This window comes from Longitalea luteola, from assembly GCF_017356035.1.
Lineage (GTDB): Bacteria > Bacteroidota > Bacteroidia > Chitinophagales > Chitinophagaceae > Niastella > Niastella luteola.
In genome coordinates, this window is sequence record NZ_JAFIQX010000014.1 from 1 (window position 1) to 57,671 (window position 57,671).

The 57,671-nt window shown below is 47.6% G+C and carries 41 protein-coding genes and 1 tRNA gene (1 of these 42 running past the window's edge); 24 read left to right on the plus strand and 18 right to left on the minus strand.

The window, feature by feature from the left end; genetic code table 11:
* Nucleotides 1-763: 763 nt before the first annotated feature.
* Nucleotides 764-1,300, minus strand: a complete 537-nt coding sequence (locus JUB15_RS25270; protein WP_207515449.1) for a hypothetical protein — start codon at nt 1,298-1,300, stop codon at nt 764-766.
* 475 nt (nt 1,301-1,775) lie between these two features.
* On the opposite strand from JUB15_RS25270, the gene JUB15_RS25275 reads away from it, so the two are divergent.
* The 5 genes from JUB15_RS25275 to JUB15_RS25295 all read left to right on the plus strand — a co-directional run bounded on the left by JUB15_RS25275 (nt 1,776) and on the right by JUB15_RS25295 (nt 10,386).
* Entirely contained in the window at nt 1,776-1,955 is a 180-nt protein-coding gene (locus JUB15_RS25275; RefSeq protein WP_207515450.1) for a hypothetical protein, read from the plus strand.
* 232 nt (nt 1,956-2,187) lie between these two features.
* Nucleotides 2,188-5,070 carry an N-acetylmuramoyl-L-alanine amidase gene (locus JUB15_RS25280; protein ID WP_207515451.1) on the plus strand — a complete coding sequence of 961 codons (2,883 nt, stop codon included), beginning with the start codon at nt 2,188-2,190 and terminating at the stop codon, nt 5,068-5,070.
* A gap of 165 nt (nt 5,071-5,235) precedes the next feature.
* Nucleotides 5,236-8,208, plus strand: coding sequence for a carboxypeptidase regulatory-like domain-containing protein (locus tag JUB15_RS25285; protein ID WP_207515452.1), 2,973 nt, complete (start codon nt 5,236-5,238; stop codon nt 8,206-8,208).
* Nucleotides 8,209-8,313: 105 nt separating this feature from the next.
* Nucleotides 8,314-8,868 (plus strand): M23 family metallopeptidase, encoded by a 555-nt coding sequence (locus JUB15_RS25290; RefSeq protein ID WP_207515453.1) that lies wholly within the window; start codon nt 8,314-8,316, stop codon nt 8,866-8,868.
* A 273-nt stretch (nt 8,869-9,141) separates the two neighbouring features.
* Entirely contained in the window at nt 9,142-10,386 is a 1,245-nt protein-coding gene (locus JUB15_RS25295; RefSeq protein ID WP_207515454.1) for a sialidase family protein, read from the plus strand.
* Between the two features lie 78 nt (nt 10,387-10,464).
* Here the strand turns inward: JUB15_RS25295 and JUB15_RS25300 are convergent, their stop codons facing one another.
* Nucleotides 10,465-12,324 carry a PAS domain-containing sensor histidine kinase gene (locus tag JUB15_RS25300; RefSeq protein ID WP_207515455.1) on the minus strand — a complete coding sequence of 620 codons (1,860 nt, stop codon included), beginning with the start codon at nt 12,322-12,324 and terminating at the stop codon, nt 10,465-10,467.
* Between the two features lie 348 nt (nt 12,325-12,672).
* Nucleotides 12,673-13,242, minus strand: a complete 570-nt coding sequence (locus JUB15_RS25305; RefSeq protein ID WP_207515456.1) for a GNAT family N-acetyltransferase — start codon at nt 13,240-13,242, stop codon at nt 12,673-12,675.
* 360 nt (nt 13,243-13,602) lie between these two features.
* Here JUB15_RS25305 and JUB15_RS25310 point away from each other — a divergent pair, with 360 nt between their 5' ends.
* The 7 genes from JUB15_RS25310 (at nt 13,603) to JUB15_RS25340 (ending at nt 21,051) form a co-directional block, all read left to right on the plus strand.
* A complete protein-coding gene (locus JUB15_RS25310) occupies nt 13,603-16,671 on the plus strand; it encodes a SusC/RagA family TonB-linked outer membrane protein (protein WP_207515457.1) in 3,069 nt (1,022 codons plus the stop codon).
* A gap of 32 nt (nt 16,672-16,703) precedes the next feature.
* Complete coding sequence (locus JUB15_RS25315; RefSeq protein ID WP_207515458.1) at nt 16,704-18,119, plus strand: SusD/RagB family nutrient-binding outer membrane lipoprotein; 1,416 nt, start codon at nt 16,704-16,706, stop codon at nt 18,117-18,119.
* A gap of 231 nt (nt 18,120-18,350) precedes the next feature.
* A tRNA-Gln gene (locus tag JUB15_RS25320) sits at nt 18,351-18,421 on the plus strand.
* 184 nt (nt 18,422-18,605) lie between these two features.
* The gene (locus JUB15_RS25325) at nt 18,606-19,190 is read left to right on the plus strand and encodes an RNA polymerase sigma factor (protein WP_207515459.1); all 585 of its coding nucleotides are present in this window, start codon (nt 18,606-18,608) and stop codon (nt 19,188-19,190) included.
* Nucleotides 19,191-19,254: 64 nt separating this feature from the next.
* Entirely contained in the window at nt 19,255-19,593 is a 339-nt protein-coding gene (locus JUB15_RS25330; protein WP_207515460.1) for a hypothetical protein, read from the plus strand.
* Nucleotides 19,590-20,087 (plus strand): hypothetical protein, encoded by a 498-nt coding sequence (locus tag JUB15_RS25335; RefSeq protein ID WP_207515461.1) that lies wholly within the window; start codon nt 19,590-19,592, stop codon nt 20,085-20,087. The genes JUB15_RS25330 and JUB15_RS25335 overlap by 4 nt, the downstream gene beginning before the upstream one ends.
* A gap of 283 nt (nt 20,088-20,370) precedes the next feature.
* Complete coding sequence (locus JUB15_RS25340; RefSeq protein WP_207515462.1) at nt 20,371-21,051, plus strand: TapB family protein; 681 nt, start codon at nt 20,371-20,373, stop codon at nt 21,049-21,051.
* Nucleotides 21,052-21,356: 305 nt separating this feature from the next.
* On the opposite strand, the gene JUB15_RS25345 is transcribed toward JUB15_RS25340, so the two are convergent.
* The 7 genes from JUB15_RS25345 to JUB15_RS25375 all read right to left on the minus strand — a co-directional run bounded on the left by JUB15_RS25345 (nt 21,357) and on the right by JUB15_RS25375 (nt 31,436).
* Complete coding sequence (locus JUB15_RS25345) at nt 21,357-24,812, minus strand: T9SS type A sorting domain-containing protein (protein ID WP_207515463.1); 3,456 nt, start codon at nt 24,810-24,812, stop codon at nt 21,357-21,359.
* Nucleotides 24,813-25,222: 410 nt separating this feature from the next.
* Entirely contained in the window at nt 25,223-26,095 is an 873-nt protein-coding gene (gene rfbD / locus JUB15_RS25350) for a dTDP-4-dehydrorhamnose reductase (protein ID WP_207515464.1), read from the minus strand.
* Between the two features lie 8 nt (nt 26,096-26,103).
* Entirely contained in the window at nt 26,104-26,664 is a 561-nt protein-coding gene (gene rfbC, locus JUB15_RS25355) for a dTDP-4-dehydrorhamnose 3,5-epimerase (RefSeq protein WP_207515465.1), read from the minus strand.
* 125 nt (nt 26,665-26,789) lie between these two features.
* Entirely contained in the window at nt 26,790-27,863 is a 1,074-nt protein-coding gene (gene rfbB, locus JUB15_RS25360) for a dTDP-glucose 4,6-dehydratase (RefSeq protein ID WP_242696512.1), read from the minus strand.
* A gap of 78 nt (nt 27,864-27,941) precedes the next feature.
* Nucleotides 27,942-28,925, minus strand: a complete 984-nt coding sequence (locus JUB15_RS25365) for a UDP-glucuronic acid decarboxylase family protein (protein ID WP_207515466.1) — start codon at nt 28,923-28,925, stop codon at nt 27,942-27,944.
* A gap of 13 nt (nt 28,926-28,938) precedes the next feature.
* Nucleotides 28,939-30,273 carry a UDP-glucose dehydrogenase family protein gene (locus JUB15_RS25370; protein ID WP_207515467.1) on the minus strand — a complete coding sequence of 445 codons (1,335 nt, stop codon included), beginning with the start codon at nt 30,271-30,273 and terminating at the stop codon, nt 28,939-28,941.
* Nucleotides 30,274-30,302: 29 nt separating this feature from the next.
* Nucleotides 30,303-31,436 carry a DegT/DnrJ/EryC1/StrS family aminotransferase gene (locus JUB15_RS25375; RefSeq protein ID WP_207515468.1) on the minus strand — a complete coding sequence of 378 codons (1,134 nt, stop codon included), beginning with the start codon at nt 31,434-31,436 and terminating at the stop codon, nt 30,303-30,305.
* Nucleotides 31,437-31,683: 247 nt separating this feature from the next.
* On the opposite strand from JUB15_RS25375, the gene JUB15_RS25380 reads away from it, so the two are divergent.
* Nucleotides 31,684-33,066, plus strand: a complete 1,383-nt coding sequence (locus JUB15_RS25380; RefSeq protein WP_207515469.1) for a 3-deoxy-D-manno-octulosonic acid transferase — start codon at nt 31,684-31,686, stop codon at nt 33,064-33,066.
* Here the strand turns inward: JUB15_RS25380 and JUB15_RS25385 are convergent.
* On the minus strand, nt 33,039-33,842 hold the full coding sequence (locus JUB15_RS25385) for a DUF8457 domain-containing protein (protein ID WP_207515470.1): 804 nt from the start codon (nt 33,840-33,842) through the stop codon (nt 33,039-33,041). The two genes, JUB15_RS25380 and JUB15_RS25385, sit on opposite strands and share 28 nt — an antisense overlap.
* Before the next feature lie 93 nt (nt 33,843-33,935).
* Between JUB15_RS25385 and JUB15_RS25390 the strand changes: the two genes are divergently transcribed.
* The 5 genes from JUB15_RS25390 to JUB15_RS25410 all read left to right on the plus strand — a co-directional run bounded on the left by JUB15_RS25390 (nt 33,936) and on the right by JUB15_RS25410 (nt 38,151).
* The gene (locus JUB15_RS25390; RefSeq protein WP_207515471.1) at nt 33,936-34,505 is read left to right on the plus strand and encodes a thymidine kinase; all 570 of its coding nucleotides are present in this window, start codon (nt 33,936-33,938) and stop codon (nt 34,503-34,505) included.
* A gap of 174 nt (nt 34,506-34,679) precedes the next feature.
* Nucleotides 34,680-35,330, plus strand: coding sequence for a heme exporter protein CcmB (locus JUB15_RS25395; protein ID WP_207515472.1), 651 nt, complete (start codon nt 34,680-34,682; stop codon nt 35,328-35,330).
* A gap of 245 nt (nt 35,331-35,575) precedes the next feature.
* Nucleotides 35,576-36,262 carry a cytochrome c biogenesis protein CcsA gene (ccsA, locus tag JUB15_RS25400; protein WP_207515473.1) on the plus strand — a complete coding sequence of 229 codons (687 nt, stop codon included), beginning with the start codon at nt 35,576-35,578 and terminating at the stop codon, nt 36,260-36,262.
* 8 nt (nt 36,263-36,270) lie between these two features.
* Nucleotides 36,271-36,486, plus strand: coding sequence for a CcmD family protein (locus tag JUB15_RS25405; protein WP_207515474.1), 216 nt, complete (start codon nt 36,271-36,273; stop codon nt 36,484-36,486).
* 255 nt (nt 36,487-36,741) lie between these two features.
* Nucleotides 36,742-38,151, plus strand: coding sequence for a Glu/Leu/Phe/Val family dehydrogenase (locus JUB15_RS25410; protein ID WP_207515475.1), 1,410 nt, complete (start codon nt 36,742-36,744; stop codon nt 38,149-38,151).
* Nucleotides 38,152-38,267: 116 nt separating this feature from the next.
* Here the strand turns inward: JUB15_RS25410 and JUB15_RS25415 are convergent, their stop codons facing one another.
* Together JUB15_RS25415 and JUB15_RS25420 are read right to left on the minus strand one after the other, a co-directional pair.
* Nucleotides 38,268-40,610 carry a DUF2339 domain-containing protein gene (locus tag JUB15_RS25415; protein ID WP_207515476.1) on the minus strand — a complete coding sequence of 781 codons (2,343 nt, stop codon included), beginning with the start codon at nt 40,608-40,610 and terminating at the stop codon, nt 38,268-38,270.
* A gap of 51 nt (nt 40,611-40,661) precedes the next feature.
* Entirely contained in the window at nt 40,662-41,102 is a 441-nt protein-coding gene (locus JUB15_RS25420) for a type I restriction enzyme HsdR N-terminal domain-containing protein (protein ID WP_207515477.1), read from the minus strand.
* A 179-nt stretch (nt 41,103-41,281) separates the two neighbouring features.
* Between JUB15_RS25420 and JUB15_RS25425 the strand changes: the two genes are divergently transcribed.
* Nucleotides 41,282-42,052, plus strand: coding sequence for an AMP nucleosidase (locus JUB15_RS25425; RefSeq protein WP_207515478.1), 771 nt, complete (start codon nt 41,282-41,284; stop codon nt 42,050-42,052).
* Between the two features lie 67 nt (nt 42,053-42,119).
* Here the strand turns inward: JUB15_RS25425 and JUB15_RS25430 are convergent, their stop codons facing one another.
* Both JUB15_RS25430 and rpsT read right to left on the minus strand, forming a co-directional pair.
* Nucleotides 42,120-43,844: a M14 family metallopeptidase gene (locus JUB15_RS25430; protein WP_207515479.1), complete on the minus strand. Its 1,725-nt coding sequence runs from the start codon at nt 43,842-43,844 to the stop codon at nt 42,120-42,122.
* Nucleotides 43,845-44,273: 429 nt separating this feature from the next.
* Nucleotides 44,274-44,531: a 30S ribosomal protein S20 gene (gene rpsT / locus JUB15_RS25435; RefSeq protein WP_207515480.1), complete on the minus strand. Its 258-nt coding sequence runs from the start codon at nt 44,529-44,531 to the stop codon at nt 44,274-44,276.
* Nucleotides 44,532-44,919: 388 nt separating this feature from the next.
* Here rpsT and JUB15_RS25440 point away from each other — a divergent pair, with 388 nt between their 5' ends.
* The 3 genes from JUB15_RS25440 to JUB15_RS25450 all read left to right on the plus strand — a co-directional run bounded on the left by JUB15_RS25440 (nt 44,920) and on the right by JUB15_RS25450 (nt 50,325).
* Nucleotides 44,920-47,676, plus strand: a complete 2,757-nt coding sequence (locus JUB15_RS25440; protein ID WP_207515481.1) for a 2-oxoglutarate dehydrogenase E1 component — start codon at nt 44,920-44,922, stop codon at nt 47,674-47,676.
* A 107-nt stretch (nt 47,677-47,783) separates the two neighbouring features.
* A complete protein-coding gene (gene odhB / locus JUB15_RS25445) occupies nt 47,784-49,034 on the plus strand; it encodes a 2-oxoglutarate dehydrogenase complex dihydrolipoyllysine-residue succinyltransferase (RefSeq protein WP_207515482.1) in 1,251 nt (416 codons plus the stop codon).
* A gap of 64 nt (nt 49,035-49,098) precedes the next feature.
* A complete protein-coding gene (locus JUB15_RS25450) occupies nt 49,099-50,325 on the plus strand; it encodes an RsmB/NOP family class I SAM-dependent RNA methyltransferase (protein ID WP_207515483.1) in 1,227 nt (408 codons plus the stop codon).
* Between the two features lie 5 nt (nt 50,326-50,330).
* On the opposite strand, the gene JUB15_RS25455 is transcribed toward JUB15_RS25450, so the two are convergent.
* The 3 genes from JUB15_RS25455 to mnmA all read right to left on the minus strand — a co-directional run bounded on the left by JUB15_RS25455 (nt 50,331) and on the right by mnmA (nt 54,367).
* The gene (locus JUB15_RS25455; protein WP_207515484.1) at nt 50,331-52,301 is read right to left on the minus strand and encodes a S8 family peptidase; all 1,971 of its coding nucleotides are present in this window, start codon (nt 52,299-52,301) and stop codon (nt 50,331-50,333) included.
* Between the two features lie 51 nt (nt 52,302-52,352).
* Nucleotides 52,353-53,126 carry a hypothetical protein gene (locus JUB15_RS25460; RefSeq protein WP_207515485.1) on the minus strand — a complete coding sequence of 258 codons (774 nt, stop codon included), beginning with the start codon at nt 53,124-53,126 and terminating at the stop codon, nt 52,353-52,355.
* Between the two features lie 137 nt (nt 53,127-53,263).
* On the minus strand, nt 53,264-54,367 hold the full coding sequence (mnmA, locus tag JUB15_RS25465; RefSeq protein ID WP_207515486.1) for a tRNA 2-thiouridine(34) synthase MnmA: 1,104 nt from the start codon (nt 54,365-54,367) through the stop codon (nt 53,264-53,266).
* Between the two features lie 438 nt (nt 54,368-54,805).
* On the opposite strand from mnmA, the gene JUB15_RS25470 reads away from it, so the two are divergent.
* Nucleotides 54,806-57,394 carry a M14 metallopeptidase family protein gene (locus JUB15_RS25470; RefSeq protein ID WP_207515487.1) on the plus strand — a complete coding sequence of 863 codons (2,589 nt, stop codon included), beginning with the start codon at nt 54,806-54,808 and terminating at the stop codon, nt 57,392-57,394.
* 210 nt (nt 57,395-57,604) lie between these two features.
* Nucleotides 57,605-57,671, plus strand: partial view of a single-stranded DNA-binding protein gene (locus tag JUB15_RS25475; protein ID WP_207515488.1) — the 5' portion only. The gene runs 383 nt beyond the window's last position; only the first 67 of its 450 coding nucleotides appear in the window; its start codon is at nt 57,605-57,607; its stop codon lies beyond the right edge, outside the window.

A 57,671-nucleotide genomic window follows, 5' to 3' on the forward strand; every position in this document is an offset into this window, starting at 1 on the left:
CTTGAAAGTTATTCAAGTGCTGTTGCTTCCAAACTTTCAAAGATCTTTAATATCGTATGTTATCTTTCCTTTACCTCTCTGTCTCTCTCCTAACGTATTACCTAACCTGTTTTCTTTGTGCTCTCATCCCCCTCTTTTCCCTCATCCGCTCTTTCTCTCTCCTCTTCTTCGCTGCCCCGTTTTTGATTGGGGTTGCAAAGGTAAGAGTTTCTTTCAATCTGCCAAATCTTTTTTCGATTTTTTTTAAGAGCTAATCTTCAGTGAATCATCTCCTTATCCTCTCTTTTCTTCTCTTTTTCGCTGCCCCTTTTTTGATTGGGGTTGCAAAGGTAAGAGTTTCTTTTATTTCACCAAATCTTTTTTCATTTTTTCTAAGAACTTTTTCCCTGTTTCGTCTGCTACTCTCTTTCTTTCTTCACTTCTTCACTCGCCCGTTTTCGATTGGGGGTGCAAAGGTAGGCGGATTTTCTTCTCCACAAAATCTATTTTGCTTTTTTTAGTGTTTTTTTCGAGAAAAATGGTCCCCCGCGGAAATACGGCTCTACACCAGGGCGACTTTGGCTTTAATCCGCCGGCCCCCGGCCCTGCTGCCAGCGCCCTCCCATCGGCTTCCCTGCCTCATGGCAGACTCATGGCATATTCTTCCCACCCTTGTCCACGTTTCTCCCTGATAATATGTCGGCTAAGTGTTGTCAATGATGAAACGTGAAACGGCAAACGCAAAAACGGCAAACGTGAAACGGCGACTCTTTCAAGGAATCAACTATTGGATCAATGTTACATCAAAAGTAATAGCACCTACCGGCTGGGGCACCAGCGTAGTATTTACAAAGCCGATCGTGATCGTATTGGAACTGCTCATATAGCTGTAGGCTATGGCAAGTCCCGAAGGCAATGCACTACGTGGATTGATCATTACCGAGTTTTGTGTGGCTGCTCCGCTTATGGTTGCAGTTACCTGCCGTGTTGTTCCGGCGGCAATACCGGAATTGTCATTTACACTAAAGCTGGTCTTGATCATGTTGTTCAACACGGTTCCTGCATTGCCTAATTTATAGGTTCCGGTCACATCGAGGGTTGCTGCAGGGGCAGTAGTACCCACCCCTACCCTGCCTGCACTGATAATTCGCATTCGTTCATTGCCGGCGGCAATACCGCCGGTGAAAAAGATCAGGCTTTTTGCGGGAGCCGTGTTGCCAACAATGAACTCCTGGCCGGCGCTGAACAGGTAACCATTATTAGGACCGCTCAAAATATTATTGGCGCTGTTGTAGCCGCCTCCGTTGATGCCGAGGTTCACATAGTTGGTGTTCTCGGTGCCATTATCGGCTGTAGCTACAATATCGGTACTGGCCTGTCCCTGTCCGGACTCGTTCTGGATATTGAACTGCAGGTAGCCGTGAGCATGAACCGTACATGTTGAAAAACTACACCTCTAACGGTAAAGGACGGGTTGCTGTTTGTTCAACAGGGCGTGATATATATTATATGAGCTGCCATGCGTTTTTATGCAGGTCAACTTTAATCACCAAAATGATAAGATCGGCTAAGAACCGATGCGCCGCAACAGATTATTTTGCCGTTCACATGCTTTCAATACCGATATGCGACGGATTAGTATAGAAGTCTTTACACAACTACATGTGATCAACAACGTTACCTGACGATCAACCCGCCTTGAATGTTCATATATTTTCCCTGACAATCGCATTGTTTATTGAAAAAAATGTCTTACTTATGTAGTACATAATTGTATTGACCAATCAAACCTTATCATGAAAAACTGTACCCTTATCACACTGCCATATGAGAACTCTGCCTGGCCAGGCAGAGCTATTGCCCCGCTGCATACTGCCAACAGCAATCCTGCTTATGCAATTGCTTATCCCCCTTTCACCAGTAACATACCGGATATTGCAGCAGTGCCTTTCCCAATGGCATGTGTAACGCCATAGCAAGGTTTGTATACTGACCCCGTTGTATGGGGGCGCCCTACTATGGCCACAGGCCATTCCGTACCTATTCCCTACACTAGTATAGCCCGTCGTTTTTACTGTAGTCAGCAAACCCTGTTTGCTGAACCGTACACCTATTTGCCTGCCGGCACCCGGTTGTTGCAGGTAACGGGCACCGGCATGTCATAAAACACCTTATTCTTTTAACCATTAAAATTAAACATTAAACACCATGAGCAAACGACGACTACTAACTGGTTTATTGCTTATCCTATTATTCCAGCTCGATGTCACTGGCCAGCAGGCAGACAATTACAGTGGCTATTTTGCTGAAGCCTACCGATCGTATCCGAATATACCGCAGGGTATGCTGGAAGCCGTAGCCTGGTCGGCATCACGTATGTATAATATGCAGCCCACTACATATGGCGATGGCGATGAAGTGGAGATGCCATTGCGCTATGGCATATTCGGATTGATTGAAGACGGGAAGGGTTATTTCAGGAACAACCTCACTGCGGTAACTGCGCTAAGCGGAATTACGGTTGAACAATTCAAAAAGGATGTGCGCCTGCAGATCCTGGCAGTGGCCAGGTTCCTGAGCCGCGAAGCGGAAAAACAAAACCTGGGCGCCCGCCCCACAGCTGAACGCTTTGTGCATGTGCTGGAAAAACTGGCTGAGATCCCGGAAGATGGAACCTCCGTTAACAAATATGCACATTCGCTGTACACGTATGACGTATATGATCATCTGCAAAGGGGTTTTGTTTCTCCCCGCGTAAAGCTGTTGCCGCGTTATATACAGCTCGACAAGATCTATGCACCGCAGACCTTGCGCACCCTGCGCGCCCCTGGTGTACAGGTGAATTATTTACATGACAAAATAAAGGCCCATGGTACTGTTTTACCCATCAATACAACACCTGCCGACCACAGCAATGCCACAACAGAAAGTGTTACCGATATCGCAGCTGTACAAAGCACCGATTATCCGCCGGCTTTATGGGACCAGGCGAACACCGGCAATTTTACCGTAGGCCGGGGCGGGGTTGTGCCCACTAATATAACCATACATACCACGCAAGGCAGTTATGCGGGTACTATTTCCTGGTTTAATAATGCGTCGGCAAAAGTGTCGGCCCACTATGTGATCCGTTCTTCAGACGGACAGATCACGCAGATGGTATTGGAGAAAGACCGGGCCTGGCATGTTTACAATAACAACTCCTATACATTCGGTATTGAACACGAAGGTTTTGTTGACCAGGGAACCACCTGGTACACCAATGCCATGTATAATAGTTCGGCAGCGCTTGTGCGGGATATTTGTGCCGACTGGAATATCGATCGCACCAAATGCTTTCGCGGACCTGCATCTGCAGGCGTAGTGGTGCTGCCCCGGGAAGTACGTATCAAGGGCCATCAACACTATCCTGATAACAACCATACCGATCCGGGCAGATACTGGGATTGGGTAAAATATGCTAACCTGATCAATCCGCCAACCGCAGTTACCGTGGCCTCCTTTGCAGTGAAAGATCAAAGCACCGGACTGGCCATTGCCAGTGCTGCGGTGGCCATCACCAAACCCGATGGCACTACTGCCAGCGCAACTACCAATGCCAGTGGTCAACTGGTATATGGACTCGACAGTGGCCGCTACAGTTTTACGTTCTCGAAAACAGGGTATAAAAGCCTGGCTACCTTTTTCATCGGCGGCCCCAATGACAGTGTGTATGCCGATATCAACCTGGATGTGGCCAGTACGGCAAGAATAGCTACTAACACGGCTCCTCTACTTTCTGCCAATAACAACCAGATGGTGCTTACCGGTTATGTGCGCGATGCAGATATGAACAGCGCCCTGGCAGGCGTACAGGTGCAGGCAGGCAATTATAGTGCTATCACCAATGCCAACGGCTTCTTTACGATAACCCTTCCGGCCGGTGCTGTTGCCCCCGGCAGTGTACCACCTACTATCTCTATTCAATCAACCAAAGCCGGCTATCTTAACAACAGCATTCAGCATTTGTATGTGATCCCTGATACCTATGAAATGCAGATCGCATTAACGTCAACGGCTTCGCCGCGCGCCCCGCGACTGCGTAACCTGGGCGACCAGCTTATTCGCCGCCATGGCTTGTTCGACAAAACACCGGCAGAACAACTGGAGTTCATTAGTGATCATTCGCCAACGGCTGTTACTGCCCGCCAGCAATCAACGGTTAGCACTGCAGCCCTGCTGGCTGCCGTACCCACGGTGATCCGCGTAGCTACCAGCTGCGCCTGTGTGAGCTGCGCCAATCCAAGGGTACAGGTCATGAGCCTGGAATCGTATGTACAAACCGGTGTGGATGATGAATGGGTCAGCAGTTGGAATGCCGCTGCCCTGCAAGCCGGCACCGTGGCTTACCGCTCCCGCGGCGCCTGGTTTGTGCAACATCCGGTCGCCAGCAATTATGATCTCTCAGCCGCTGCCTGCCACCAGACCTGGCAAACCGATCGGGCAGCAAGCGTAAAAAATGCAGCCATCGCTACAGCAGGTATTGTACTTATTAAAAACGGCGCTATTTATAAAGCAGAATACTGCGCTGAAACCAACAACTCCGGCTGCGGAGATGGTTACAGTGGCACCGGCACCGATTATCCCTGTATCGCCGACAGCCGGTGTGCGGGCAGAACCAAAAACGGCCATGGCCGCGGCATGTGCCAGTGGGGCTCCAGCTTCTGGGGCACCGATCAAACCTATAGCTGGATCCTGAATCATTATTATAATCCGGACAGTGCTACGATTCAAACCACTGCAACAACTATAGCTGCCAGCAACAGCGATAGCAAAATAACCGACGATGGCAGTCTGAAAATAGCACCCAACCCAACCAGCGGCAGCACTATCACCATAGAATATACGCTGGCAGATGTATCACAACCGGCCAGCATTGTAGTCACCGACAACTTCGGCAAATCTGCCCGGCAGCGCAATGTGGTATTGCAGCCGGGATTGAACCGGCTTAGCATTGGCACCAGTGGGTTGAAGGCGGGGATCTATAATGTCACGGTTCGACTGGCTGCTTCCGGTAAAACGGTGAGTAAGAAGTTACTAATTGTGAAATAAACAAAGACCTGCAAGGTACACCTCAGTGGCCTGCAAATTCAGACGGCAAGGGTGTACCTGACAGGTCGCATAAAAACGAACGGCCTGTCAGGTGGGCTCAACTCACTCGCATTTCAAGATGCTGCCGTCCACCTTACAGGTCTTACCAAGATTAAACATTATACTATGAATAAAACACGACGATTTCTTATAGGAACACTGGTGGCTTTGTTGTTCTCGCCGGTAGCGGCGCAACAGCGGCCGGGTGCTACCAACATTACGTTTGTTGTAAAAGATCAAAATACGGGGTTTGCCATACCCGGGGCAGTGGTGCAGGTTACAGCGCCCAATGGCAGCAGCAGTACATTAACAGCAGCAGCCAATGGTAAACTGGTATTCACGGCAGTAAACGGCAAGTACGACTTTTCTATAACGGCCAATGGTTACAAGTCATTAGCCACTTATTTTTCATCAGGTGAAGTGACCAATATTGAAGCCCGCGTCAACCTGGAGCCAGCTGACAATAATGCGCGCCTGGAGCAACCATCGCTTCGCGCCGAGCTAAACCAGACCATTATTAGCGGCTATGTAAGAGATGAAACGGATAACAGTCCGCTCGCCGGCGTGCAGGTAAACAGCGGCAGCGCTTCAGCTGTGACAAACAGCAAGGGTTATTTCTCCTTAGCGGTTCCGACTTCGCCAGCATCGATTACGCCAAACGCTGCACCTGCAAAAACAGCGATCAGTTTTACCAGGAACGGTTATGCGCCTTACACGGCGCAGCGTTATGCCATCCCGGACTCCTATACAATGAAAGTGGCGCTATCACCGCTTAGCTCCGCCCGGGTGCAACAAAGAATGGCCACCCAACAGCCCATCGGTGAAACGGATAAACAGGTGCATGGCCTGTTCGACAGAACCGCTGCTGAAGAGCAACAGCGGTATGCGCCTTCCTCAACACCACAGGCCCGGGTAGAAGCTGTGCTGGCCGCTGCGGTGCCGGGCAGTATTCGCGTGGGCATCAGCTGTAACTGTACTTCCTGCAGTTCGGTTGAAGTAATGACGCTGGAAGAATATGCGCAGTCAGGCCTGGATGATGAATGGATCGCCAGCTGGGGCGCCGCCTCCTTACAAGCCGGTGCCGTTGCCTACCGTACTTATGGCGCCTGGTATGCGTTACATCCTGTAGCCAGCAGCTATGATATTGCTGCTACCACCTGTAACCAGGTTTGGCAGTCGGACAGGTATACCAGCTGTATCAATGCCGCCAAAGCAACAGCCGGCATTGTGCTGGTAAAGAATGGCGCAATTTTCAGATCGGAATATTCAGCAGAGAACAACAACTCCGGCTGTGGCAATGGATATAGTGGTACCGGTTCAACCTGGCCCTGCATTTCGGATGCCCGCTGTGCCGGTTATGCCAAGAATGGTCATGGCCGTGGCATGTGTCAATGGGGTTCAAGCCGGTGGGCCAGTGACAAAACCTATACCTGGATCCTAAACCATTACTACAATCCAGGCAGTGTGTTTATTCAATTGCCACCGAGCCCGGCCGTTACCGTTGCCTCCTTTGCAGTGAAAGATCAAAGCACCGGACTGGCCATTGCCAGTGCTGCGGTGGCCATCACCAAACCCGATGGCACTACTGCCAGCGCAACTACCAATGCCAGTGGTCAACTGGTATATGGACTCGACAGTGGCCGCTACAGTTTTACGTTCTCGAAAACAGGGTATAAAAGCCTGGCTACCTTTTTCATCGGCGGCCCCAATGATAGTGTGTATGCCGATATCAACCTGGATGTGGCCAGTACGGCAAGAATAGCTACTAACACGGCTCCTCTACTTTCTGCCAATAACAACCAGATGGTGCTTACCGGTTATGTGCGCGATGCAGATATGAACAGCGCCCTGGCAGGCGTACAGGTGCAGGCAGGCAATTATAGTGCTATCACCAATGCCAACGGCTTCTTTACGATAACCCTTCCGGCCGGTGCTGTTGCCCCCGGCAGTGTACCACCTACTATCTCTATTCAATCAACCAAAGCCGGCTATCTTAACAACAGCATTCAGCATTTGTATGTGATCCCTGATACCTATGAAATGCAGATCGCATTAACGTCAACGGCTTCGCCCCGCGCCCCGCGACTGCGTAACCTGGGCGACCAGCTTATTCGCCGCCATGGCTTGTTCGACAAAACGCCGGCAGAACAACTGGAGTTCATTAGTGATCATTCGCCAACGGCTGTTACTGCCCGCCAGCAATCAACGGTTAGCACTGCAGCCCTGCTGGCTGCCGTACCCACGGTGATCCGCGTAGCTACCAGCTGCGCCTGTGTGAGCTGCGCCAATCCAAGGGTACAGGTCATGAGCCTGGAATCGTATGTACAAACCGGTGTGGATGATGAATGGGTCAGCAGTTGGAATGCCGCTGCCCTGCAAGCTGGCACCGTGGCTTACCGCTCCCGCGGCGCCTGGTTTGTGCAACATCCGGTCGCCAGCAATTATGATCTCTCAGCCGCTGCCTGTCACCAGACCTGGCAAACCGATCGGGCAGCAAGCGTAAAAAATGCAGCCATCGCTACAGCAGGTATTGTACTTATTAAAAACGGCGCAATTTATAAAGCAGAATACTGCGCTGAAACCAACAACTCCGGCTGTGGAGATGGTTACAGTGGCACCGGCACCGATTATCCCTGTATCGCCGACAGCCGGTGCGTGGGCAGAACCAAAAATGGCCATGGCCGCGGCATGTGCCAGTGGGGCTCCAGCTTCTGGGGCACCGATCAAACCTATAGCTGGATCCTGAACCATTATTATAATCCGGACAGTGCTACGATTCAAACCACTACAACAACTATAGCTGCCAGCAACAGTGATAGCAAAATAACCGACGATGGCAGTCTGAAAATAGCACCCAACCCAACCAGCGGCAGCACTATCACCATAGAATATACGCTGGCAGATGTATCACAACCGGCCAGCATTGTAGTCACCGACAACTTCGGCAAATCTGCCCGGCAGCGCAATGTGGTATTGCAGCCGGGATTGAACCGGCTTAGCATTGGTACCAGTGGGTTGAAGGCGGGGATCTATAATGTCACGGTTCGACTGGCAGCTTCCGGTAAGAGTACAAGTAAGAAGTTGTTAGTGGTGAAATAGCTAGTGGCTAGTAGCAAGTGGCGAGTGAGTATTCCCTACTCGCTACTCACCACTCGCCACCCGGTTATAATTAAAGAAATCATTTCTTAAAATAAAACAATCTATATGAAAAAGCACTCATTAAAGAACATCTCATTAGCTATGCTGTTCGGTATGACGACGTTTTTGTCGTGCAACAAAAATGAAAAGGCTGCCACAGAAGCGCAGGATCAGGAAACCGCACAAACACCGATCCCTGACCCGGAAGCTGGTACCGAATCTACAGCAGTTGCTGCCCGGGTGGCGTCACCGGTTCCCGGGTATACAGTCACTTACCCGTTTGGCGTGAAAAATCCAAACTATGCAGCAGGTTATCACACGGGCGATGATTATGCGGCGCCTACCGGTGCCAAGGTAGTGGCGGTGCTCGATGGCACCATTGCCTGGTCGAACAATAACGGCGGCGCCTATGGCCGGTGGATCGGGCTGCGCGCCACGAATGGCCGCGATTATGTGTATTGCCATTTATCGGTGCGTTCGGTGAGCACCGGAACGAAAGTGGTTGCGGGGCAAAAAATAGGTGAAGTAGGCGCTACCGGCAATGTTACCGGTCCACACCTTCATTTTGAAGACCGGCCCAAAGGCGGCGGTTATGGACAGGTGAGGAAACCTACTTGGTGAATGGTCAATAGCCAATGGTCAATAATTCACTGACCAGATACCACCTGCCGGTTTGCAAACATCAAACTTAGCAATCAAAATCAGAACTGAGAAAATACGGGCTCCGCTATTCCCCCTTCAGGGGGTCAGGGGGCAAACAACCGCTATAAGGGATTCACCAGTGCTCTTTTAACCGGTTTGTTTCATCCAAAAACCAGTGTTCTCTTTTTATGGTGTGTCCCGGCATCACCTTCTGCCGGGCACACTTTCATTGTAAACATTAAAACCTGACAAATGAAACAAACGAAATCCCCGCGCAACACAGGCTACCCAATGCGTGGCCTGTTCGCCATGATCACCGTGATCACCTTATCAGTCACTGCCTGCAAAAAAGCGGGTACAGACAAACCGGCCGAGCTCGATAATGAACGGGTTCCGGAAACGGAAGCTACTCAAACCCATACTTACACAAAGATCTTCGATGGCGGAACAGACGGCTATCATTCTTTCCGCATTCCGTCTATCGTTCGTACCAATGCCAACACCCTCATCGCTTTTGTGGAGGGCCGCATGAGCATGAATAAAGACCATGGTAACATCAATGTGGAATATAAACGATCTACCAATAATGGTTCCACCTGGTCGGCCATGATGGAAGTGGTAGGTGCAGGCCAGGGTACCTGGGGTAACCCAACGGCGGTGGTTGACCGCAATACCGGCCGCATCTGGGTATTTATGAACTGGAACGCGGCCAATAAAAATATCGGCGGTACCGACGGCTATGAAAAGATCGATACCTGGGGCGACCGCAAGGTATATTATTCTTACAGCGACGACGATGGCCTCACATTTTCAACACCGACCGATATGACGAGCACCCTGCTGCCACCCAATTATACCTGGGATGCCATAGGACCGGGCGTAGGTATTCAAACCAGCAATGGCACTCTGGTAATACCGGCCCAGGGCAGAAATATTTACAGCACCGATCATGGCGCCACCTGGCGTTATAAACTGATACCCGGCGGTACCAGCGAAGGCGCCATTGTTGAACTGATGGACGGCCGGCTGATGCGCAACGATCGCGCTACCACCTCCGTTTGGAACACGGCCAAAAGGCGCTGGGTATCGAGGGGAACCATTGCCGGCAGCTTCAGCACATTTGCACCGGATGATGTATTGCTCGATCCTGCCTGCCAGGGCTCTATCGTTCGTTACACCGGCGAACCGGACCGCATTATGGTATTGAATTCAGCCAGCACAGAGACCCGCTGTAAAATGCGCGTGCGTATCAGTTATGATGGCGGCGTAACCTGGCCTATCAGCCGTAAGATCTATGACTGGTTAACAGACAGCGAAGCGTTTGCCCAGGGCAAAGGCGGTTACAGCAGTATGGTAAAAACAGCCGACTATACCATTGGCGCCCTTATTGAGATCAATGAGAACACCGGCGACAGCGAGAACAGTCATCGCTCCATCGAGTTCCATAAGTTCAATCTTCCCTGGATGACAAGTGGGGCTGTTGAGCCAATACCTTAAAAGTTATAAGTTATAAGTTCTAAGTTTTAAGGTCGTTGAATGTCCCTTCCCGATATTCAACGACCTTTTCTTTGACATTTAAATCAGCGGAATTTGCACTTGCAACCGGCAGCCGCCCATGGGCTTTGAATCAATGGTGAGGGTGCCACCCAGTGTTTCAGCGCGGTTGAGAATGTTTAGCAGACCAATACCTTTGGTTTGCTTTTTAGTATCGAATCCTTTTCCATTATCTTCTATAGACAACGAGAGGCGGTTACCCTGCTGTTCAATCGCGATCCTTACATAACTAGCCTCTGCGTAGCGCATGATATTATTGGTTTGCTCCTGGATAATACGATACAACATCAGCTGTTTATCCTGCGACAGCTCTTCTTCCAGGGACGGATCGCATTGAAAATCTACTGTTAAAGGCCGTACCAGCTGCATGTTCTTGATGATGTCTTCTACGGGGTCTATGAGCCCCACCTCATTTACAATAGATGAATTCAGTGATTTGGAGATCTTCCTGATCTCCTGGATGGCCATATCGATGTACTGCGTGGTTTTATCTATCAGGTATTCCTGGTCGTCGGCATTGCCCCTGGCGGCAGTCAACATAATCATGGCCGATGACAGGATCTGGTTCACGTTATCATGCAACTCCTTTGAGATCTCATTGCGTTCATATTCCTGGCCGGTGATCATGGCCTGGTTGATGCGCAGGCGTTCTTTTTCTTTTTGCAGCGCCAGCTCTTCCTCTAGTTTCCTTTTTTCTGTAAGGTCCTGGATGGCGCCGATCGCGCGCACGGCATTTCCATCTTTGTAAATGATGTAGGCTTTATCAGACACATATATGTATTTACCGTCGGCACAACGGAACCGGTATTCTATGTGCCAGTAACTTTTACGGGCCAGTAGTACGGCATTGATCTGCTGCATTACGCCCTGACGGTCTTCCGCATGGATCTTATCCAGCAACCAGTACAGGTCGTTTTCCATATCGTTCTGCGTATAGCCGGTCAACTGGCTGAAAGGTTCACTGCGGTAAATGGTTCCTGTGGTAATATTCCAGTCCCAGATATAATCGGAAGTTGCCTTGGTTGTATAATAGAACCGTTCGTTGATCGTATTGATCTCCTCTGTAGCCTTTTTCTCGAACGACTGGAACATACATTCATGGTCAGACAGGCGCGACTGGGCTTCGCGGCAGGCCGTGATATCATTGAAGGTACATGCAACCAGTCCGGGCACCGAATCATTGAACTCCTCCAGCAAACAGGTACTTACCGATAACCAGGTAAGGATGCCCGAGGCATTGGTAAAGCCCATGATACTCTTGTTAAAGATGGCGCCCGTTTTCAGGGTGATAATGCCCGGATAGTCCTCTACAGGCATGGGAGAACCATCTTCATAATAGGCGCGGCCGCCTACATCGATCAGGTTTTTTCCGATGATCTGATCATGGGTGAAACCTGTGATCTCACAGGCTTTATTATTGGCGGAAATGATCGTTCCCAGCTCACCATGTAATAACAGCACGCCTTCCTCCAGGGAATTGAACAGGGTTTTATACATGGCATCGGGCCGGATGACCTTTTTACCTTGCATGACCGCCTGCAGATCGCGTAGGATGATCACCACATCGAGCAGGTATTGCGTACCTGGAAATTTGTGGGTGTAACATGAAATGCGGTAAGTTTTGTCATCGGGGGTCGACACAAAAATATCTTCTACCTGTTCATCCAGAGCGATAGCCCTTTGCAGTTGATTTTGCACTTCTATATGACCAGGAAACAGCTGATTCAGGAAATCGACTATATTCTTTTTAGCAGGTCGTCTTGATTGCTTGAACCAGAGTTCTTCGGCCATCACGTTCCAGTGCAGTAAATTCAAATGCCGGTCGGTTATGAACACGGCGTCCTGGCAATCGTTCAGAATAGCTTCCAGCCAGGGTGACATCTCTCGGTAATTAGTTGTAAATGACGGGTACATAGGGTATCTCAGTAAAATGTTAGGGTCACGGATCTTCATTGCACACATCCCAAATTGTGCCAATCATATAAACACTTTACTTTCAATGCGAATACAAATCAGGCACGGGACATTCATTCCCACAAATAGAAAAACGTTCCCATACATTAGTATCTTATACGCAGGCGATGTTTGTGCATAAATATTTGTTTCTTAGACAATTAAATAGTTCTACCTAGTACGATATAAATAAATTCCGAAGCTTGTAGACGAATGAAAAGCTATGTGCTGATTTGCTGATGTGCTGATGTGCTGATGTGCTAATGAAAATGCCGACTAAAGATTCGACAAGCGTTCCCATTCTTCTTTCAGCATGGAATACACATACAGATCAACAAACTGGTTGTTCACGAACTCACCCTGCCTGATAATGCCTTCGCGTTTAAAGCCCAGCCTTTCGGGAATGGCCTGGCTTTTTACATTGGCCGTAGCGGCCCTGATCTCAATGCGGTTTAATTTGAGGCGGGCAAATCCCTCATCGATAATGACCTTACAGCAGCGGGTGATAATACCTTTTCCCGTAAAATCCTGAGCAAGCCAGTAACCAATAGAAGCGTTCTTGTTGTTGTGATCGATATTATACAAGCCTATCCGCCCGATCATGACATGTTTCTGCAGGATCACAAAACCCATTTCTACATTACCGGCATATCGCTGTTTGGAGCTGTTGATGTATTTCCTGAAATCCTCTACCGTGCGCAGGTGATCAACCCAGGGAAGCCACTCCCGCAAATACTGCCGGTTATCTTTCACCAGTTGGCATAAGGTCTCTGCATGATGGTAATCGATCAATTCCATAACAATTGTATCATCTACCCTTATTTTAGCCCCCAACCTCAACAACATACACTTGAATTTTCAGATTTCGAGATTTTGAGATTTTGAGATTTAATCGTTTTGAATTTACGGATAATTGGAGATCTGGAAGCAGGAAAATTAAAAAATCAGGAAATCCCGAAATCAGCAATCAGAAATCAAAAATTGAACGTGGTTCATTTCAGTAAACAACTCGTCAAGAACCATTAACACATTTACGGGTCTTCCATATAAATTCGTACTTGATGAGAAGCATCAATTTTCTCCTGCTCTGATAACTACATGGTAAGCCTGGTTCGGTACCCTATTCGATCGCATAAATGACTCGGGCAACCGAAAACACCCGCCGTAGCAAATAATACTGGTCAGCACAACCAAAACATCCATAACATGCATCCAAGACTGCTATGTATCATCGCATTTATTGCAGCATTGTTCATTCATTCCGGTACGCGGGCACAAAGCAAACTGGTGAAGGGAAAAGTGCAGGATGAGGACGGAAGTCCTTTGCCCAAAGCATCGGTACTGGTGAAAGGCGCATCAGCCGGCACCAGCAGCGGTGATGACGGCACTTTTGCACTCACCGTTCCGGCCAATGCCACGCTGGTCATCAGCGCCATTGGATATACCAAAACGGAAGTAAAGACGGCTGCACAGGACTTCATTACAGTTACCCTGAAGCCCGACAACCACTCCCTCAACGAAGTGGTGGTTACTGCCCTCGGTGTAAAACGGGAGAAAAGGAACCTCACCTTCAGCTCGCAGGAAATTAAAGCAGACGAGCTCGTACGCGCCAAAGAATCGAATGTGCTCAATGCCATGACGGGTAAAGTAGCCGGCGTACAGATCACCAGCTCTTCCGGGACCCCCGGCTCCTCGAGCCGGATTGTAGTGCGTGGTGTAACTTCCATCATTGGCAACAATGAAGCGCTCATCGTGGTGGATGGCATTCCCATTAACAATTCAGAAACGGGCGCCGTGAACAGCGGACCGGGCAGTAACCGGTTGATCGATCTCGATCCGGCCATCATAGAAAGTCTCAATGTATTGAAAGGAGCCTCCGCCACCGCCCTGTACGGATCGGCAGGCGCCAGAGGCGTTGTGATGATCACCACTAAAAGTGGCGCGGCCGGTAAAAAACCGGCGATCACCATTTCGCAGGACCTCTCTTTCGAAAACGGCATCTTTCCTGAGATACAAAACAAGTATGCCCAGGGCGACCGTGTTGATATGGGCGGCGGTGTGATCCTCGACAATGTATACTATGATGGGGAAACCAATAAAGCCAGCAGTTCCTGGGGGCCCCTGATGGATACGCTACGGGTGAATGGCCAGCCCGTACAGAAAAGGAACCAACTGAAAGATTTCTTTCAGACCGGTGTTACTTCCAACAGCACTATCAGTTTTTCCGGTTCAAACGGAGCAGGCTCCAGTTATTTTGCTTCCTACTCTTATTTAGATCAGAAAGGAATAGTGCCCACCACCTGGCTGAAAAGACATACGGTGTTCAGCAAGTTCACTACCAAACTTACCGAAAAGCTAACCGGAACCTTTCAATTCAATTATGCCAACAGCCGCACCAACCGTATGCCTGAAGGTTATATTTTGGAGAGCCCTATCTGGACTATTTACTCTGCGCCGATTTCCTGGAATCCCCTGCCTTATCTCAATCCCGATGGCACGCAACGCGTTTTCCGGTTCTCCCGCAACAATCCATACTGGGTGCTGGATAATATTTATACGCGGGGCACGGTGAACCGCTTTATCCCGGTGATCACTTTACATTATGCACCGTTCAGTTGGCTGAGCATCACCGAAAGAATGGGCCTGGACACTTACAATGAACAGGTGAAATATTATGAAGCCCGCGGCTCGGCAGCCAACCAGAATGGCGTGGTGGTCGACCGGGTGAACACCTTCCGCCAATACAACCATGACCTCATTATTGACGCGCATAAACAATTCAATAAATTCAATGTACAGCTGCTGTTGGGAAACAATGTGTTCTCTACTTATTCGCAAAATGTGGAAGGCCGGGGCGTAGGCTTGTCCATTACAGGCGGTTATGATAACGTGGCCAATGCTTCTACCCAAACCTACAGTGAAAAACATTACCTCACCCGTAAGACCGGTTTCTATTCGCAGGTCAATATTGAATACAACCACCTCCTGAATCTGGCATTGACAGGGCGATACGATGGCAGTTCGGTGCTGGCCAAAGGAAACAACTTCTACCCATATGGATCCGTTGCCGCCGGATTTATCTTCTCTGAACTGTTGAGCCCGAAATTATCCAGCATTATCAACTTCGGCAAACTACGTGTTTCCTATGCTACCGTGGGCAATGACAATGTAAATGCCTATGCGCTCACAACCCCTTATCTCAGTGTAAGCTCCACCAATAGCAATGCTATTGGCGGCATCTCTTTTCCTTTCCAGGAACAGAACGGTTTCCTGCTGAATAATGTATTGGGAAATCCTCTATTGAAAAACGAACTGGTTCGCGAATTTGAGGCAGGTATCGAATTGAAGGCCTTCGGCAATCGCATTGGCGCGGAGGTCTCATGGTTCAATAAAAAAGTAACGGACGGACTAATACCCGTCACCATTTCGCCTTCTACCGGCTATAACCAAACGACCATCAATACGGCCCGCATGCAAACCAAGGGCATCGAGATCCTGTTAAATGCCAATCCAGTGAAGGCGGGTAAGTTCAACTGGGACCTGGTTCTCAGTTTTACCAAACTCAACAACAAAGTGCTGGCCTTGCGCGAAGACCTTACCAGTGTAAGCGTTGGATTCACGCAGGCCATTGTTGGGGAGCCCTACGGTGTCAAGTTCGGCACCCGCTTTGCCCGCGACAGCGCCACCGGTCAACTGTTGATCAATGCGAGCGGATTGCCCTTCGCCGATACCAGGCAGGGTATCCTGGGCAATATTACACCCGACTGGCTGGCCGGTATTACGAACAATCTCAGTTACGGCCCCTTCAGCCTCAGTTTCTTTTTTGATATAAAGAAAGGCGGGGTTACCGAAAATAACGTTGATGGCTATGGTTATTTCTATGGCACGCCCAAAGTAACGGAAGACCGCGATGTTCGGGTGGTGGAAGGCATCAGCATCGTGGATAATAAACCGAACACCGTGCCCGTGAAAGGACAGGATTACTGGCGGCAGTTATCAGGCGTGCTGGAATCGGTTATCCAGGATGCAACTTATATTAAACTCCGCAATGTGAGCATTGGCTATGTGCTGCCAGGCAGACTGATCGAGAAAACGCCGCTCAAATCGGCTTCACTGACTCTTACGGGCAGAAACTTGTGGATACACAGTCCGCACTTTACCGGTGGCGATCCGGAGACCAACTCATTCGGTTCTTCGAACGGATCGCTGGGGATGTACTCCTTCTCAACCCCAACGGCCCGGTCATTCAATATCAGTTTGAAAGTTGGTTTGTAACTGTTTTCCTGATCCATTAAAACAAGATCATCATGCGCACCAAATCATATCTCCTTTTCACCGCTCTTTGCATGTTGCTAGTAAGCGGATGTAAAAAGTTCATCGATGTTAACAATGATCCCAATAACCCGCTCACTGTACAGGAAGCATTGATCCTGTCGCCGGTGGAGCTGAACCTCGCTTCTTCTCTTAGTGGGGGCGCCCTTTCACCGGGCCCAGGCATGGGCGCGATGCTGGTAAACCATTACATGCAGAATATAGCGTTGAACCAACCTGTACCAAACCATGGCACTTACTGGATCTTCAATGTTGACCTGGACGACACCTGGCGTAATATTTATGTCACCAGCCTCAACAACCTGAAAGTGATGAACGATCAGGCCACTGCGAATGGTAATTTTAATTATGCCGGTATAGCCAAGATCCTGAGCGCTTTTTGTTTGGGCATTGCTACCGATTACTGGGGTGACATTCCTTACACAGAAGCTTTTAACGGCAGCAATAATCTGCAACCGGCCTACGACTCGCAGGAAAAGATTTACAAGACCATTCAACAGCTGCTCGATGACGGCATTGCCGATATCAACAAGAACGCCGTTATCAAACCCGGTAAGGACGACTATTTCTATAAAGGCAATATGGATAAATGGAAACGGCTGGCATATACCCTGAAGGCGCGCTATTACATACACCTTACGAAAGCCCCGGGCTACACGGCACTGGCACAGGCCGAACTGGTGTTAACTGCTTTACAGAATGGCATGTTGGATAACAGCGATGATATGAAAATGGTATATCCTGGTGGCGCCGGCGAGGAAAGTCCGTGGTATGTTAATACACTGCCGGTATCAACACTGGTATTATCCTCGGCGCTGGTAGATACGCTGGTGATGCGGAACGATCCGCGCCTGCCTTACCTGGTGGCCAAAGCCAAACAAACCGGTTTATACAATGGCCGGCCCATTGGGTCGATAAATATCAGCGGCAGCCTGAATGTATATTCGTTACCTGGCGAAGCCATTGGCGCAGCTGGTTCGCCCATCTATGTTTTCAACTATTCGGAAGCGTTGTTCCTGAAGGCCGAGGCCACACTGATCAAATCGGGATTTGCAGCTGCCGGGCCCGTTTACCAGGAAGCGATCAGATCGCACATGACCAAACTGGGTGTTGCTGACGCAGCTATAAACAGCTATCTGTCCAGTCGCGGTACCCTTACCGCCGACAATGCATTGCAGCGCATCATGGAAGAAAAGAAGATCGCGAACTTTTTATCTATCGAGAATTTCAACGACTGGCGCCGCACCGGATTTCCGCGGCTGACAAAAGTGCCGAATGCGTTATCGGATATCCCGCGGCGGATGTTGTATCCGCAGGTAGAGCTCACCTCGAACCCGCAGGGCGTGCAATCGGCAAGGATCACCGACCGGGTTTGGTGGGATGCCCCTTAATTCAGTTACAGGTTACAGGGTACAAGTTACAGGGCTTTAATGGTCGCTCGGGTTGTAAAAAGTTGAGCCCTGCAACCTGGAACCTGCAACCGTGGGCTATCAATGAACTCCCTTAAATCAACTCTTAAGCTTTATTATCTCTGTTAACTTTTCAACTTTTCTTTTGTCGCGATTCGGATAAATTTTAAATTTGCACCCACCTTTTCCAAAAGGATGTGTTCTTTTACAGTTTGCCCGATAGTATAATGGTAGTACGACAGATTCTGGCTCTGTATGTAGGGGTTCGAGCCCTCTTCGGGCAACTTTTTCTTGCATGCCAAAAGGCCTTCCGATAACATTGGAAGGCCTTTTCTTTTTATATACAGGGATGCTTTAATACATCAAATTGAGGGTGTGATCGATGCTTAAGGCAGCCTCGTCCCGTTTTACCCCATCATATCGAATGATTTCGTAAGTTGTAGGCTCAAACAATTAAAGGCCGTCTTTTTGAACGAACTGGAACTGATACAACGACTCCGGGAAGGAGATGAACTGGCATTTAAAACATTGGTAGAAAACTATCAGGACCTCGTATTTAATACGGCCATTGGCATTGTGCAGAACAGCGAAGATGCCGAGGATGTTGCCCAGGAGGTATTTATCCAGGTTTACCGCTCCATCGATCAGTTCAAGGGGGATGCCCGGCTGTCGACCTGGATTTACCGCATCACTACCACCAAGGCGTTGGACCACATCCGCAGCCGCAAGCGCAAAAAGCGTTTTGCCTTCATCACCAGCCTGTTTGGCCCCAATGATGAGTTAATTCATGAACCCGTTGATTTTCAACACCCGGGAGTAGCCCTCGACAGGAAGGAACAGGCCGCATTATTGTTCAAAATGATAGACCAACTGCCTGAAAATCAAAAAGTAGCCTTTACTTTACATAAAACGGAGGAATTGAGTTACCAGGAGATCGCCGATGTAATGCAATTGTCGGTGTCTGCAGTGGAATCGCTGTTGTTCAGGGCCCGGCAAAACCTGCGCAAACTGCTTGAAAAACATTATCAACAGAATAATTCACAAGACAGGTAAGCGTTTCGAAGGATTTGCGATTTATTAGCGTCAAATGTATAAGTTTACATCGTAAATTAGATATATGTCAATCGATTCAAATAACGACTCCCGGATAGATGCGGTGCTGAACAGCCTGGATGGGATACAGCGGGCCAAAGCGCCTGACTTTATGTATACCCGTCTGAAGGGAAGGATGGAGCAGGAATTTGACCAGGGCGGCCCGCTCGGCCGTTGGCTTACCCGGCCCGTACTGGCTTTAACGATTGCAGCTGTTATTATCATTGCAAATGCTACCACTGTATTAAAAATGTGGGAACACGAAACTGCGTCCGGCAGCACTATTGAAGCAGGTCAGCAGGTAGCTGCTGAATACCCGGCAGGTGTGTACCCTGTATACAATGAAAATTCCCTGGAACCATGATGAGGCCGCCACGACAAAAATGGCTGTTGGTACTTGTAGCGATCTTACTCTTAACCAATATTGCCACGCTTTCTATTTACTGGATAAAAAAACCTGACCGCGATAATAGCCGTGAATCCGGTAAAAAAAGAATGGGCCAGTTTATGGTAGACCAGATGAAATTCGATGCTGCCCAGGAAGCTGCCTACTGGAAACTGCGCGATTCTGTGATGGCTATTCAAAAGCCGGTAATGGATTCGATGCGCAATGCGAAAAAAAGTTTCTTCGACCTGTTGAATCAACCGGATGCTTCAGACTCGATGTTACTTGAGCGCAGTAATGAAATTGCCGAACTGCAGAAAAAACTCGATATCGTTACATTCCGCCATTTTCAAAAAGTAAGGGCTATCTGCCGCCCCGATCAATTGCAAAAATTTGATACGGTCATTAAAGAGATCGTCAATCGGATGACACCTTTCCGCAGAAAACAAGGAGACTCTACTTTAAACAAATAATCTTCATTGTTGACTTATTAAGCTCCTAAGTTATTCAGTTCATAAGTTATTCAGTTCATAAGTTCTCAAGTTCATAAGCTTTTGAGTCAAGATCAATTGCTTAACTGAATAACTGAATAACTGGATAACTGAATAACTGAACAACTGGAATACCTAAGGACTAAATCCATTAAGCATTTCTAAGTCCTGCATTGCACGAATCAATTTACCACGAACAGGGTATTATCTGGTACTCATTTTGGTTGTTACTTTGTTATAACCTGTAACACCAAAATTAATGTTTATGCGATCAACCTTCTTAATTGCCGCTTGCAGTGGCTTGCTCTCCTATACCAGTCCGGGTCAGGATTGCAACACCTACTACTTTCTTCAAAAAGACAAGACCATTGAAATGACCATCTACGATAAAAAAGGCGAACCCAATGGCAAGCAGGTGTACACAGTATCCAACGTCAACAACAGCGGCGGCAACACTACGGCCACAGTTAATTCCGAGATGTTCAGCAAAAAAGGAAAATCGATTGCCAAAGGGCACAGTGAAATTGTTTGCAACAACGGCGTGATGATGGTTGACATGAAAATGCAATTGCCCCAGGCCCAGCAGGAACAATTCTCGAAGGCAGATGTAAAGGCCGATAAAATTTATATTGAATACCCGGTGAACATGAAAGCAGGCGACAAATTAAAAGATGCCACTTTAGATATGTCGATAGACAACTCAGGTATGAAACAGAACGTACATATGGTTACCAGCGACCGTTCGGTAGTGGGTAAGGAAAGTGTAACAACAACGGCGGGTACCTGGGATTGTTTCAAGATCACGTATAAGAGCAAGATCACTATAAAAACGATGGGCATTGGAATGCCATTTAATATTGAAGGAACAGAATGGTTTGCACCAGGCTTCGGCATTGTAAAAACGGAGAGCAAACATGGGGGCACAGCCATAACAGCCATCAAATAAGTAATATCCTCAGTACGGAAACCAGGGTCCCGCTACAAAGCGGGACTTTTTTATCCCCCCATCCCGCAATACACAAGCACTAATTGGCAATGGACAATTGACAAAGTTATATTACAAGCAGACTTACTTCTTTTAGGCTTCGCTAATTTCCAGTAAAAAACAAAGGCAAAAAGCATAGTACTGTTGCTTTTTGCCTTGCCTTTTGTCTATTGTTTATTGCCTAAGGCCTCTTGCGTTTTTGCCCTTTGTCTATTGCCTATTGTCAATTCCCCTTTGGTTCCGGCTCCCATTTAGGGGGTAGGGAGTTACTGTTTTACCATTTTCAAATTGTACCTTTTATCCCCATGCTTGACCTGCACATAGTACAAACCCGCGGGCAACTGTTGTACATTCACTGATTGCCTATTACTGATGATCTGTTTGTGCATCAGTACACCAGCACCGTTATAGATCATCAGGGTTGCGTTCTGGCCATTATCGGGCAATTGAACTTGCATTGTCGTTTGAACGGGGTTGGCTTGTAAACGCGCCGATGCCTGCTCCCCTGCCTGCACCGTCACGACTTTAGACCAGGTGTAAACACCATCAATATCCATTTGTTTCAGCCGGTAGAACCATTTCTGTTGTGAGGGAACAGCATCCCTGAAACTGTAATGCTGATCACCACTGCTGTTGCCGCTGGCGGCCACACGGCCTACTTCCCGGAAGTTGATACCATCGGGACTTCTTTCAACAATAAAGTTCTTCGTGTTTGTTTCTATTGATGTTCCCCAGGTGAGTAATATGGCGTCACTCTTTTGGGCGGCATTAAAATACAACCAGGTTACCGGTAACGTGCCTGTGGTCAGACTGCCACTCAATACGCTGGTGGTATTATACACCGGCGCTGTTGATCCATTGTATTCAAAAACCTTAAAGTAATATACATCACCTGCTGTTAAACCAGTCACAGTAACCTGGTTGCCGGCGCCTGCATATACTACATATTCCCCAATACCTATCTGGGCGCCAGACCCAAAAACACTGTTGGCCGGATAGACACTCAGGTCGGCAGGCGAAGCCATCACATTGCTGCCTCTTTTTAGTACCACCATCCTGTTGTCGCCATTGCCACTGGTGCAGTTAATGGTCATGCTGTTGGTGGTTGAAGTAACCATGGCATTACTGGCAGCAATGGTGGGCGCTGCCGCTGTTGCGCCGCTTCTAGCCAGCACACTGCTTGTTAAATAACGCTGCAAAGTACCACTACCGTTGTATTCAAAAACAGTCAGATGATAAGTCATGGCGGGCAACAGGTTGGTCACTGTTACAGTATTTCCTGTTCCATTGTACACTACATACTGATCATTTCCCAGATTGGCGCCACTGCCAAAAGATGCATTGGCGGTGTAATTCGTGGCGCTCGCCGGAGTAAAGCTTACCGCATGGGCAGCGCGCATAACAACGATCCTACCCGTGCCATTTCCGTTAGTCCATTTGAAAGTGAACCTATTGCCTTCTACGGCTGACATAACAGGGGCTGAAGCAGCTACGGTAGGCACGGTAGCTCCCGGCACATCGGTTGTCGTAAAACTGATGCTGTTTCCGGGTTGCAGGTAAGCGGGCGCTGAAGACCCATTGTATTCGAATACCGACAAATGATACGTCGTGTTAGGCGCCAGGTTGGTTACTGTAAAGTTGCCGCTGCCGCTGTTCGACCGATATACCAGGTAATTACCGGTGCTGCCAACCTGTACGGATCCATAGGTGTTGCTATACCCGGTGTTGGTTGATACAACGTATGGATCAACATCAACCGGCGTACCTGCTTTCATATAAAATACCCGGCTGTTGCCATTGCCTGCCGTAAATTGAATGGTAACCTGTGACCCCTGGATACTGCCTGCGCTCACTATACATTGCTGCGTGGGCCAGGTATTGGTGGCTGCATTACCTGTTAAATAAGAAGCCGTCAAATAATCATTTTCGCCGGCTTCTGACGTATTATATTCAAACACGGCAAAATGATAGCTTGCGCCGATCTCGAGGCCGGTCATATCAAAATAGTGGGTGTTTCCATCATATACTACGTATTCACCAGGTGCTACTTCTGTTCCCGCACCAAAAACAGTATTGGCTGTGTAGGCCGTACCATCAACCGGTTTATAAGTTACTGCCATGCTTTTACGGGCAATCACTATTCTTTTTCCGCCATTGCCATTCGTCCATAGGACGCGCATCCTGTCGCCATCTTTTGATTGTTGCTGAAAAGCGCTGGCCGCCTGCGTAGGTTCCAGCGGAATGGAAAAGCTGATGGTCGCCGGCGTCTTGTTATATACGGGATGATTGGTTCCATTGAATTCGAATATCCCAACATGATAGGTGAATCCCGCTTTCAGTGCGCTGAGGTTAAAACTGGCGCCATTCATTTGCCCGGCCACTGCATAGTTCCCCGGTGCTACCTGGGTACCGGTACCAAAGTTTCCGTTACCACTGTAAATGGTAAGGTCATTTGGAACGGCATTTACGGCGCTTCCTTCTTTTACTACGGCCAGCCGGTAGCTACCGCCGCCGGGTGTGAAGGAAACCTTGGCGGTTGAACCGGTGATATCCGTCACTTTCAGGTTGGTGGCTATGGTTACAGGCGCCACAGCGGTGCTGCTGCTGCCATCTTTTGGCGTATTTAAATAATAAGTATAACCGCTTGTATTTTCATCAAACTCTATCATGCGGAAATAATAAACCGTAGCCGGTTCCAGGTTAGTTACGGTAATGCCGGTTGCAGAAGAGTTGCTTACTACAAATTCACCGGGCGCTATTTCCTGGCCTGAACCAAAGACCGTGCTGGCTGAATAAGCCGTTCCGTTCATAGCTGTTGCCGTAACGGGAAACCCTTTGCGCCCAATGACCAATCGCTTACTGCCATTACCTGCCGAAGAATTGATCGTTAACCGGTTGCCTTCAATAGCGGAAAACAGCAGGGTTTGTGTTGGTTTCGTGGGTCCGGCATGGGTAGTTACGCTGGTGGTCAAAGCGGGTTTCAAATACATCGGCGTTGCACTGCCATTGTATTCGAAAAATGAAAAATGATACGTAGTGTTGGGTTCCAGCCTGGTAACGGTTGTAGCCGCGCCGGAACTTCGGTAAATAGTGTAATTGTCGCCATTAATAATATTACCGGTGCCAAATTCACCGGAGCTGTAAGGTGCATAGGCTTTCAGATCAACCGGTTCAGCATTTACAGGCGATGCTTTACGGGCCAAAATAAGCCTGCCTGCGCCATTGCCGTTCATCCAGTTCAGTTTTACTGAATTGCCAATTATTTCAGAAACGGTCACATTACTGGTTTGTACATCCGGGGCTGTTACAGTTGCCTTGCTGCCGGCCAGCGGCACCATCAGGTATCTGGCATTGGCGCCGGTGCCATTGTATTCAAATACCGCCACATAATAAGTAGTACCAGGCTTCAATTTTTTTAATGACACGCTTGTCCAGCTGCTTTTTTGCACAACATACTCGCCAGGCGCTGTAAACTCAGTACCGGCCGTTCCAAATTCATCGTTGGCTGTATACTCCTTACCATTCTCAGGTAAACCGGTAACCGCACTTCCCTCTTTTACTACCACCAGGTGGGTAGCGCCATTACCCGCATCAAAACTAATGGTCATGCTGGCGCCATCGATGTTTGCATATCGCAGGTTGCTGGCCGGCACAGTGGGTGTTGTTTGTGCGGCACCTAACACACTTAATAAAACAAATAAAAGCGTACAAAATGGTCTCATGGTCAACTAATTATAATAAATGATTGATCGCTCCGGGTGTCGGGGCATTGTAAGAATGAAATGTAATCTGCGCATGATCACTTACAGGATCATTGGATTGTTCCGGTGGAATTTATAACCGGTATGCGGCGGCAAATGTAGCAGGTAACGAAAGGCGATCTTCCATCGTCAACATGGAATGCCAAAACGGGGATATGAATTGTTGCTAGCAGCGGCTGGAATGCAATGTAATAATCTGCTAATACGCTAATGTGCTAATATGCTAATGTGCTAATGAAATACACCAATACGCGGAGTCAATCGGCAATCGTCAGTCGTCAATCGTCAATCGTTAATCGACAATCGTCAATCGATTTAAAACTTAAAACTTTGAACTTATAATTTTGAACTTTGAACTTAAAACTTTGAACTTATAACAGGTTAATACATTTTTGTAACGATTCTTTCCAATCCGGAATGGTACAGCGAAATGTTTGTTGCAATTTGGTAGTATCTAATAAGGAGAATGCAGGCCTTTTGGCCGGCGTGGGATATTGTTCGGTAGGAATAGGATTCACAACACAGGGGCTGTCCGTCAACTCTTTTATGGCAACAGCAAAATCATACCAACTTATGCGGCCCTGGTTGCTGTAGTGATAAATGCCAGACACCCAGTCGGCAGCTGACAATTGACTCCTCGTAATGATATGCATAATACAACCGGCCAGGTCAGCAGCATAGGTAGGTGCACCCACCTGGTCGCTTACTACATTGATGGCAGGACGGTCCTGCATCAGCTTCATCATCGTCTTTACAAAATTCTTTCCAAAGGAGGAATATACCCAGGCGGTCCTTATGATGATGGCCGAAGGATCAGTGGCTACACACAGCTGTTCGCCTTTTAATTTGGAAGCGCCATACAGGTTCACCGGATCTGTGTGCGCCTCTTCTTTATAGGGCACGGGTGACTGCCCATTGAAAACATAGTCGGTTGAAATATGAATGAAACGGGTCTTGTACGTTTTACAGGCTGCTGCCAGAATGCGTGTACCTTCTGCATTTACACTGAAAGCAGCCTCCTGTTCTGATTCAGCTTTATCAACTGCGGTATAAGCGGCGCAGTTGATACAATACGCGGGCTTATGTTCAGCAAACAGTTTTTGTACGGCAGCTTCATCATTTACCGGCATATTTTGATGCGTAGTAAATATGAATGTAAAATCAGGAAATGATGCGGCCAATACCCGTAACTCCTGCCCTAGCTGACCGTTGGCGCCGGTGACTACAATAACTGGTTGCGACATATAAAAGATTACCCTTTAAACTCAAATGGATTGATACAATTGGCAAACACAGGCAATACCTGGTCTTTATCAGATATGATGGCTTTATCCGCCGGTATTTTCCAGTCTATTTGTAAGGCCGGATCACTATACAGAATGCCCTGTTCGCTGGCCTTATTATAGAATTCATCGCATTTATACAACACTTCAGCCGTTTCGCTCAATACCGAGAAGCCGTGTGCAAAACCGGCCGGAATGTACAATTGCTTTTTATTGGCGGCAGATAATTCAATAGCGAATACTTTTCCAAAAGCAGGCGAACCTTTCCTGATATCAACTACCACATCGAGGATGGTACCTGCCAGAGCACGCACGAGTTTGGCCTGGGCGTAGGGCGGTGTCTGGTAATGCAATCCCCTGATCACTCCATACGATGAGCGGGATTGATTATCCTGCACAAACTGATTTTCAATACCTGCGCTTCCGAAAGTCTTTTGATTATATGCTTCGTAAAAAAAACCACGGCTATCTTCAAATACCATTGGTTCAAAAACCAGTAAACCTGGCAGTCCTGTTTCTATAAAAGGCACTACTTACTTATTTTGAGATTTTGAGATTGTTGGATTTTGCGATTTGGCGAGTTTGAGATTTACCGGCCTATTCGAAACAAGGAAATCCCGAAATCTCAAAATCCCGAAATCAGAAATTGCATTATTTATCGCTTGGCGTATTGCTCTTCATAATAATGCTGGTAATCGCCCGAAGTTACATGTTTTATCCAATCTTCGTTTTGCAGGTACCAGTCAACTGTTTTTTCCAAACCTTCTTCAAACTGCAGGGAAGGTTTCCAGCCCAGTTCTTTATTCAGTTTTGTGGCATCGATGGCATACCGCAGGTCATGCCCCGGCCTGTCTTTAACATAGGTGATCAGTTTGGCAGAAGTTCCTTCCGGCCTGCCCAGTTTGGCATCCATTATTTTACATAACAAATGGACCAGGTCAATATTCTTCCACTCATTGAAACCGCCGACATTGTATTTATCGCCTGTTTTTCCGCGGTGAAAGATCACATCGATGGCGCGGGCATGATCTTCTACAAACAGCCAATCGCGCACATTTTCGCCTTTACCATATACCGGTAATGGTTTATTATTCCGGATATTATTGATCATTAAAGGAATGAGCTTTTCCGGAAAATGATAAGAGCCATAGTTATTGCTGCAATTGCTCATCACCACCGGCAAACCATAGGTATGGTACCAGGCCATTACAAAATGATCTGATGAAGCCTTGGAGGCTGAGTATGGTGAGCGGGGATCGTACGGGGTTTCTTCGCGGAAGAATCCTTCTTCGCCCAGGGAACCATATACTTCATCGGTTGAAACGTGATAAAACCGTTTTCCCTCCATTTTCATGGGTGATTTTTCCCAGTATTTGCGGCAGATATGCAGTAAGGTAGCAGTACCCAACACATTGGTCTTTACAAATGCCAGCGGATCTATGATCGAGCGGTCAACATGGCTTTCAGCCGCGAGGTGGATCACTGCGTCGAATGCATATTTATCAAACAGGGCCTCGATGCTGGCTGCATCGGTAATATCAGCCCGTTCGAAACGGTAATTGGCAGCATGCTCTACATCTTTCAGGTTTTCCAGATTGCCGGCATAGGTCAAAGCGTCGGCATTTACGATCAAATAATCGGGATACTTGTTTATGAATAACCGCACTACATGCGAACCAATAAAACCGGCTCCACCGGTGATCATGATCTTTTTTGAAAAGGCACTCATAGTATATTATTAAACATAATGCAACGCATAACACTGAAACCAGCGTTATACGTTACCGTAAACGTTTGCTACAGGAATTTATTTCTTCGCCTGGAATTCTTTCGGTTGTTTGAACCATTCATCCTTCGGCAGCGATTTAAAGTACTCATAGGTGACTTTCAATCCCTCTGCGCGGCTAACTTTCGGCGCCCAGCCCAGCATTTCTTTTGCCCGGGTGATATCGGGCTGCCGTTGTTTGGGATCGTCAACAGGAAGTGGTTTATGAACTATCTTTTGGGTTGTACCGGTAAGTTTGATGATCTCTTCGGCAAATTCTTTCAGCGATATTTCATCAGGGTTTCCAATGTTCACCGGCAAATGATAATCGCTGAGCAATAACCGGTAAATACCCTCAATAAGATCATCTACATAACAGAAGCTTCTGGTTTGCGAACCATCGCCAAATACGGTGAGGTCTTCACCACGCAATGCCTGGCCAATGAATGCAGGCAGGGCGCGGCCGTCGTTCAACCGCATGCGCGGACCATACGTATTGAAGATCCGTACAATGCGGGTCTCTACCCCGTGGAAGGTGTGATAAGCCATGGTCATTGCTTCCTGGAAACGTTTGGCTTCATCATATACGCCCCTGGGGCCAACCGGGTTTACATTACCCCAGTATTCTTCATTTTGCGGATGTACCAGGGGGTCGCCATAGATCTCTGAAGTAGAAGCCACCAGTATGCGGGCGCCTTTGGCTTTGGCAAGGCCCAGGCAGTTATGGGTTCCCAATGATCCTACTTTCAAGGTTTGAATAGGGATCTTCAGGTAATCTATCGGACTTGCAGGAGATGCGAAGTGTAGAATATAATGCAGGTCGCCGGGAACATGAATGAATTTGGATACGTCGTGGTGATAAAATTCAAACTGTTCCAGCTTGAATAAATGTTCAATATTACGCAGGTCACCCGTGATGAGGTTATCCATGCCTATTACATGAAAACCTTCTTTTATAAAACGATCGCACAAATGTGAACCAAGAAAACCGGCAGCACCGGTTATTAGCACTCTTTTTCTTGCCATGAATCGGTTAATTTTATTTTTGTTTTACACCATTTTCAGGTTCGGCAATAGCGCGGCCCACACTTTCATAATAAAATCCTAATTCTTTGATAGCGTCTGTTTCGAAGAGGTTACGGCCATCGAAGATCACTTTATTTCTCAACGCAGTTACGATCTTCAGGAAGTTAGGGGTACGGAACTCATTCCATTCGGTGGCAATGACCAAGGCATCGGCGCCTTCCAGGCAATCGTACTGGTTCTCGGCATATTCGATCTTAGTACCCAGCAATGCACGTACGTTATTGATCGCTTCAGGGTCATACGCACAAACGGTAGCGCCTTCTTTTATCAGTTCATCAATGATATATAAGGCCGGTGCTTCCCTGATGTCGTCGGTATTGGGCTTGAATGCCAGGCCCCATAAAGCAAACCTTTTTCCTTTCAGATTATTTTTAAAGAACCTTTTGATCTTGGGGATCAGGTGCAGCTTTTGTTTTTCATTCACGTCCATCACCGCATTCAGGATCTTGAAATCATAATTTACTTCGTTTGATGATTTCACCAGCGCCTGTACGTCTTTGGGAAAACAGCTTCCGCCATAACCGATGCCGGGGAACAGGAAACGTTTACCAATGCGCTCGTCGCTGCCAATACCCCGGCGCACCATATCCACATCGGCCCCCAGCCGCTCACACAGCTGGGCTATTTCATTCATAAAGGAGATTTTGGTAGCCAGGAATGAATTGGCGGCATATTTGGTAAGCTCGGCAGAGCGAACATCCATATAAATGATAGGATTACCCGAACGAACGAACGGTGCATACAATTCGCCCATCACTTTGCGGGCCCTTTCAGATGAGGCGCCTATAACCACGCGGTCGGGTTTCATGAAATCTTCCACCGCTACCCCTTCGCGTAAAAACTCGGGATTCGACACAACGTCAAAATCCCCTACGTATGTTTTTGCAACTGCTGCATGTACTTTTTCAGCAGTGCCTACCGGCACAGTACTTTTATCTACAATAACTTTATAATCGGTCATAAGCTCGCCCAGGTCTTTGGCAACGCCCAAAATATATTTCAGATCGGCGCTTCCGTCCTCACCGGGGGGTGTTGGTAATGCCAGGAAAATGATCTCGGCGTCTTTGATACCTTCGTATAAGCTGGTGGTAAAGCGCAACCGTTCTTCCTTAAGATTACGGATGAACAGTTTTTCAAGCCCTGGTTCGTAGATAGTGATCTGGCCCGATGAAAGTTTTTCCACCTTCGATTTATCAATATCAACGCAGGTAACGTCGTTACCAGTTTCAGCAAAGCAGGTGCCGGTTACTAATCCAACGTAGCCTGTGCCTACAACAGCGATTTTCATTTTAAGGTTGTTTTAATATTTCCTGAACATTACTGTTTATTAATAAACTCCAATACCTTACCGGTAATGAATTGGAGCTGTTCCATACTTAATTCGGTATGCATAGGGAGGGATAATACTCGCTCGGTGAGCCAGTCTGTCGTCTTCAACTCAAACCTTGAACCACCAAAAGCCTCGAACATTTTCTGCCGGTGAGCGGGTACAGGATAATAGATCATGGAAGGAATGCCATGATCGGCCAGGAACTGGTGCAGGGCATCGCGGTTTACCCCTTCCAGCAACAAAGTATATTGATGAAATACATGGCTGCTGTAAGGCGCCCTGTAAGGAACCGTGATCCTGGGATTGCCGGCAAAAGCCTTATCATAAAAATCGGCAGCGCTGCGGCGTGCGGCAATGTATTCATCTAAAAGTGGCAGCTTTACATTTAAAATAGCGGCCTGTATGCTATCGAGCCGGCTGTTACAGCCAACGCGTTCATGGTAATATCTTTTTTTCATACCGTGATTGGCCACCATATGCAAAGCTTCAGCCAGCTTATCATCGTTGGTAAAAATGGCGCCGCCATCACCAAAACAACCCAGGTTCTTGGAAGGAAAGAAAGAAGTGGTACCAATAGTACCCAATGTACCCGTTTTTTTGCGGGTGCCATCGCTCAATTGAATATCGCCACCGATTGCCTGCGCATTATCTTCAATTACCGGAATATTGTGCCGGTTGGCGATCTCGAGTATGGCTTCCATATTCGCAGCATGGCCGTATAAATGAACCGGGATGATCGCTTTCGTTTTAGGTGTAATGGCCTTTTCAATAGCAACCGGATCGATACAATATGTTTTGGGATCAACTTCTACAAAAACAGGTGTCAGGTTCAGCAGGGCAATTACCTCAGTGGTGGCAATGAACGTAAATGAGGGAGTGATCACTTCATCACCCGGTTTCAGATCCAATGCCATTAAAGCGATCTGTAAGGCATCCGTTCCGTTGGCGCAGGGAATAACATGTTTTACGCCCAGGTACTTACTTAAGGCAGCAGCAAAGTCCTGCACCGCTTTTCCATGAATGAAAGCGGTACTGTTGATCACTTCCTGAATAGCCGCATCTACTTCAGCTTTTATCTTTGCGTATTGCTGCTTTAAATCAACCATTTGAATGGGCTGCATATCAACTCCTTTTTTTATCGAAATGGGCACAAACGTACTGCAAAAAAATGGTGTTAACAAGCCTAACCGAAGGCTGGAGGCACTGAAAAGCGGGCACCTGGAACCATATACCGAATTATTGTGGTGTATAATCAGTGCCCATTCTAATGGGATTTTATATGCATAACTTCTATAAAACCGCTAATTTGCCCTTTTTGTCTATTCTGGCGATAAAAACGACATTTGTTGGCTGAATTAAATCATTACCGTGCACCTGTTTATTTATAATATCTTTTTGTTCATATACGCTATTGGCATCCGTATTTCCTCACTCTGGAATCCCAAGGCCCGGTTATGGCTGAATGGGCGCGAGGATATCTGGCTGAAATTACAGAACATGCTTAACGCAGAAGGCCAAGGGCGGAAGGCCAAAGGCGAAAGGCAGCAAACAGAAGGCGCGCATCAAAACGCCGGGGGCTCTCCCCCGCCACCAGCCACCAGCCACTCACCGCTGGTCTGGATGCATTGCTCTTCCCTGGGCGAATTCGAGCAGGGCCGGCCGGTGATGGAAGCCATCAAACGGCAATATCCAAATGCCAAAGTATTACTCACCTTCTTTTCTCCCAGCGGTTATGAGGTGCGGAAAAAGAACTCCGGGGCCGATTACGTGTTGTACCTGCCAATGGATTCAAAAGCCAATGCCCGCAGGTTCATTAACCTCGTTCAACCCGACCTGGTGGTATGGATCAAATACGAATACTGGTTCTATTATTTGACCGAATTGAAGAAAAAACAGATCCCCCTGCTGCTGGTATCGGGCATATTCCGGAAAGACCAGCCTTTCTTCAAATGGTATGGCCGGTTGCACTGGTACATGCTGGAAAGCTTCGATCACCTGTTTGTACAAACCCAGGCGAGCAAGCAATTATTGGGCACCATCGGTTTTACCAATAACGTTACTATTAGCGGCGATACCCGGTTCGACCGGGTGGCGCAAATAGCCGAGCAGTTTCAACCGGTTGACAAGATCGCAGAATTTTGCGGCGACAGCCAGGTCATCGTTGCCGGCAGCACCTGGCCTGAAGATGAAGAGGAAATGGATCACTACGCGAACAGCCATCCGGAAATAAAGTTTATCATCGCTCCGCATGAAATAAACGAAGACCACCTGAAAGAAATAGAGAAGCTGTTCAAACGCAGCGTAAGGTATTCAAAGCTCACTGTTCCCAGCAGTTCACCGGTGCCTATTCCCCGCAACCGCCAACTCAACATTGAACCACCCAATACATTGATCATAGATAATATTGGCATGTTATCTAAACTGTACAAATATGCTACTATTACCTATGTCGGCGGTGGTTTTGGCGACGATGGTGTGCACAATGTACTGGAAGCAGCGGTATATGGGAAACCGGTGGTATTCGGGCCTGTGTACGATAAATACATTGAAGCTGTTGAACTGGTACAGCAGGGCGGCGCTTTTGTCATTAATACAGCGCTCGAACTGGAAAAAACATGCGAAGAGTTACTAACGAATGACAGTGCCTGGGAGGCAAGCTGTCAGGCCGCCCGTAATTATGTATATAATAATAAAGGCGCCACCGACACGATCATGCATTATATTCAGGAAAAGCGTCTTTTAACCAGCTGATAAAAATGGCGGGTGCTTTCTTTGTTTTCATCCCAACCCAGTTTTACTTTTAATTCTCTTTCGATCCAGTACTGGGCTTCGGGCAGTATGCGAAAACTGTTGATGGTCTTAATACTGCGTTCATACATTACTTCATCATTGCGGAAGAGCTCGCTGATAAATACGAAGCGGTCATTAATGCCGATAGCCCTGCGCAGGTCGCGTACCGGCGCATCATTCAGCACGTGGGCCACTTCCTTCACCTCTTCTTTTAACTTTTCATTAAGGGAGGCCTCTTTTGACGCCATTACTTCGTTCAATTCTTTTACTGCCTGTTGATGGGCAAGTGTGGGAATTTCGCGTAAGGGATCAAATTTCCACCCATTCTGCTCAACCTTCTGGGCTTCCTGATGATGGCCGTTATTATTTTTTTCCACAGTGCCGTTATTGCCGTTCACTGCTGCAACCGGTGTTGGCACTACAACCGGTATTTCCTCCGGAGCTTCCTGTACTTCAACGGGTGGCGTTTCCACTACAACGGGCGAAGGCACTGCCTTGGGAGGCGTTTGGGTAGTTTTCTCTTCCTTAGTTGGTATATGTCGTTGTTGATAGCTATGACCATTAGCCGCCGGCATCACCACTGCCACTTTGCTGGAATTTACAGGCCGGTGAGTGGACGTTGACATCTGTACCAATTCTGTTTCAATTAATTGAGTAGTTACTAATAGTTGAAACGGATCGGCATTTTGTGCAAATTGTTCATTTAATTTGCCAATAAGTTGTGCTAAACGTTCCATAATAAGCGGGTACTTTTTTATGGTTAGAGTTAATTGATTGATGGTTAGAGCTAATTGATAAAGTTAACAATTATTGTACCTATTTCCGTTAACATGTTTATAGAACCTAATATATCGGGTGAACGCCGGGGCAGTATTGAAGTGATTTGCGGGTCTATGTTTTCCGGAAAAACGGAAGAATTGATCCGGAGACTAAAACGGGCAAAGATCGCCAACCTGCGGGTAGAAATCTTTAAGCCTAAGATAGATGTGCGCTATGATGCGCAGAACATCATCTCACATGATGAAAACGCCATTCTGAGTACACCTATTGATAACTCCCAAACTATATTATTATTGCATGGAGATGCGGATGTAATTGGTATTGATGAAGCTCAATTTTTCGATGATCAGTTACCGGATGTTTGTGATCAGCTGGCCCTGAAAGGGATCAGGATCATTGTTGCCGGACTGGATATGGATTATACCGGTAAACCATTCGGGCAAATGCCCTTTCTGTTATCCAAAGCCGATTTTATAACGAAGCTGCACGCCATTTGCGTTAAATGCGGCCATATTGCCAATTATTCGTTTCGTAAAAAAACTGACAAAAGCCAGGTGCTGCTCGGCGAAAAAGATACCTATGAACCCAGGTGCAGGAAGTGTTATTATGAGCGAAGTTGAAAAGTTAACAAGTTTATAAAGTTAATAAAGTTGAGAAAGCTGAAAAAGAGGAATGCCGAAGTATAATCGTGAGCTCGAAGAATAAAGAACCATAAACCACAAACCATAAACCATAAACCACAAACCATAAACTCTTTCCTAGTAAACCAAAACAACACTTAAAACAAAACCGTCTTGAACCATATACTTACCCTTATTAAAAAAGATCTCTTGCTTGAAGTGCGGCAGCAATACACTTTCTACGGAATCTTATTGTATGTAGCATCTACCATTTTTGTATTATACCTGGCGATGGGCCAGCCCGAAGAAAAAGTATGGAATGGCTTGTTCTGGATGATCCAGTTGTTTATTTGTGTGAATGCAGTAGCCAAAAGTTTTCTGCAGGAAAGCCAGGGCCGCATGCTCTACTTTTATACGGTGGCCGGCGCCCGCGATTTCATGCTCTCGAAATTATTATTTAATGCGGGGTTGATGGTTCTTATGAGTATTGTAAGCCTGCTGTTATTCCAATTGCTCATGGGTAATCCGTTACAGAATCCCTTCCGGTTCATTGGATTTGTTTGCCTTGGCGGTTGCAGTTTAAGCCTTGTATTCACTTTCCTGGCTGCCATAGCGGCACGTGCCCGCCAGGGAGCTGCCCTGATGGCCATCCTGGGTTTTCCGCTGATCATTCCGCAGGTACTGTTGCTCATGCGCATGTCGAACACAGCCTTCGCCGATGTTATACAGGCCGGCCTGTGGCAGATCATCTTTTTGCTGATCGGGCTCGACGTGCTGGTGATCGCCCTGGCTATCATCTTGTTCCCGTTTCTTTGGAAGGATTGAGCTGTTACCGGTTACCGGTTTGCCGGTTTCCGGGGCTTCAGCGCGGCGAGGCCCGGCACCCGGCGCCTGGTACCCGGTAACCAATGATTACGATGACCCGACATTCATCCATATAACATTCAGACAGACATAAACAACCTTCTATTTAACTTCTTTTCCCCTAATTTTGCCCCACCTATTTTGGATCATTGGGTGGTACGATTGCTTTCAGGTACCAATGATCATTCAACAAACTACAGGACTCTATGCGCCAGTACTGGTGGAAAATACTAAGCATTGTACTACTGATCTATACCTTTATTGCAGGTCTTTTGATTCCGCTTCCCTATGAAACAGCTTATGCAAGCAGCAACCTGTACGAAAGCATGCGCAATTTCTTCTTTCATGTGCCCATGTGGTTCAGTCAGCTCGCTTTAATTACTGTTTCCCTGTTTTATTCCATAAAATACTTGCGTAACCCCAATCCTACGTACGACATTTATGCCACGGAATTTGCCCGCACCGGAACGGTATTGGGTGTGCTGGGGCTCATTACCGGCGCCATTTGGGCACAATATACCTGGGGGGCTGCCTGGAGCAACGATCCCAAACAGATCGGCGCAGCCATTGCACTGCTGATCTATGTTGCCTATTTTGTATTGCGTAACTCCATGCCTGATATGGATAAAAGAGGCCGGGTTGCGGCTGTATATAATATTTTCGCATATTTTATTTATATACCGATGATCCTGATCTTACCGCGGCTGACAGAATCACTGCATCCAGGTGGTAAGGGTTCAGAAGGGAATCCCGGCCTTGGTGGCAGCAGCCTCGATGCAACCATGCGCCTCGTTTTCTGGCCCGGCGTGCTGGGCTGGATCCTTTTATCTACCTGGATATCCACCCTCAGGCTGCGCGTTCGATTACTGGAAGAGAAAAAACATTCCGCATAAACTATTGTATGAAGCAACTAATTGTAACCCTGATCGTTTTATTTGTCCATTTACTGGCGAGTGCCCAGGACTCTGTGACCCATGTTGACCAAACGCGCACCGGTTTATATGCCGGAGGCAAGATCTATGTTGTGCTGGTTGTTGCGGTAACTATCCTGGTGGGTTTGTTCCTGTATGTGATCCGGCTCGACAGAAAGATTACCAAACTTGAGAAGAACAGCTAGTGGCCGGTAGTAAGTAGCGAGCAGGTTTGCTCGATTTTATCCTGACCACCTGACAATTTTTAACTTTGAAATGAACGCGGTGGAATGAAACGTTAGATGAATTGGTTTGAAGTTATAGCGGTAGCGATTTTTTTTTGATTTTAATGAAGTAAATGGATTGGGTGGAGCGGTTGCGGTTGAAGTCTCACAAGCCACTAGCCATTTACCACTAGCTTGTCATATACTGCTCAATACATAAACAAAAACAGCTTAGTCATGTCAGATTACAGTTTTTTTGGCGCGGTGGAAAAGAGCTTCGATAAAGCCGCGCAATTTACCGCCTGGGATCCCGGTATCCTGGAACAGATCAAACAGTGCAATGCCGTATACCGCATGCATTTCCCGGTTAAAATTGGCGATAAGATAGAAGTGATCAAAGCTTATCGCGTACAACACTCCCATCACAAACTGCCCTGTAAGGGTGGTATTCGTTTTGCCCTGTCAGTGAACCTCGATGAGGTAATGGCCCTTGCCGCCCTCATGACCTACAAATGCGCCATCGTGAATGTGCCGTTTGCCGGCGCCAAAGGAGGTATCACGATCGACCCTAAAAAATATACGCCGTATGAACTGGAAAAGATCACCCGGCGCTATACGTCAGAATTAATTAAAAAGAATTTCATTGGACCCGGCATCGACGTTCCCGCACCTGACTATGGTACCGGCGAACGGGAAATGGCGTGGATCGTTGATACCTATACAAGCATGCGCCCCGGCGAAATAGATGCACTGGGTTGCGTAACCGGAAAACCGGTTACCCAGGGTGGTGTACGCGGCCGCCGCGAAGCAACCGGACTCGGCGTTTTCTTTGGACTGCGTGAAGTATGTTCCATGAAAGATGTGATGGATAAACTGGGATTACCGGTTGGCGTGGAAGGCAAACGGGTAGTTGTGCAGGGTTTGGGGAACGTAGGGTACCATACGGCCAAATTCTTTCAGGAACATGGCGCCAGGATCGTTGGCTTAAGCGAATACGAAGGCGCTATCTACAACCTAGACGGGCTCGACATCGACAAAGTGGTTGAACACCGCAAAACAAAAGGTTCCATTCTGAATTTCCCCGGCAGCACCAATTTTACCAAAAATACCGATGCCCTGGAAATGGAATGCGATATCCTGATCCCTGCAGCACTGGAGAACGTGATCAATGGCCAGAATGCACCCAATATAAAAGCAAAGATCATTGGAGAAGCCGCCAACGGGCCACTCACGCCTGAAGCCGATGAGATCTTCGCCAAAAGGGGCATCCTGGTAGTACCGGATATGTACCTCAATGCCGGCGGTGTAACCGTATCATATTTTGAATGGCTGAAGAACCTTAGCCATGTACGTTATGGCCGCATGGAAAAACGCTTTACAGAAAACCTGAACAGCCATATACTTGGTCAAATTGAAGAGCTGACCGGCAAGAAAGTAAATGGAAAAGAAAAAGAGCTCATCATGCATGGCCCTGAAGAGGTAGATCTGGTACGCAGTGGTTTGGAAGAGACCATGATCACCGCCACCCGCGAGATCATGGAAGTGTGGAAAAGCAATCCGCAGATCCCTGATATGCGTACAGCCGCCTACGTGGTAGCCATCAATAAAGTAGGTACCAGCTATGCCGAGCTGGGCATATTCCCATAGGCTTGATAAAGAACTATATATTTATATCCCATCTGGTAATACCAGGTGGGATGTTTTATTTAAGACCGCTCGTATCGTTACACTTTGATTAAATCCATATTTTTCAGACACCGCACCTATTCTGCCTTCCGTTTTTCGTCGACCGCAGCTTCACCAAATAATACATCCTTATACTTATTATACAGGAACGACACTACCAACAATAGCACACCCAACGAAATAAAGGATAATGTTTTGGTTATGGTGCCCGAACCGGCCAGGTCGTACACGAACAACTTGATCAACGTAACGAGGAACAGACCGATGGCCGCCAGGCGCAGGTGTTTTTGCTTTTTTTGAATGCCCACTACGACCAGCATCATGGCATATAGCCCCCACACGATGCTCAGGCCTAATTTATATTGATTACCGGAACCCGAAACAGCTGTCCAGCATAAATATTCAGCACTAAGAAAAGCCAGGCACACACCATGCACGAGCAGCGGCCAGCCCTTTTGCACCCATGGTTCGGTGACGAATGCTTTAATGGTTCGGGAGCCGGTGTACAATGTAAAAGCAGTAATGCCAATGACAACATACCTGATCGCAAATTCGAGCGCACCAAAATAAGTGCCTCCATTTTTAAACCAGGTGTTTGTCAACCCATTTAAAACACCCAGCGCCTGCGTCACTAACAGGAACATCATCAACCCAATGGCGGCCAGTGCAAAAGTCGCCAGCATTTTACTGCGAAACCATCGCTGGTTAATTAACGTACAAACCGTGGTGAATACCATCGAATACAACAACAATACGACAAAGCCGAATGCCGGGATGCCGGTATCGTCCAATACATAAAATGGTTCATAGGGCGATGCCGTACTGTTCAGCTGCCTGAAATAACCGTTTATCTCGAGATGAAAAATGAAATAACAGGTGATCAATAACAGGGCGGGTAACACATAATTATAAAATACGAGATAAATACTGCCTGTCTCCAGGGCCGTTTGATATTTCTTATTTCTGTTATAATAAACAATAATACCCTGGGCAACAGCCACCAGCAAACCCGTTGCAAACACAATATTTATAAACGAATGAACAGCCAGTTTATCAGGGAAGGTAAAGCGCGCTGCATGATTGAACCAATCGTGCACCAGGCTTAAAAAGCTCAGCGCAGCCAGCCCTACCCCCAGCCTTTCATAAGCCGGCGCCTGGCGGGTGCGGCCGATCACAAATACCAATACCGCTTCGGCTGTCCATAACAGGGTAACCCAGTTACCATCCAGCTGCACTGGCACGGCAATGGTACAAAATACGATCACCAATCCCAGGATCAGGTAATACAGCGACCGGTCGGCCAGTTGTAACCGCCGGATCAGCTGGCTTACACCCAGATGAATACCCGCATTCAACAGTGTAAAAAGGCCCGCATAATTTGCAGCGGACTCCTGTTTCATCAGCGCATAACCAAAACCATAGAAGATAAAGGCATTGCCTAACAGGATCAAAACATCGTGTAACCCGTACTGCTCTCTTTTAATGATCTTGTAACCCAGGAATGTAGCATAAAACAGCAGGAAGTAAATGCCCAGGTAGCTCCAGGCGACAACTTTATGCTGACTGTACTCAAAGCTGAAAATGAACCAGCTGATATAAATGATCCAGGTAAGTGCGAAAGCTGCATAAAACAGGGACTTCCAGTACTTGCGTAATGACACGATCAGGATGCCGCTATTTATAACCGCGATGTACGCAAAGAAGACGGCATAGCGGCCGGAGTTATCGCTCAATAAAAATGGAATGGCGTACGCACCTATTTGCGCCAGATGCGCGATGATGACGCGATTGTACATAAATGCCGCATATACCGTACCGGCGGTAAACACCAGCATCAGTGCAAAAGCACCGGTCTGCGGCATCAGCTGGTAAAAGCTATATGCTGTATATGTGATAAAATATAACACGGCCAGTCCACCGCCCATCAGTACACTGCTATAAGCCTCATATTTTTTCTTCAGCCATACAGCTACGCCTATCAGGGCCGCTCCGCACAAATACCCCGCGATCACTCTCAACAGCGGGCTCACCATATCATGATCGATGGCGTATTTGGCGCCGATGAAAATACCTATAATGGTCACCAGTATGCCCACCTTGCTGGCAACATTCTTTCCAATAAATTCTTCAAACGAGGAGGTAGAACGGGGCGATCTTGTAATGGCAACCTTTCTTTGCGGCGGTGTCGGCGGTTTGGGGGCAGACGGGCGAGGCGCTTCAATTACTTCTTTTACCTCGATGGTTGTTACTTCAGATTGCTGTTCCGGTTCTACCGGCGAAGTATAGTTTATCGACAGTTTTAAAGCCTGCAGTTCCTCGATCAATTCAACCAGCTGGGTGCTGATGGCTGTATGCTGATGCGATAATTCCTGAATACGGCGGGTCAGCGCTTCAATTTTCTCATGGATAGCTTTATCCATAAACGGTTTGTTGGTTGCGCTAAAGAACGCATAAAAACCGTTAATAACAACTTAAATTCCAAACTCAGGCAGGGATTCAAGTAATTGCAGCTGATTATTTTTCCTAATATATCCAAAACAGACCGACCCATTGGTGATCACCAGGTAAGGAACGGGTACAGCCATGTTATATCGTAATACCTGTTGCAATACATCATCGCTCAGGGGCACTTCCATACCCTTACATTCAACCATGAGCCAGGGTTGATGCTGCTTATCGTATATCAGGATATCGAAACGCTTTTTTAATTCGCCCAGCCTGATCTCTTTTTCAACGGCTGTCAAGGCAGCCGGATATTTCATTACCTGTAACAAATATTGCAGAAAATTCTGCCGGACCCACTCTTCAGAAGTCAACCGCAGCCACTGCCGGCGGCATTCATCAAAAATAAATTCTTTCTCTTCTTCTTTTTTCAGGCGGAATGGGAAAGAAGGATACTCAATCCTGATCATGGCATCAAAACTACAATTTGTTGCTTATAAGGCACTCCAATAAACTACCGGCTTTACTGTTTGTTATTACTAAAAAACAGGGCGTTTTGCCCAAAATAAACGAAATTTATTGATGAACATAAACCTTTCGCAATCCAACGGCCTGGTGCTTCCCTAGCTTGGATAAATTAAATTATCAGATGAAAACAAAAGAAGAAATAGTTAAGAACTGGCTGCCCCGCTATACCGGCGAAACCCTGGATAATTTTGGCGAATACATCCTGCTTACCAACTTCAGCAATTATGTAAAGATGTTTGCCGAATGGAATAACGTTCCCATTACCGGCGTTGACCGTCCCATGCAATGCGCTACCGCAGAAAATATCACCATTATTAATTTCGGGATGGGTAGTCCCACAGCTGCTACGGTGATGGACCTGTTAACCGCTATTGAACCGAAGGCAACGCTGTTCCTGGGTAAATGCGGCGGCCTGAAAAAACGCAACAATATCGGCGATCTTATTTTACCGATCGCAGCCATCCGTGGCGAAGGTACTTCCAACGATTATTTTCCGCCAGAAGTGCCTGCCCTGCCGGCATTCGCCCTGCAAAAGGCGGTATCTACCACGATCCGCGATTATGGCATCGACTACTGGACCGGCACCGTATATTCCACCAACCGCCGCGTTTGGGAGCATGACGAACATTTCAAGGAATACCTGCAAAAGATCCGTGCTTATGCCATTGATATGGAAACAGCCACTATCTTTTCAGTGGGCTTCTATAATAAAATTCCAACCGGCGCGCTGCTGCTGGTAAGCGATCAACCCATGGTGCCCGAAGGCGTAAAAACCGAAGAAAGCGACAAAAAGGTCACCGCCAATTTTGTGGAACGGCATGTGCGTATTGGCATCGATTCGCTGAAACAACTGATCAATGATGGACTAACGGTGCGACATCTTAAGTTTTGAGTTTGTGGTTGGTGGTTTGTGGTTTGTGGTTCAATAACTCAATAACTTAATAACTTAAGACTTTGAACTAAGGAACTCTATATACAGGATACCTCAGATAATCCGGTTCGAAGTAGGGAGAGTTCCTGTACACAAAATCGAGTTGCGCCGAGGCGCTTCGGGCAAAAGCGGTATCGCTTGCCCGTTTTATTTCCAGCTGCTTTTTAAGTTCCGGATGTTCGTTGAGGTATAAGGCAGCAATATCTTCAAATGCATACGCACTGTACCCTTCTTTCCTGCCCAGGATGGCATCAAAATAATTCCAGGCAAAATAAGAATCATCGGCCTGCGGTTCCAGCACCGTCACCAGGAACCGGTTCGCCTCCTGGTTCAATGGAATATAATAATCTCCCTTCCTGAATTGCATGGCCTGCTTCTTTTTACTCACCACAACATCCGTATTCAGGTGATGCATTTCATACTGCCGGGGAAGGGTCTTGTAATCTTCAATACGATATACCTCCACTTCTATACTTGTATCTTTTGACAAAGGTGTCATTTGCACCTTATTGATCTTCAGCAGATCGATCACCTTCCACCAGCCTTGCGGCACAATGTAGGCATTGGGCTTTTCAATGGTAGTTCTGGCTGTATAAAAATTGTAATAGGGCAATTGCTTTTCATACGGTTTGGTTCTGTCATAATACAGCCGCGGCCAACCAGACACTTCGCTGTTCTTATAACCGGCCTCATACCCTTTAAATAAGACCTGCTCCCGGCGGGTAGTATCCAGTTTCCAGCTCACCGGGAAACTGTTTGCCGTACGATCCTTTTCTCTCGCCTGCAGCCGCAACTGTTTTATTGCAGCACTGTTCGCAGCCGTAAACTCAATGAACGATTGCATCAGCGCGTAAGTGGCTTTTACCCTTTGCTCATAAGGTTTCAGCATATGCGTTTCGGGCACAAAAGCAAAACTGTGCCATAAGGTGGCATAACCACTGCTGTAACGCGGGCCATCGAAGTAAGCGGTTAAACCAGCATCCGGCGTCTTACCGGCAAAATCAACATAGGGCACCAGGTCATAACCCTTTCCCTTCATCAATTGGTACAGACCCGGTTCAAACCGGGTATGTAAATATTCGCCCATTTCGCCGCCCATTTTTGAATGCTGGGTGGCCAGCAGCGTCATCACGTGCTGATAGTCGGCCCCGTTGCTCACATGGTTATCGATAAACACATCGGGATCGCACAGGTGAAAAATGGCAGCAAAGGAGCGGGCTTCCCTGGAATCACATTTGATAAAGTCGCGGTTAAGATCGAGGTTTTGCGAATTACCGCGGGAGCCAAAGGCGGCCGGCCCGTTTTGATCGACGCGGTACCAGGGGCTGCGGTTCAAACAGCCGCCAATATTGTACACCGGGATGATGGCCAGCACCACATTGGCGGGCAGCTTTACTTTGTTGGCGGCAATATCCCGAACCAGCAGCATGCTGGCGTCAATGCCATCCGGTTCGCCGGGGTGAATGCCGTTATTAATAAGAATGATCCGTTTATTTTTCCGGCGCAGGCTGCCCATGTCGAAATCACCGTCGGTTGACACCACTACCAGGTGCAGCGGAAAACCGGCATCTGTAGGCCCCATCGTAAGCATTTTTACGGAAGCCGAGCGGCTGTCCATCATTTTCCACCAGCTGATGATCTCGTGGTAAGTGGGCGTTTCTTTGCCCTGCGATTGTTCGAATTTGGTGAGTATCGACTGGCTGAAGAGAAAAACGGGTAAACCAAGTAGCAGGAATACAGGTAATATTCTCATAGTGTGACTGTTGGGGGCTGATTTTTGATTTCTGATTTCGGGATTTTGAGATTTCGAGATTTTCCTGTCTGCAACATGCACTAAAGACCGGGCACCTCTCCGACCTCAGACTTCCGATCTCTGACTTCTGATTTCTGATTTCGAGATTTTGAGATTTCGAGATTTTGAGATTTCGAGATTTCCCATGTGCAACATTCCTCTCCAACTTCCGACCTCGGACTTCCGACCTCTGACTTACGACTTCTGACCTCGGATTTCCGACCTCCGACTTCCGACCTCGGACCTCCGACCTCGGACTTCCGACCTCGACCTCCGGAAATAAAAAAACCTCCCGCGCGAACGGGAGGAAAAAACAAAAAAAATAATATTATTCGAGATAACTGGAATTCGCCATACCGCCTCTATGCAGAGACATGAAAGCCAACTACCTTATTTCGCAAGGGTATTGATCTTTTTAGCCAGCTTGCTTTTCAGGTTAGCGGCTTTATTCTTATGGATAATACCTCTTTTAGCTAATTTATCGATCATAGAAGCTACTTCAGGGAATTCTTTGGTAGCCTCGGTGCCAGTCTTGATTGCTTTCAGATCACGGATGGCATTACGGGTAGTTTTACCGTAATACTTGTTTCTTTCACGTCTTTTAGCAGCTTGACGCACGTCTTTTTTGGTAGCTTTATGATTTGCCATTTCGTTCCAAAGTTTAGTTCCGAATAATTTTCGGGGATGCAAAGGTAACAATTTGCACCATAAAAAGAAAAATAAAACGGTAAAAATCTTGACTGCCTATCATTTTTCGTGAAACACAGCCGGTTAGCTTAAACAAGCCGGCAGTTGCAATGCGCAGTTTGTTGCTGCCAACTGCCAATGGCCAACCGAGCAGTGGCAAGGTTGTAAATTTTCAGGAACTTTCCAAGGCAAAACATCCGCCCCTTGCAGGTTTTAGCGGCCTACCACCTTTTATAGCGTCAAAAAACACAAATTCAGATAATTTGGCTTCCGTTCCTACCTTTTTTGACCGATATTTGTACCCCGATTTTAAATAACTCAATACACTTTAAGTTTCAATTGCATCCTCATGAAGGATTTTTCGTATATCACCAGTTCCCACCCGGCCTTTATTGAAAACCTGTATCAGGATTTCTTACGAGACCCAAACAGTGTTGATCCCGACCTTAAAAAATTTTTTGAAGGATTTGACTTTGCCGTGGGACAAGGCAAAAACGGGACAAACGGTACAGCAGTAGCAGGTGAAACAACCGGCGCTACCGGCGAAAGTTTCGACTGGAAAAAAGAAGTAGGCGCCTACCGCCTTATTCTGGGCTACCGCAACAAAGGCCACCTGATCGCTAAAACCAACCCTATTCGTCCGCGTAAAGACCGGGGCGCCAATTTAGACCTCGGGTTCTTTGGTTTTACCGAAGCTGATCTCGACAAAACTTTCAATGCAGGCAATATGATCGGGCTGGGCACTACTACCCTGCGCAACATTTTGCAACACCTGCAAAAGATCTACGCATCCCACGTAGGTATCGAGTTCAAATACATCAGCGATCAAAAGAAAGTAGACTGGCTTACCAACGAAATGGAGCGGAACTTCACCAGGCCATTAGCCATCAACAAGAAAAAACGCATCCTGGAAAAACTGAACCAGGGCGTCATCTTCGAAAAGTTCCTCCACACAAAATATATAGGTCAAAAACGTTTCTCACTGGAAGGTGGTGAAACTACCATTGCCGCCCTGGATGAGATCATTACAACTGCCGCCAATAACGACGTACAGGAAGTTGTGATCGGGATGGCCCACCGCGGCCGCCTCAACGTACTGGCCAACATCATGGGCAAGACCTATGAGCAGATCTTCAGTGAATTTGAAGGCACTGCCAAACTTGACCAAACCATGGGCAGCGGCGACGTAAAATACCACATGGGCTATGGCAGCGAAGTGCAAACAGCCGATGGTAAGACCATTCACCTGAAGCTGATGCCCAACCCATCGCACCTGGAAGCCGTTGACCCCGTAGTGGTTGGCTTTGCCCGGGCAAAAGCCGATGTATTATACAAAAGCGAATTCGATAAAATATTACCTATTCTGATCCATGGCGACGCATCTGTTGCCGGACAGGGTGTTGTATACGAAGTGCTGCAAATGAGCGACCTCGACGGTTACTATACCGGCGGCACCATTCACTTTGTGATCAATAACCAGATCGGTTTCACTACCGACTTTGAAGACGCCCGCAGCTCCGATTACTGTACTTCACTGGCCGCCATGATCCAGGCGCCGGTATTACACGTAAACGGCGATGATGCAGAAGCAGTAGTTAAATGCGTTGAAATAGCTACCCGTTACCGCCAGGAATTCAATTCAGACGTGTTCATCGACATGGTTTGTTACCGCCGTCACGGACACAACGAAGGCGATGATCCGAAATTCACCCAGCCGCAGCTGTATTCACTGATCGATAAACACGCCAACCCGCGTGAAGTGTATACCAACTATCTGCTGGAAAATGGCGAATCGGATGCCAAGGAACTGGCCAAGGAAATGGAAAAGAAATTCTGGGCCGACCTGCAGGAACGCCTCGATGAAATAAAGCAGAATCCCCTGCCTTACCATTACCAACAGCCTGAGCTGGACTGGAAGAGCCTGCGCAAAGCCACCGAAGACGACTTTGATAAATCTCCCACTACTGCCATCGATGAAGCCAGCTTCAAAAAAGTATTCGAAGCCCTCATGAAATGGCCTGCCGATTTCAAACCATTGAAAAAGGTAGAAAAGATCATCCAGGACAAAGTAAAACTATTCAACGACGAAGGCAAGATCGACTGGGCAACCGGTGAACTGCTGGCTTACGGCAGCCTGCTGCTGGAGGGTAAGGATGTGCGGATGAGTGGACAGGATGTACGCCGCGGCACCTTCTCACACCGCCATGCTGTACTGCGCGACGAAAATACCGACAAAGCGTACAGCAGGTTGAGCCAGATCCCCGATGCCAAAGGCGAATTCAGAATATACAACTCTTTACTGAGCGAGTATGGCGTACTGGGTTTTGAATACGGTTACGCCCTGGCCAACCCCAATGCCCTGGTATTGTGGGAAGCCCAGTTCGGTGATTTCTGTAACGGCGCGCAAACCATGATCGACCAGTTCATTTCGGCCGGTGAGCAAAAATGGAACCGCATGAACGGCGTTACCATGTTATTGCCCCACGGTTATGAAGGACAGGGTCCCGAGCACAGCAGCGCCCGGATGGAACGCTTCTTACAAATGTGCGCCGAACAAAATATGGTGATCACGAATATCACCACGGCCGCCAACTTCTTCCACGCCCTGCGCCGTCAGCTGGCATGGCCTTTCCGCAAACCATTGGTCAACTTCTCGCCCAAAGCCAACCTGCGTCATGCCGGTACTTATTCGCCCAAACAGGAATTTTTAAGCGGCGGATTCAAAGAAGTGATCGATGATACTTATACAGACGATGCTTCCCGCGTTCGGAAAGTATTGTTCTGCAGCGGCAAAGTGTATTTCGACCTCGCAGAACGCCAGCAAAAAGAAAACAAGAAAGATACCGCCATTGTACGGGTCGAACAGTTATATCCCTTACCTGTTAAACAACTGGAAGAACTGTATCGCAAATACAGCAAAGCCACCTGGTTCTGGGTACAGGAAGAGCCGCTGAACATGGGCGCCGCCTCCTACCTGCAAATGAACCTGAAGAGCATTAACTATGGTGTTATCAGCCGCCAACCCAGCGCTGCTACCGCTACCGGTTATGCCAAGGTACATGCCCAGGAACAGGCAGAGATCATTGATACGGCATTTTCAATATAAACAGAGGGAAGAAGATCAGGCAGCATAAGATGAGTTATTAATTTCAAATGTGGTGAGCTATTGACCATTCACCATTCACCATTGACGATAAATAAGAAACGTTTTTTATGATAGATATAAAAGTTCCGACAGTTGGAGAATCCATTAGCGAGGTTACTTTATTAAAATGGGTAAAGAACAGTGGAGATTATGTTGAACGTGATGAAGTGATCGCTGAGCTGGAAAGCGAAAAAGCCACCTTTGAAGTAAATGCCGAAAAAGCGGGGGTTCTGAAACAATCAGCCCAGGAAGGCGATACCCTTCAAATTGGCGACGTGCTGGCTACTATTGATGAAACAGCAGCCAAACCGGAAAAGAAAGCAGATTCCAACGGAACACCGGCGAAGGAAACGAAGTCAGAAGCCGGAGGTCAGAAGTCAGAAACTCCTGCTACGCAGACGTCTCAGGCGCCTGTAACAGCTGTATCGAACGATCTGAAAGCTACGCCTGTTGCAGCTGCCATCATAGCCGATAAAAAAGTAGACCCCAAATCAGTTACCCCCAGCGGATTCAGCGGTAAGATCGTAAAGAACGATGTACTGGCCGCCCTCTCAAATCCCGGCAAAGTAACCGGCGGCAAACCGCTGTTCAGCCGTGATGAAAGAAGGGAAAAAATGAGCCAGCTGCGCAAAACCATCAGCCGCCGCCTGGTTGAAGCCAAGAATACAACGGCCATGCTCACTACCTTTAATGAGGCAGACATGAGCCGCATCATGGAGATCCGCAGCAAGTTCAAAGACAAGTTCAAGGAAGCGCATGGGGTAAACCTCGGCTTCATGAGCTTTTTTGCCAAAGCCTGCGCCATTGCCTTACAGGAATGGCCTGCGGTAAACGCCTATATCGATGGCGACCAGCTGGTTTACCACGACTACGCTGATATCTCTGTAGCTGTATCTACACCCCGCGGTTTAACCGTTCCGGTGATCCGCAATGTGGAAAGCCTCAGCATGGCTGAAATAGAAAAGAAAGTGATAGAGCTGGCTACAAAAGCAAGGGATAACAAATTATCGATGGATGAATTAACCGGTGGCACTTTCACGATCACCAATGGTGGTGTGTTCGGATCATTGATGAGCACGCCCATCATTAACCTGCCGCAAAGCGCCATCCTCGGTATGCACAAGATCCAGGAACGTCCGATGGCCATTAACGGACAGGTAGTGATTAAACCCATGATGTACCTGGCTTTAAGTTATGACCACCGGATCATTGATGGCCGCGAGTCAGTAAGCTTCCTGGTACGGGTGAAAGAATTACTGGAAAATCCGGAGCTGTTGTTGTTCGGAAAAGATCCGGTTAAAACATTACTGGAATTATAAAAGAGACTTTAATAAATCGAAATGCCCTGTTAGCCAGCCGGCTGATGGGGCATTCTTGTTTCGCATGAAATACTTCTCCCATTTAAACACGGCAGTGCAATTGCTGCAACAGTACAACGGCAGTTTACCGTTCGGGAGTTTTATCAAACAGTTCTTCAGCCAGCATAAAAAATACGGCTCCAAAGACCGGAAGAATATTTCACAATTATGCTATGCTTTTTTCCGCCTCGGAAAAGCGCTGCCAACACTGCCGGCGGAAGAACGGATACTCACCGGTCTGTTTTTATGCAGCGCTGAACCTAATGAATTGCTGCAGCACCTGAAACCGGATTGGGATTCGCAGACGCATTTGTCGTTAGCGGATAAATGGCGACTGATCAGCGACACAGATGCGGCAGCTGGCTTGCTGGCAGTATTTCCCTGGAAAGATGAATTGAGTGCAAACATGGATCATACATCCTTTTGCGCTTCCTTCTTCACCCAACCCGATCTTTTCCTCCGCCTGCGACCCCGCCATGAGGCTGCCGTGAAAAGCAAACTGCAACAGGCAGGCGTCCCCTTCCGCGAGGTCAGCAGGCATTGCCTTGCCCTGCCGAATGCTTCTAAAATAGATACTGTTATTGGCACTGATCGGGAAGCAGTGATCCAGGATCACAGCTCGCAACGCATTGGGGAGCTGATGGAATTCATTCGCAATTCCGCCTTCGCCAAAGCTTCTGCCTCCGATGGTTCTCCTCCCGCAGATGCTATGGCCAATAAGCCGCTCCGGGTATGGGATGCCTGTGCAGCTAGTGGTGGAAAATCAATCCTCGCCACTGATATCTTCAGGCGCATCGACCTCACGGTCTCCGATGTAAGACAATCCATTCTTGTTAATCTTGAAAAACGGTTTGCGGCCGCAGGGATCAGGAACTATCATTCTTTCATAGGCGATCTCTCAACCACAACTTATGACGATCAGGAACCGGGTTTCGACATGATCATCACCGATGTGCCCTGCAGCGGTTCCGGCACCTGGAGCCGAACACCGGAACAACTGTATTATTTCGACCCGAAAAAAATTGACCGCTACAGCGCCCTGCAAAAAAAGATCATCGCACATGCCATTCCCGCCCTGAAACCAGGCGGCTTTCTGTTGTATTGTACCTGTTCGGTATTTAAAAAAGAAAATGAGGAAGTGGTGCAATTCATCGAGGAGCAGCTTTCCCTGCAATTGCTGCAATCGACGTTGTTCACCGGTTATGAGCAAAAAGCGGATACGCTGTTTGGGGCCGTGTTCCAAAAAAAATAAAGCGGTTATTTTTTCAACACTTTGCGGCTGTAGATCCGTTTGCTGTTGTTATACAAAACAACTTCATAAATGCCAGGGCTCCAGCCCGGGACCATTACTGTTGTGCTGAAATAACCTGCTGGTTTGGCCGTTTTTTTAGCATAAACAATGCGCCCCCTCATATCAGTTATCTGTAAACCCATGTTATTGATCACCTCGGGCGTGTTCACCACTACGGTTAATTGCTGATCGAAGGGACTTGGCAACGCCATCAACGTGTTATCGGGGAAACAAACCGAATGGATCGGCTGTTGCAGGTTGGCTATTTCAAGAACCGTATCTACAGAACGCATGGCCTGCAATACCCGGTATTGAATGGGCCCGCCGGCTGCTTTTATCGTATCGCGGTATGTATAACTGTTGGCTTTAAACGATAATGAAGTGGAAGCAGTCTGACCAATGGTCATAAAACCGGTTTCTCCGGGTAATTTTCGTTGGATGGTATACAGCGAGCTGGTATCGTCCTTGCTGTTCCAGTTCACCGACACAATACAATTATCAAAGGCGGTACCGGCGCTTGCATATTGTTTGGTAAGTATGGCAACGGCCTTTTTCATATCAGGGATACCATACCCATACTGAAACTCGGGATTTGCTGATTTGCTGCCGCTTTTTTGCAGCGCATCCATGATCTGCATACTGCTAAGCTCGGGAAACACCTGCCACAGGCAGGCTGTGAGACCCGCCATATTTGGACATGCATACGATGTGCCTGTGCCCGCAACAGGCTGCCAGTTCTGCGGATGTGCTACATAGGCATTCACACCTACAGCAACGACATTTGGTTTTAATACCCCTGCACCATTCGGTCCCCAGCTGCTGGAATAGCCAATATTTCCATTAATGTCTACAGACCCCACGGTGAGCACATTTTCAGCGTCAGCAGGCACAGCCACGTATTTCAGGTCAGATGCCTCGCCGCCGGAATTACCGGCCGCTACCACGACCAGTATTCCTTTTTTTGCAGCCAGATTGGCCCCCAGCGTGATCATCGCCGTCTTACCGTCGCGTTGGGCATGGGAGTAATTAAAAATGGCATTGTCAAAAACGTTATATCCTAATGAAGAGGAGATCATGTCAACGCCAACACTGTCGGCAAACTCAGCAGCCACTACCCAATTCTGCTCTTCTACCGGGTATTCCGTAGCTACATCTTCCGTGCGTAATAACCAGTAGCTGGCGTGCGGTGCGGTGCCCACCAAAACACCCGGCCGGTTAGCAGCCAAAAGCGAAAAAACATTGGCGCCATGCGAATTATCTTCGTTTACACTGGCTTCGTTCTTTACGTAATCCCAGGTACCCAGGATCCGTCCCTGTAACCGTACACTGTCGAATGCCGGGTTGCTAAGGTAGTTCTGAAAACCTGCATCCAATACGGCAATGGTTACGCCGCGACCGGTAAAACCCAGTTGATGCAGCCAGTCGCCATTATGGATATGGATCTGGTTGTACATCTGGCCATAGTCGATGGCGGCAGTACCTGTTCGGCCGCTTACCTGGTTCATCGAAGCCGGCAATGTAACTGTTTCACTGGCCAGCGTAGCCGAAACACTACTATTGCCGGTGGCCATTCTGGGTGCAATGCCGTTCGACTTCTTTACAAATGGAAATGCATTGATCCGGGCAAGTGCACCGGCATCAGTGGTTTTGATCAAAACCTGGTTCAACCATTTCGACACATTTATTATGGTAACATTGGGAATGCTGCGGATACTATCAAGATATGCGGTACTGACTGGCAGATCGGTTGAATCGTAGCTGATCTTGTACCTGGTACGGCGGGCCATTGATTTTGCCGACAGGTAAGCTGCCGGATCTGATAATGTATAGGCAGCGCCTTTTTTATCAGTGAACTGAACAATGTAACGGGAGAATTGAGCTTGCGTATAACCGGTAGCAGCAGTTAACAGTGCCAGCAGCGTAGCTAGTCTTTTCATGGCAGGTTATTGTTAATGGTAGATAGCCTTCGGTTTAACCGATCATAGCGACTAGTTATGATCGACAATGGTCATTTTCAAACCAAACCCCTGCTTGTATGCTGCGGAGGTAGTGGTAGGCGGTTGGTATTCCCAGATCTCAACTTCTTTATATACCAGTCCAATATTCTTTGCATATTTTTCAACCCAGTAAGTTTTGGAAGCAGGGATGCCCGTTTCCAACGGCAGGTTGGTTGAATCAGCGATCTGCACAACGGTAATTGTGCTATCGTAATTTTTATTACCGAATTGTGCGGCTACACCTACATCCTGGTAAGTATAATCCCAGGTTTGAATATCTTCATCATTGCTGAACTCGAACAATTCACCATAAGGATTGCTGGGGATATAGCCATTACCCCGCCAGCTAAAACCGTCTTTTACGGGTATGGCCAGTTTGATGTACCTGAAATTGCCTTCCTTCACTTCTATCTTTTGTTGGCCGGGAATTACTTGGTAAGTGAGTACGGCGTTCCAGTCAGCTTCGTGCCCACTGGCCGTATCGCGCAGGTAGCGCACTACGCGCCAGCCGGCGCGGCCCAGGTTATCAGTGGCAGGTCCTTCCACAGTATCTTTGGCAAAGTAGGTTACCGTTGTATCTTTTTGTCCGAAATTAACGAACCGCGTAGAGTCAAGGAGGTAGATCACATATTTACCCGTTTGCATGGGTAAAAAAGCTTCCACGGGATCCGAAACAATATCATCGGTTTTCTTTTCGCATCCGCTTAACTGGATACCTAAAAAAACGACTCCGGCAGTAATTGCAGTTAAAAAACATTTCTTCATACAACAGTTTGTAAAACAGCTACTTTGTTACAGGACAACCATGGGGATTATTAAGTTGCAGCCACAAATTAAAAAACCATCCCGACTAAAGCCGGGATGGTTGTAACGTTGATTCACATCTATTTATTGCCTGAAAATCAGGCTAATTGTCCGCGTTGGATGACGCCGCCGCCGATCACATCATCGCCTTCATAGAACACTGCGCTCTGGCCGGGCGCAATGCCTTTGGCATAATGGGAGAACTGTACCCGCACGCCGTTTTCATGGTTGTACAGGCTGGCCAACGCTCCTTTGTCTTTATAGCGGATTTTTGTAATAGCCTCTGTTCCATCCGTAATACCATCGTACTTGATCCAGTTGATCTTACTTACGAGCATATCCTGTCGGTTCAAATCATCTTCTTCGCCCAGCATCACCGTATTGGTTTCGGGAATGATATTGGTAACATATACAGGTTTACCAAATGTAATATCCAGGCCTTTGCGCTGGCCAATGGTATAGAAAGGATAGCCTTTATGTTTTCCTAACACTTTACCGCTCTTATCTACAAAATTGCCACCCAATACTTTTTCTTCGAGTCCGTCTACCCTTCTTTTCAAAAAACCGCGGTAGTCGTTGTCGGGCACGAAGCAGATCTCATAACTCTCGCTTTTCTTTGCCAGTTCCGGATAACCGTAATCGAGTGCCATCTGGCGGATGGCCGTTTTATGATAAGTGCCCAAAGGCAGCAGGGTGCGGCTCAGCAGGTCTTGCTGCAGGCCCCACAAGACATAACTCTGGTCCTTGGTTTCATCTACTCCTTTGCTGATATAATACCGGCCATTGTCGTGCTGGTGCACATTGGCATAATGACCAGTGGCAATATAGTCGCATCCCAGGGCATCGGCCCGCTTCAGCAGAGCCCGCCACTTAATATGGGTGTTGCACATCACGCAGGGGTTGGGTGTACGGCCAGCCAGGTATTCATCTACAAAATTCTCGATCACAAAATCGCCGAACTCATCGCGGATGTCCAGAATATAATGCGGAAACCCGTGCTGCACGGCAGCCATACGGGCATCGTTGAAAGAATCGATATTACAACAGCCGGTTTCTTTTTTGCCGCCGCCACTGGAAGCATAATCCCATGTTTTCATGGTAATGCCTACCACTTCATAGCCCTGATCATTGAGCATCAGGGCGGTAACGGTACTGTCGATACCGCCACTCATTGCCACCAAAACTTTTCCTTTACGGCTCATATCCTAAAAAAATTAAGCTTGCAAATATACGATTAATGGCCGAAAGGGGGAATTACCCACCTGGCGACGCTGACAAGCTGAATAACACAAAAAGGGGGTAATGGTTCAAGGAGGCGGAAGGCTGAAGGTGATTTCTGATTTCGAGATTTCGAGATTTTGAGATTTTGAGATTTTGAGATTTTGAGATTTTATTTCTCGGCAACAGTTTAATTATTTGGGTATATCCCGAGTGCTCAAAAGCCAAACCAAAAAGGATTTCTGATTTCGAGATTTCGAGATTTTGAGATTTACTTTCGGCAGCAGTTTAATTATTATCGAAAACTCCGAAATCTCAAAATCCTTAAATCAGAAATTTCGAAATCAGAAATCTCGAAATCCCTAAATCCCCGAATTCTTGTCTTATCTTCCATAACTTAACAACAAAACGTTACAGTCTTTATGAGAAAGCCTGATCCCTGCAATCGTGTAATAACGATCGTAGCCTGTTTATTTTGTATCATTCAATCCTCCCCTGCCCAGGACCTCAGCTATTACCTTCCCGACAGCGTTACCTATAATTCGGCCATCCCCAAACCAAAAGACATTATTTACCACGAACCCGGTGAATGGCATGTTACCCATGACCGGCTGGTGAACTATATGTATGCAGTTGCAGCAGCCGCACCTGACCGCATCAAACTCGAACGGATGGGCTTTACGTATGAAAACCGTCCGCAGGTATTGCTGATCATCACTTCCCCGCAAAATCACCAACGCCTGGAATCCATCCGCGAACAACATGTTCAGCTCAGCGATCCACAGCGATCGGCCGGCCTGCCCATCGACAACATGCCGATCGTAGTGTACATTGGCCATTCCATTCACGGTAATGAATCGAGCGGCGCCAATGCCGCCCTGGTAAGCGCTTATTACCTGGCTGCAGCACAGGGCAAACAAATAGACGAGCTGTTGCAAAACACCGTCATTTTATTTGATCCTTCTTACAACCCGGATGGGTTGCAACGCTTTTCTACCTGGGTAAACCAGCATAAAAGCAAGAACCTGGTAACCGACCCGGATAGCCGCGAATTCAATGAAGTGTGGCCCGGCGGCCGGTTCAACCATTACTGGTTCGACCTCAACCGCGACTGGCTGCCACTGGTACATGTTGAAAGCCGGAACCGGTTGGAATGGTTCCATAAATGGAAACCCAATATTTTAACCGACCATCATGAACAGGGCAGCAATGCCACTTTCTTTTTTCAACCCGGCGTACCCTCACGCGTAAATCCTTTAACGCCGGCTGCCAACCAGGAGCTCACGGGTAAACTCGGCGCTTACCATGCGGCTTTTCTCGATCGCATCGGCTCCCTGTATTTCACCAAAGAGAGTTACGATGACTTCTATTACGGTAAGGGCTCAACGTATCCGGATATCAATGGCGCCATTGGCATTTTGTTCGAACAGGCTTCTTCGCGCGGGCATGCACAGGAAACAGAACACGGTGTGCTGCGATTCCCGTTCACCATTAAGAACCAGTTCACCACTACCCTTTCCACCCTTGAAGGCGCCAGGGCCCTACGCAAAGAATTTCTCACCTACCAAAGAGATTTTTACAAGAATGCCCTGGTTGATGCCGCCAACACTGCAATAAAAGGGTATGTATTCGGCAGTGGCCGAGACCGAAGCAAAACCGCTTTGTTCATCGACATGCTGCGCCGCCAGCAGATCGATGTATTTGAACTGAATGCTGCCATGCAGGCAGATGGGTTCAACTTTGAAAAAGGAAATGCCTTTGTGGTGCCTGCCAACCAAACCCAGTACCGCGTGATCAGGGCCATATTTGATAAAACACTCAATTATAAAGACAGTCTGTTTTACGACATTACCGCCTGGACCCTACCCCTGGCCTTTGGCCTACCCTATGCCGAATTGAATGCCGCCCGCTTCAATACATCCCTGCTGGGTGCGAAAGTCGACAAGGCCGCTCCCGTAACCGGAACCGTGGCCGGCGGCAGAAGCAGTTATGCGTACCTGTTTGAATGGGATGAATATTACGCGCCACGCGCATTGTACGCACTTCAGGCAGCGGGCATTAATACCCGGACAGCATCTGCCCCCTTCGAAATTGCGGTTCATAATGGCAGCCGGTCCTTCAACTACGGCGCCATTTTCATCCCGGTAAAAACGCAAACCGTCGATGCTGAAAAATTATACCAGCAAATAAAAACGGCCGCCGAACAAAATGGCATCACTGTATACGCCATCAATACCGGCAGCGCCACCAGCGGCAGCGACCTTGGCAGCCACAAAATGCGGCCGGTACCCAAACCATCCATTGCCTTACTTACCGGCACTGGCGTAAATGCTACCGATGCGGGCGAGATCTGGTTTTTGCTCGACCAACATTTCAACATTCCTTCGACGCACCTGGAAGTACCAGTCTTTAACCGGACCGACCTGAGCAAATACAACACGCTCATTATGGTAGGCGGCACTTACAATACGCTCGACAAAGAAAAACTGCGCTCCTGGATACAGGCCGGCGGCACTTTCATTGTTACGGAAGAAGCCGTACAATGGGCTGTACAAAACGGATTCACGAATGTGACCTTCAAAAAAGCAAAAGAGGACAGCGCCAAACAGATACCCTATATAGAACGCGAAAACCGGCTGGGCGCGCAAAGAATGAATGGGGCTATCTTCAGGGCCATCGCCGATCTCAGTCATCCGCTGGCTTACGGTTATAACTATCCGTACGTTGATCTTTTCAAAGCCAACGCCGTTTACCCTGAGCGGAACAAAAATCCTTACTCGAACCCGCTCGTGTATGGCGACAAGCCCCTGCAAAGTGGTTTTGTAACCAAAGAAAATTATAATGCAATAAAGAACTCTGCTGCGGTGCTCGTAAATACGCTCGGCAATGGCCGCGTGATCTCCATTGCCGACAATCCGAATTTCAGGGCATTCTGGCTGGGTGGCACCAAGCTGTTCCTAAACGCGATCTTCTTTGGAAGATTGATCGAAGCAGGCTCAGGAAGAAATTAGTTGATGTGTTAATTTGATAATGTGATAATTAAATACAGCGCTAGAACTCAAAGGCACATACAGTACCTGCTACACATTAACGAATAGTCATGGTTATTCACACTGTATTCCATTATCGAATTCTCGAATTATCACATTATTACATTAGCATATTATTCTTTAATTTGCCGGACAAAACAATATTTAAGTACGACGCTAAATTTATTAAGTATGATTAAGTTACAAGTAATCGGCAACCTGGGTAAGGATTGTGTTACCAACAATGTGAATGGGAAAA

Bases quoted from the DNA above. Each gene is read 5' to 3' on its own strand.
- JUB15_RS25410 (WP_207515475.1), top strand. From the start codon at position 36,742: ATGTCAGATTACAGTTTTTTTGGCGCGGTGGAAAAGAGCTTCGATAAA.
- JUB15_RS25310 (WP_207515457.1), top strand. From the start codon at position 13,603: ATGCATCCAAGACTGCTATGTATCATCGCATTTATTGCAGCATTGTTC.
- JUB15_RS25420 (WP_207515477.1), bottom strand. From the start codon at position 41,102: ATGATCAGGATTGAGTATCCTTCTTTCCCATTCCGCCTGAAAAAAGAA.
- JUB15_RS25405 (WP_207515474.1), top strand. From the start codon at position 36,271: ATGAAGCAACTAATTGTAACCCTGATCGTTTTATTTGTCCATTTACTG.
- JUB15_RS25430 (WP_207515479.1), bottom strand. From the start codon at position 43,844: ATGAGAATATTACCTGTATTCCTGCTACTTGGTTTACCCGTTTTTCTC.
- JUB15_RS25455 (WP_207515484.1), bottom strand. From the start codon at position 52,301: ATGAAAAGACTAGCTACGCTGCTGGCACTGTTAACTGCTGCTACCGGT.
- JUB15_RS25295 (WP_207515454.1), top strand. From the start codon at position 9,142: ATGAAACAAACGAAATCCCCGCGCAACACAGGCTACCCAATGCGTGGC.
- rfbD (WP_207515464.1), bottom strand. From the start codon at position 26,095: ATGTCGCAACCAGTTATTGTAGTCACCGGCGCCAACGGTCAGCTAGGG.
- JUB15_RS25450 (WP_207515483.1), top strand. From the start codon at position 49,099: ATGAAATACTTCTCCCATTTAAACACGGCAGTGCAATTGCTGCAACAG.
- JUB15_RS25305 (WP_207515456.1), bottom strand. From the start codon at position 13,242: ATGTTGTTGAGGTTGGGGGCTAAAATAAGGGTAGATGATACAATTGTT.
- JUB15_RS25365 (WP_207515466.1), bottom strand. From the start codon at position 28,925: ATGGCAAGAAAAAGAGTGCTAATAACCGGTGCTGCCGGTTTTCTTGGT.
- mnmA (WP_207515486.1), bottom strand. From the start codon at position 54,367: ATGAGCCGTAAAGGAAAAGTTTTGGTGGCAATGAGTGGCGGTATCGAC.
- JUB15_RS25345 (WP_207515463.1), bottom strand. From the start codon at position 24,812: ATGAGACCATTTTGTACGCTTTTATTTGTTTTATTAAGTGTGTTAGGT.
- JUB15_RS25315 (WP_207515458.1), top strand. From the start codon at position 16,704: ATGCGCACCAAATCATATCTCCTTTTCACCGCTCTTTGCATGTTGCTA.
- JUB15_RS25415 (WP_207515476.1), bottom strand. From the start codon at position 40,610: ATGGATAAAGCTATCCATGAGAAAATTGAAGCGCTGACCCGCCGTATT.
- JUB15_RS25300 (WP_207515455.1), bottom strand. From the start codon at position 12,324: ATGTCACCCTGGCTGGAAGCTATTCTGAACGATTGCCAGGACGCCGTG.
- ccsA (WP_207515473.1), top strand. From the start codon at position 35,576: ATGCGCCAGTACTGGTGGAAAATACTAAGCATTGTACTACTGATCTAT.
- JUB15_RS25275 (WP_207515450.1), top strand. From the start codon at position 1,776: ATGAAAAACTGTACCCTTATCACACTGCCATATGAGAACTCTGCCTGG.
- JUB15_RS25390 (WP_207515471.1), top strand. From the start codon at position 33,936: ATGTTTATAGAACCTAATATATCGGGTGAACGCCGGGGCAGTATTGAA.
- JUB15_RS25290 (WP_207515453.1), top strand. From the start codon at position 8,314: ATGAAAAAGCACTCATTAAAGAACATCTCATTAGCTATGCTGTTCGGT.
- JUB15_RS25330 (WP_207515460.1), top strand. From the start codon at position 19,255: ATGTCAATCGATTCAAATAACGACTCCCGGATAGATGCGGTGCTGAAC.
- JUB15_RS25335 (WP_207515461.1), top strand. From the start codon at position 19,590: ATGATGAGGCCGCCACGACAAAAATGGCTGTTGGTACTTGTAGCGATC.
- JUB15_RS25370 (WP_207515467.1), bottom strand. From the start codon at position 30,273: ATGAAAATCGCTGTTGTAGGCACAGGCTACGTTGGATTAGTAACCGGC.
- JUB15_RS25285 (WP_207515452.1), top strand. From the start codon at position 5,236: ATGAATAAAACACGACGATTTCTTATAGGAACACTGGTGGCTTTGTTG.
- JUB15_RS25280 (WP_207515451.1), top strand. From the start codon at position 2,188: ATGAGCAAACGACGACTACTAACTGGTTTATTGCTTATCCTATTATTC.
- JUB15_RS25375 (WP_207515468.1), bottom strand. From the start codon at position 31,436: ATGCAGCCCATTCAAATGGTTGATTTAAAGCAGCAATACGCAAAGATA.
- JUB15_RS25440 (WP_207515481.1), top strand. From the start codon at position 44,920: ATGAAGGATTTTTCGTATATCACCAGTTCCCACCCGGCCTTTATTGAA.
- JUB15_RS25470 (WP_207515487.1), top strand. From the start codon at position 54,806: ATGAGAAAGCCTGATCCCTGCAATCGTGTAATAACGATCGTAGCCTGT.
- JUB15_RS25460 (WP_207515485.1), bottom strand. From the start codon at position 53,126: ATGAAGAAATGTTTTTTAACTGCAATTACTGCCGGAGTCGTTTTTTTA.
- rfbB (WP_242696512.1), bottom strand. From the start codon at position 27,863: ATGAGTGCCTTTTCAAAAAAGATCATGATCACCGGTGGAGCCGGTTTT.
- rpsT (WP_207515480.1), bottom strand. From the start codon at position 44,531: ATGGCAAATCATAAAGCTACCAAAAAAGACGTGCGTCAAGCTGCTAAA.
- odhB (WP_207515482.1), top strand. From the start codon at position 47,784: ATGATAGATATAAAAGTTCCGACAGTTGGAGAATCCATTAGCGAGGTT.
- JUB15_RS25385 (WP_207515470.1), bottom strand. From the start codon at position 33,842: ATGGAACGTTTAGCACAACTTATTGGCAAATTAAATGAACAATTTGCA.
- JUB15_RS25340 (WP_207515462.1), top strand. From the start codon at position 20,371: ATGCGATCAACCTTCTTAATTGCCGCTTGCAGTGGCTTGCTCTCCTAT.
- JUB15_RS25425 (WP_207515478.1), top strand. From the start codon at position 41,282: ATGAAAACAAAAGAAGAAATAGTTAAGAACTGGCTGCCCCGCTATACC.